The organism is Rhizobium nepotum 39/7 (assembly GCF_000949865.1).
Taxonomy (GTDB): Bacteria; Pseudomonadota; Alphaproteobacteria; order Rhizobiales; family Rhizobiaceae; genus Agrobacterium; species Agrobacterium nepotum.
The window spans coordinates 57,672-114,374 of record NZ_JWJH01000010.1 but is presented as its reverse complement, the minus strand read 5'-3'; the positions used below and the strand labels follow the sequence as shown (position 1 = coordinate 114,374).

Below are 56,703 nucleotides of genomic sequence, written 5' to 3'. Positions count from 1 at the left end.
GTGTTGCCGCCCTCAACACGTCCATTCGGCTCTTCGGCAGCACCGACCTTTCCGTCATCGAGCCCTTTATTGCCTGGGCGGAAGCTGCTGACATTTCCTATCTGCGTATCTTCGACGGTGGCAGCCGGTTAAGGCCGGACGAGATGACATGCGCGGCGGAACTGCTGGATGACTGGCAGGCGCTGCGACAATCACGCGGGCTGAATGTCGACCTGATGATCGAGACCCACGATGCGCTGGCGGATTTCGAGCAGCTTCTCGCCTTCATTGACCGGGTGCCGACAGCAAAGATCTTGTGGGACACCCACCATACCTGGGCCAAAGGCTCCGATCTCAAAACCCTTTGGCGTCACGTCGCGAAAAACGTCGTCCATCTGCACGTCAAGGACAGCACAATGAGCAGCAATGGGCAACGGCGCTACGTATTGCCCGGCCACGGCGATTTTCCCATTACAGATCTGCTTTCGCTTTTACAGTCGGGCGAACGACACATCCCCCTCAGTCTGGAATGGGAGCGCCATTGGCATCCCGAACTGCCACCGCTGGAAGATGCGCTGAAGGCAGCGCGCAACTGGTGGCGATAAGGAGCTTTTTGATGCGCATAGCCGAAATTCATCTTACACCGGTCGCCATTCCCGACAGGCCGCTGCTGAACTGTAAAGGTGTGCATCAGCCCCATGCGCTGCGCACTGTCATCGAAGTCGTGTGCGACGATGGTACGGTTGGCCTCGGGGAAAGTTACGGAAGCATCAAGGCGCTGGATGGGCTGCGACGCGCCGCTCCTGCGCTTATCGGGCTGGATCCGTTCCATATTCACGAGCTGAAATCGCGCGTTATCACCGCACTGCCCGGCAGCGGCGGCATCAATGCCAAATCAGCTGTGGCTGACCACAAGCTAACAGACGTCGTCGCCTCGGCCTTCGAGGTCCCCTGCCTCGACATCCAGGGCAAACTGCTGCGGCGGCCGGTTGCGGACCTGCTTGGCGGTGCGGTTCGTACCAGCGTTCCCTTCAGCGCCTACCTGTTTTTCAAGTTCGCGGCCCATGTCGGCGAGGCTCCGGATGAATGGGGAGAGGTTCTCACACCTGAGCAAATGGTTGGCGAAGCCCGCAGGATGGTCGACACATACGGCTTCCAATCGCTGAAGCTCAAGGGCGGCGTGCTGCATCCCGATCTCGAGATCGAGACGATGCTGAAGCTCCGGGAAGCCTTCCCCCATCATCCTCTACGGATCGACCCCAACGGCGGCTGGACCGTGGAGACCGCCATTTACATTGCCCGCAAGCTTGAAAATGTTCTGGAATATCTCGAAGATCCCGTCATCGGCATGGACCAGATGGCGCAAGTCGCAGCCGCGACTTCGATCCCGCTCGCCACGAACATGATCGTCCTGGAGTTCGATCAGATAGCCGAAGCCTTCCGCAAAAAGGCGGTGCAGATCGTCCTGTCCGATCACCACTATTGGGGAGGACTGCGTGCTTCAACTCATCTTGGGAAGATCTGCGAGACCTTGGGGCTTTGCGTCTCCATGCATTCCAATTCCCATCTCGGTATCACGCTTGCAGCAATGATCCATGTCGCCGCGGCAACACCGAACCTGAACTTCGATTGCGACACCCATTACCCGTGGACCGGCGTCGACGTGATCGAGGGTGCTCCATTCGCTTTCCAAGGTGGCCGCCTGAATGTTCCCGAAGGACCGGGACTTGGCGTTACGCTCAATCGGCAGAAGCTCGCGGAACTTGCGGCGCTCTATGAGCAGACCGCAATGAAAGAGCGAGATGACACAGCCTACATGAAGCTCTTCGACCCGGCCTATGAAAGACGTGTGCCGCGCTGGTAACGAAAACCGCTTATCCGGACGGCAGTACGGTGGACAACGGACAGACTATCTGCGATCAGGAACATGACCTTCTTGGCCTTTGCTCGTGTGGGCGTGCCGTAAACGGTCCAGATGACATGCCTGGTTTCGAAAACGACCGAAACTTCACCCCCGGTGATACGCAGGTCAGTCTTTCCTGATTCGCAATCCGTCCAGAAAAGCCCGGAAACTTTCGACGGCCCGTTTCGAGATCGTTTCCGGATCGTCGGAATTTGCGATCCACTGGGCTGCGCTGCTGCTCGCCGCATTGATGAAACGGGCACAGGCTTCCGGGTCGATATTGCCGATCGTCCCTTCTTGCTTGAGCGCGTCGAGACTTCGCGCGACAGCCGAAATGCAGCCATTGGCGTTTGGCCAGCGGGAGGGGTCGCCGAGCACGGCCGGTCCGTCGCGGAACATGATACGCTGGATTTCCGGTTCCAGTGCCATGCGGACATATCCGACATTCTCCGCGACAAAACCTTCCCACCGCGTCGCAGCCCCTGACGAAATGTCACAGAGCCTTTTCGTCATCTCCGCGTCGATTTCACCCACAACCGCCAGCAGCAGGCCTTTTTTGTCGCCAAAGTGATGATAAAGCGCGCCACGGGTCAGCCCCGCCTCGGCGGTGAAGTCGTCCATCGACGCTTCGGCATAACCGACGCTGCCAAATGCCTTGCGGCCGGCGGCCAAGAGCTTCGCCCGCGTCTCGGCAATCATTTCACTGCGAGGTTTGCGCATTTTTTCCTCATTTAACATACGTGGCGTATATTAGTTGACATACGCGCCGTATGCAATTATCTAATTTGCATACGCCACGTATGTGTGTGGTGGATACCCCCTAAACAAGGTGCATCCCGATGTCCAATCCATATAGAGAAATTTTCCGGGCTCCAGGCGCCAAAGGCTTTTCCGCCGCTGGCTTCTTCGCCCGCCTTCCCATTGCGATGGCCCCGATCGGCATCGTCGCCATGCTTTCCCAGGCCTATGGCGAGTATTGGCTTGCCGGCGCCGTCTCGGCAACCTTCGCGCTGACCAATGCCGCCGTTGCGCCGCAGATTTCCCGTCTGGTGGATCGCAGGGGCCAGAGCAGTGTCCTCATTCCGGCAACCATCATCTCGGTCATCGCTTTTGCCGTCCTGATTATCGCCACACATCAGAGGTGGCCTGCCTGGACACTGTTCCTTTCCGCGTTCCTTGCCGCCGCCATGCCGAGCATTCCCGCCATGATGCGGGCTCGCTGGACGGAAATCTTCCGTGATCGGCCCGAACTGAACACGGCGTTTGCCTTTGAATCCGCCGCTGACGAACTTGTCTATATCGCCGGAGCCTCGCTTTCCGTCGGTCTTGCCGTGTCGCTCTTTCCAGAAGCCGGCATGATGATCAGCACCGCCTTCCTCGCGCTCGGCACCTTTGCCTTTCTCCTGCAGCGCTCGACCGAACCCAAGGTGCGCCCTGTTGAAAGCGGAAGCCGGCAGCATTCGGCGATCCGGCAGCGTCCGGTCCAGATCATCACACTCGCCCTGATCTTCGTCGGCTCGACCTTCGCCACCGCCGAGGTGAGCGCTGTTGCCATCACGAAACAGCTCGGCCAGCCGGAAGCCGCCAGCCTCGTCATCGGCGTCTATGCCATCGGTTCGTTCGTCGTCGGCCTGCTTCTGGGGGCGATCAACCCCAAAATGCCGCTGCAACGTCAATTGCTGATCGCCGTCAGTGTTCTTGCGCTGACCGCCCTGCCGCTTCTTTTTGCGAGCACGACAGTTGCCCTGCTGGCTTTCGCCGTCTTCGTCAGCGGTGTTGCGATCTCTCCCATCTTCATCACCGCATTTGGCCTGATCGAGCGCCGCGTGCCGGAATCGATGCTGACGGAAGGTGTGACCTGGGTGATGACCGGCATCGGTATCGGCATGGCGCTTGGCGCTTTTGTCTCCGGCTGGGTGGTCGACAATTTTGGCCCGGGCAACGGTTTCTGGGTATCGGTTGCTGCCAGCCTGTCCACAGTCGTCATCATTGCCCTCGGTCAACGCAGCCTCTCGGGAGAGAGTAGCCGCTCTGGCGCAACGTCCGTGGCGCAGCCAGCCGAGTAAAGCCGCACGAAATAGCCCCAAGGACAGGATGGAAAAGTGTGTGCTGCTTTACCATCCCGTCACGGCGCTGGCCGCCACATGTGCTCAAGGTGATCGGGTCCGGTTCCCGGACCCGCACCATATTTCCTTCGAACTCATCCCTCCGAAAGATGCCGATCGATGGCACGAAGCGCACCGTGTTGAACGATGTCGCGATAAGCGACCCGAAGCGCCGTGACGAACGTCTCATCATCCTGCCATTCAGGACCGAAGACGCGCCGGAACGACAAAAACCGGTCGATTACCGCGTCCGCATCCTCATCGTCGTGAATGGGCGAACCCCATTCCGCAAAGGCGGGATCGGCCATGACGACTGGCTCTCCACGCTCGTTCAGCACCGCGCAGGAACGTATCCATATGGCGACGGCAAAAAGGGTGGTCGCATTCGGCGCGCCTGCGGCACGCAGTTCCGCAAGCGGCGCGAGAATGCGTTGCGGCACTTTCTGCGAGGCGTCCGAGGCGATCTGGACAGCGCGGTGGCGAAGCGCGGGGTTGGCGAAGCGCTGGCGCAGACCGGCAACATAGTCCGGACCGCTGACGGCGGCGTTCAATGTCTCGCCGACCTCCCTCCAGTAACGGTCGATGTAACCGCGCACACGCGGATCGGCATAGATATCGGCGATCGTCTCAAGCCCACTGCATTGGCCGATCGCGGCCATGGCGGTGTGAGCGCCGTTCAGCATCCTGAGCTTCATATGCTCATAGGGCTCGACATCTTCAACGAGTTCGGCACCCGACAGCTCGATGCCGGGGCGACCATGTGGAAAGCGATCCTCGATCACCCAGCGGAAGTAAGGTTCCGCAATCACCGGCCAGGCATCCTCGCATTCGAGACGCGCCGCCACACGCTCCCGGTCGGCGGCGGTTGTGGCAGGTACGATGCGATCCACCATGACGCAGGGGCAGGAGAGGTTTTCCGCGATAAACGCTGCGAGATCCTTATCGGTCAGACCAGCCATCTCCACCAGAAGCCGGTGCAGGATACGGCCGTTGGACGGAAGATTGTCGCAGGAAAGCAAAGTCAGCGGCACCGCACCGCCGGCCCGTCTCCGCCTTGTCGCTTCCAGCAGAAAACCGAGCGCGGAGCGCGGCTTTTGCGGATGTGCGAGATCATGCACCACATCGGGATGATCAAGAAGAAGCGCGCCCGCCGACAAATCGGCGAGATAGCCTTTTTCCGTCACCGTCAAAGTGACGATCCGCACGCGGGGATCGGCCATGGCTTGCAACAACCGTTCCGGATCTTCCGGGGCGACGATGGTCTCGAGTATGGAGCCGATGATCCGCAGCTTCTCGTTTTCGCCGTCACGCAGGCAGAAGGTATAGAGATTGTCCTGCGGCGTAATCGCGTCGCGGGTGTCGGGGCTGCGCAGCGAGGCAGCCACAATGCCCCAGCCGGTTTCGCCGCGCGCCAGGCAATCGTCTATGAACACTGCCTGATGGGCGCGGTGAAACGCGCCAACGCCGAGATGCACGATGCCCGGTGTTACCGCCTTGCGGTCATAGGCGGGCAAAAGAACGTCTTGCGGCAAATGCGGCAGCGCAAGGGGTGAGAGACGGTTTGTCATGGTCGTTTATCCCGCGTTTTAGCCGATTGCAGACCGCCAGACGTCCAGCACGCGCCGATAACGAGCGCTGACTTGTGTTTCAGTTCCATTCCGCCTCCTCCACGTCCACTATCAAATGGACAAATGCTTGCGTTGCTCTTCAGGCAGCTGTTCGTAAATCACGAAAACCATATCGAGATGCGTCACCAGCGCTTTTTCCGCGCCGTCAGCATCACCCCGGTCGAGAGCGTCCACGATGGCCAGATGCTCTTCGATCACGGCGGGCAGCCGGTCCGGCTTCGCCCAATAGCGATGAAAGCGCGACAGGGTCACCTTGGCGGCGAGGATCGCCTGCCAGACGCCCTCCCGGCCGGAAAACGTGCCGAGCAACCGGTGAAACGCCTCGTCGACATGGAAGAAACCGGATGCGTCGTTGGCTGCAATCACCCTTTCCTGTTCGGCGATCACGTCTCGCATCGTCCGGCTCATCTCTTTCGTCCATTTCGGCGCGACCTCGCGCAGCAGAGCCACTTCGAGCGAACGGCGGATAAAATGGCTGTCCTGAATTTCACCAAGCCTGATCGGCGCGACGAAGCTGCCGAGTTGCGGATAGACGTCCACCAGCCCCTCCTCCGACAGGCGCTGGATCGCTGCACGTACCGGCGTGCGCGAAACGGAAAACTGACGGCAGATCGAATTTTCGCTGATCGGCGCACCGGGCGCCAGCCGGACCTCCACGATCGCCTGACGCAGCGCCGCATGAACCTGATCGGCAACGGAGCCATAGCGATTGACCACAAGCTCCACGCTTTCGATGCCAGGGCCAGCAGCATCTTGATGCCCGCCGTGCCCGGCAAATTCGCCATTGGTGTTTTTCGTCATGAACGTTCCCGGCTTGTATACAAGTATACTAGTGTCTCTGACGGCATACGCAAGCCGGCAGTTGGGAGAAAGAGCGATCAAGGGATCAGCCCTTCAGGGACAAGGCTCAATCGTTGCCCGCGAAGGCCCCGCTCCGGGCGGCAACGCCCTGCTGGCCTCTGAGTCCGCAGCGGATTGAATATTGCCGAACGGCATGTCAATCCTAACGCCCTGATAATCCCTGACAGCCGTCGTCCGCCATATTCGTTGAGGAGCCGTCCATGCAGATCGATACAAACTCCCCTCTCCTGCCGCTGGACGGTCCGCAATGGGAGCGGTTCCGCCAGCGGGAAGAGCTGCGAAAGGCGATGCTTGACCGGCGTTTCGATGAAGTCGAGCGCCTGTTGGCAGCGCTTGAGGCGGCTTGGTGGCAGCCCGTCGATCTGGCGGATGACCACTACACCTATCTGGCGACCGATGCCGGGGTGTTCGACTTCGCCAGTGTCGATGCGGCCTTCAGGCTGGAGCTGCTGCATGAATGGAGCCGGACTTATCCGGCCTCCTACCATGCAAGACAAATCACTGGTCAATATTATTTTCGCCGGGCCTGCGACATCCGGACGGCAGCCTGGGCAGCCGACGTGGGAAGCGACCAATGGCTTGCCGCCCACATGGCCTGCGCAACCGCAGCCGAACATCTGCTGGAAGCGATGGCCCTTTCCGGACGGCCGGCTCTCGCTGCCGAAACCATGATGGAGATGAGCCAATATCTGGGTCAACCCAACTTTGTCGATGCACTGTTTCGTGGCTCGCGCATCGAGAAAACCATGCAGCGCGACGAGTTCGAACCGGATCTTTATGACGCGGCCTGCGCCCAGCTTGCCAGACACGGAATAAAGCCACCCGGCATTATAACCGCGACACTCCCCGCCTCTCTTCCGCCCCTGCAACAGGGAGACGCCGAAAATCCGGGCTATTACTGGCTGCGCTATTGCCTTTCGCTCAAGCCCCGATGGGCCGATATCCTGGCCACCTATGCCCAATATTTGAGCCCGAGATGGGGTGGTGACGAAGGAGAGGTCGAAAAATTCGCCAAAGGCCCGTTATGTTCCGCGCTCACCGAGCAGGAACGCAACTCCGTCCGCTGGCCCGGTGTGCATGACGCCTTGACCATTCCCGATTATCCGGAGCCCGGCGATACGCGCGAAATCGCCGCGCGCGAGAAGATCTTCAAGAAGTGGCTGGCGCGGGATTTACCTGATCGCCTGCGTTTCATTTCCCTCGGGAAATACGCCAATTTTACCCACTATTCTCTCAAGGACGATGAACTGGCGCACCAGCGTCACGTCGAATCCGTCCGTTATTGCAGGGCACCGGGCACCTATCCGGCCATTGATGGTCCGTTCCGGGACTTCACCAATCTAATGCTGATCAAGCATCTTGAAGATCACGAGGGCGCCTTCGCAAACGTGTTGCAAACCGCTGTCCGCCGCTTTGATGAGCCGACCATGCTGACCATAGCTGCATTTGCCTGGCAGTTCGGCATGTGGGGCATCAACGCGGACCCGGCCCTTGCCACGCGATTGATCGACCGCGCAGCACAGCTCGAACCGTTCTACGAGCCCGACGAATTTACTCCGATGCACGCTTGCCGGATGATTTGGGATGGCGGATTTCAGAAAGAGTCGACTTATCTCACCCGCGCATTCGCCGAGAGACGCGTCTATTCCGCAGCCGCAAGCATGTATGACATTACAAGGGGTTTCCGGCCTGACACCGAGCCGCAATTGCTTGACAGTGGCGAAGCCGATCACTGGCTTGAGCGCGCGGTTGAGGAAGGCGAGCCGGTTGCGCTCTATAATTATGCCTGGCGGCTGGAAAATGTCGATAATCTCGATCTGTCGGTCAGGGCGAATTTCGAACGGGTTCAGGAATATTACCGCGGGGGCCTTGAAGGCGGCGTAGATATGTCTGTCATCCGGCTTGCAAGCGTCGACCGCAGGCACGGAACCGAAGAGGAAAAGCAGCAGGCCGTCGCCTACATGAAATCCCTTGTTGCCCACCATGACGACCACATTGCCGGAGAAGCTTATGGTGAGGTCATTCTGGCATATAAATACGGCGACGGGGTTCCCAAGAGCGAGTTCATCGCCATGCAATGGTTCGACCGTTACAAGGAACTCTTCCCCGACCATTCGACATTGGACTGGATGGAAACGCAGGTTTATGGATCGACCGGATGGCAAATGGCCGGGCGGGCGTTGAGAGCCTTCATCCTCGGCAAGAAGCTTTCAAGCGAACATCTCCCGCCGAAATAAGCGACATCATGGCCAGTCCCATCCAGTCACCGCGTGAAGGCAGATGGCGAGCTTTAGTCTGGCTCGCCTTTGGCGACATGTTTTTGCTCGCCTGCGGCTCTGCGCTGGTCCTGTCGCCTCTTTTGCTTGTGCTGCTGGTGCCTTCGCGGCTTCTACTGGTGCTTTTTGCCTTGCCGGCGCTGTCATGGTTTTTTTATGGGCTGATGGTCCTGCGCTCCTATGCGACGGTACCGCCGCCACCGGTCTCGGACGGAATATTGCTGGAACCCGGGAAAGTCCCGGCCCTTGCCGCAGAGCTCGAACGGCTGCGGCTTGCCTGCGACGCGCCAGCCTTCACGGCCGTCTATATCAATGCCGAGCTGAATGCGTCCATCTATCAAACGGGGTCCCGTGGAGGTCAGCCGAAGCATGTTCTGGTGCTTGGCCTGCCGCTTCTTTGCCTTCTGACGGCAAAGCAGGCCACCGCCGTCATCGCCCATGAATATGCCCATATTTCACGACAGCACGGCCATTTTGCGCGTTGGGCCTATGTGGCTCGCCAACGCTGGGCGGCGCTCGGCGAATTGCATGAACGCAATCACCGGCTGATCACCGCGCCACTCAGATTGTTTCTCTCCTGGTACGTGCCTCGCATGATGCGCGAAACGCTGGAGTTTTCACGTCGTTGCGAGTTTGTTGCCGATGCGCAGGCGATTGCGGTTTGCGGCAACGATATCGCATTCCAGGCGGAGGTCGCCCTGGCATTGCGGCAAAGGGCCATGTCCAGCCAGTTCTGGCCGGGCATATTTGCGCAGGCGGATAAGAACGACATTGCGCGGGCACGGCCGTTTGCGCAGCTTTTGACGGAGCCGGCGGACAGCCATCCGCGTGACGGCGCCCAGGCATCCGTCTGGCTGCATGAAAGCCTCTGCCAGAAACCGGATATTCACAGCACCCACCCGGTCTTTGCCGAGCGTATCGCCGCGACTGGTTTCGATCCGGCAGAGCCTCTGCCCGATCATCTGCCCTGGCGCCTCGAAGAGACGTCAGCGGCTGCGGATTGGCTAGGGAAACATGCTCAAATCATCGCCGCACAGCTTGATGGCGATTGGCGTAAAAACGCCACCCAAGGCTGGCGCGATGCCAAAGAATGGCATGCACATCAGAAAAGCGAATTCTTAAAGCTGCTGCAACGTCGCGAACAACAGGTGTTTGACAAAGAGGACTGGTTGCAACTGGCGAAACTGGCAGAAAAGTTCGATCGGGCAGGCACCCTTCGAGCCGAGGCGATCGCAGAAGGACTGCGCCATTCGCCGGAAGATGTAGCGTTGCTGCAACTAAAGGCGGACGATCTGGAACAGGCCGGTGATATTCCCGGAGTAATATCCCTATGGCATCGCATCAGCCAGAATCCGTCTTCCAGCGAATATCAGATCCATCGCCGATTGTGTGAACTCCATTTGCGGGCGCGAGACAAGACGGCGGCAGAGCACCATCGGCAGGCTGCCGACCGGTTATGGGCGAGCGAAGATGTGGGGCAGCTGATATTCGAGGGTCTGCATCCCCATGGGATGGATGCGTCCGAACTCGCCTTGTTGCACACCACCCTTCAACCGCTCTTCCAGCATGCGCGCGCCATCTGGCTTTGCCGGGACACGCTGCCTGATGCACTAACCCCGCCGCGATGGTTCCTCTATGTTGCGGCCTATGACAGCTGGTTCATGCGTCTGGTCGGCAGGCTGACCGGAGAGGAAGATTTGCAGGCCTCCGCCTGCAGGCGGCTGCTGGAGCGTTTGCAGGCGCGGCTGCATCTCCATCCGGAGGTGTATTTTATCGGGCCGGACGATCCGATCCCGGCTCATTGCACGCAGGCCAGCTTGATCGCCCAGGCCGGCACGGCCACTCCGCTTTTTGAGAGCCAGACCCCACCGTAAGCCGCCCCCGCGCCGTGGACGATACCACCGCTACGCGAACGAATATGTTGACTCTCTCAATATTTCCATTAATCTGGATATATGGAACAAGAACAGGCTATTCTCGCTTTGGCGGCGCTCGCGCAGCCGACCCGTCTCGAAACTTTCCGGCTGCTCGTGCGGCACGCACCGGGAGGTCTGCCCGCCGGCGACATTGCGCGTGCACTGGTGGTGCCGCAAAACACCCTGTCCGCCCATCTGAATATTCTCTCCCGCGCCGGCCTCGTATCTTCACAGCGCCAGAGCAGGATCATCATCTATCGCGCCGAGATAGAACAGCTTCGCGACATGACGTTGTTTCTTCTGAAGGATTGCTGCGGTGGATCGGCAGAGCTTTGCGCGCCACTGATCGCCGAGCTGACGCCGTGCTGTACGCCGCAGGGAAACATTGCCTGATGTCCATGTTCGAACGTTATCTGACCGTCTGGGTGTTTCTGTGCATCATTGCCGGTGTCGCCCTTGGCCATCTGATGCCCGGGTTCTTCCAGCTCATTGGCGCAGCAGAGATCGCCAGAGTGAATATTCCGGTCGCTGTCCTTATCTGGCTGATGATCATTCCAATGTTGCTGAAGATCGATTTCCGCTCTCTCGCGCAGGTCGGCAGCTACTGGCGCGGTATCGGCGTCACGCTGTTCATCAACTGGGCCGTCAAGCCGTTTTCGATGGCGCTGCTGGGTTGGCTGTTTATCGGCTGGCTGTTTCGCCCCTATCTTCCCGCCGACCAGATCGACTCCTACATCGCCGGACTGATCATCCTCGCCGCAGCGCCCTGCACGGCCATGGTCTTCGTCTGGAGCAACCTGACACGCGGCGAGCCATTGTTCACGCTCTCGCAGGTCGCGCTCAACGACGCGATCATGGTCGCCGCCTTCGCTCCGATCGTCGGCCTGCTACTTGGCCTGTCGGCGATCACCGTTCCATGGGACACGCTTATTCTCTCCGTTGCCCTTTATATCGCCGTGCCCGTCATCCTGGCGCAGCTTATCCGGCAACGGTTGATGGCTGACGGAACGTCGGGGGCGCTGGATCGTGTTCTTGCAAGACTGCAGCCGGTTTCGCTGGTGGCGCTGCTTGCAACGCTGGTTCTTCTCTTCGCCTTTCAGGGCGAGCAGATCATTGCCCAGCCGACCGTGATCGGCTTGCTCGCCATCCCGATCCTGATCCAGGTCTACCTGAATTCCGGGCTCGCCTATCTTCTGAACCGCGCGGCGGGCGAACGGCATTGTGTTGCCGGTCCTTCCGCCTTGATCGGCGCCAGCAACTTCTTCGAACTGGCAGTCGCGGCCGCCATCAGCCTGTTCGGCTTTCAGTCAGGCGCGGCACTGGCAACCGTTGTCGGTGTCCTCATCGAGGTTCCGGTCATGCTCTCGGTCGTCTGGATCGTCAACCGCTCGAAGGATTGGTATGAGGCCGCCCCGGCCGTTTCCCGAGCGACAATCACCGAAAGGCAATGAGCATGGACATCACCATCTATCATAACCCGTCCTGCGGGACGTCCCGCAACACGCTGGCGTTGATCCGTGCCGCCGGGATAGAGCCGACCGTGATCGAGTATCTGCAGGAGCCACCGACACACGAACAACTGGCGAAGATGATTTCGGATGCCGGCCTGACCGTTCGGGAGGCCATCCGCGAGAAAGGCACGCCCTATGCCGAACTCGGTCTCGACAAGCCGGACATGGCCGACGAACAGTTGCTCGACGCCATGATCGGCACGCCGATCCTCATCAATCGCCCCTTTGTCGTGACACCGCTCGGCACCAGGCTTGCCCGACCTTCCGAGGCCGTGCTCGATATCCTGCCCGTTACCTTCAAAGGGCCATTTTCCAAAGAGGACGGCGAGCAGGTCCTGGATCAGGAAGGAAAGCGCATTGCCTGACACCTTTCCCGCGCTCAAGGGCCAGCATCTGCACGCGATTGATCTCGACGCTCTCCCCCCGGCATTCTCGACGCACAAGCCCCGCATCCTGATCCTCTACGGCTCGCTGCGAGAGGTGTCCTACAGCCGTCTGCTTGCGTTCGAAACGGGGCGGCTGCTCGAACGGCTCGGATGCGATGTTCGAATATTCGATCCCAGGGGGATGCCGCTTCCGGACGAAGCACCTGTCAGTCATCCGAAGGTGCAGGAACTGCGCGACCTTTCCCAATGGTCGGAAGGGCAGGTCTGGGTAAGCCCGGAACGCCACGGGGCGATGACGGGCGTCATGAAGTCGCAGATCGACTGGATACCGCTTTCGGTCGGCTCCGTGCGCCCGACGCAGGGAAAGGCCCTTGCGGTCATGGAAGTCTCCGGCGGAAGCCAGTCCTTCAATGCCGTGAACCAGATGCGCATCCTCGGCCGCTGGATGCGGATGATCACCATCCCCAATCAGTCCTCGGTCGCGAAAGCGTTTCAGGAGTTCGATGCGGATGGTCGAATGAAGCCGTCGTCCTATTACGACCGGGTCGTGGACGTTTGCGAAGAGCTGGTGAAATTCACCATCCTCACGCGCGATGCCTCGTCATATCTGACCGACCGATACAGTGAGCGGAAAGAAGAGGCGGCCGAGCTTGAGAAGCGGGTCTCGTTGAAGTCGATCTGACGGATCATGCCGTCGCGGTGGCGGGTTGCCGTGAGGATGCCGCCACCGCAACAAATGCCGCGATACCGATTACCCCGAGACAGGCGTTCGCAGCGAGCGCGAAGCTGATGCCGAAATTCTCCATCGTCGCGGCAAAGACGAACGGCGCTCCGGCGCCCACCGCCAGTCGAGCAGCGGCCATCTTGCCCGTGATCGCACCATAGCCATCCGATCCGAACAGGTGGAGCGGCAGGCTTCCCTGCGCGATACTGTTGATGCCGGATCCGAGCCCCAGGCAGATCGCGAAGGCAACCGCTCCCGGCAACCAGTTGCCTGCTATCAGCAGGACCAACACGCCGACGACGATCAAGATCGCGGAAAGGACGGCAAGTGCCGGCGGCGACAGGCTTTTACCAAACACCATATTGATTAGTCGGCTTAACACCTGGGCTGGGCCGAAGAGCGACCCGATCACGACCGCAGCAGCGCCGAGCCCGATCGACCCGAGCATCGGCACCATATGTGCAAGCATGGCCGAAAGAGAAAAGCCCAGCATGGCGAAGGCAAACGACACGAGGATCATGCCGCGCCGGCGCGCATGGACAGGAAGCGTGCCGATCACCGTCTCACGCGTTCGGATCGTGGAATCCGCGTCCGCCCCTGTTTTCCCGACGCGCATGATCCAGTAGTGGAGCGGCATGCAGAGAAAAAGGTTCAGCCCCGCGAAGACAAGATAGATCTCGCGCCACGACAGATATCCGGTAAGCGCAGCCGAGATCGGCCAGAAGATTGTCGAGGCGAAACCAGCGATCAGGGTCAGGTAGGTGATGCTGCGGGACGCCGTTCGGGGATCGCTTTCGACCAGCGATGCGAATGCCGCCTGATATTGCACCATTCCGGACGATATCTCGAGCAGGATGACGGCAACGGCGAAGATTGCAACCGACGGCGACCAGGCGCAGAGCACCAGCGTCAGGGAAGCGAGGACCGAGCCGATCGTCATCACCGTGGCGGCTCCCAACCGATCCATCTGCCTGCCGATGTAGGTTGCCGACAGGCCGCCGATGAACAGGGCCGCCGAGAAGATGCCAAATACCTCGGCCAATGTCAGGCCGAGATCCTTCGCCATGCCGGGAGCAAGAATGCTGAAGCTGTAATAGAGGGTGCCGTAGCCGATGATCTGTGTGAGGCCGAGTGCGGAGACGATGCCCGCAGGCATTTTCGAATTATGCAACGATATTGTCCCCATCGGTCAAAGCACCTGCCGGACTGGAACATCCATCGCTCCGCTCGACATTTTCGCGGATTGCCGGATGGCCGGCACAGCAGTCTTCCATCAGGAATTTTATGAGCTCGGCCAATGTTTCGTAGCTGGCGCTATACAGAATCGAGCGCGACATGCGTCTTTGGGAGATGAGGCCCGAACGCTCCAGTTCCTTGAGATGGAAAGACACGTTCGTCGCCGAGACGCCCATCCGCTCGGCAATGATGCCGGCGGCCAACCCCTCGGGCCCGGCTACGACCAAGGCTCGAACGATGGCGAGGCGAGTCTCCTGAGAAAGGGCGGCGAATGATGAAAGGGCCTGGCGCTCATCCATAGTTCAATAATCCTTGAATTATTGTATGAATGGATAACGCAAACGAGTGCGATGGACAAGGATAGCGGCCGATAGATTTGAAACATCCCGCATTTTCCATCCTTCGCGGTGGAATTGACCCTGCGGCCTGGGGAGTTGTCGCGAGACGACGCCTGATCATTTCATGCAAACGGGGGCGACCGATTGGCCGCCCCCGTTTGATGTGAGATTGCAGGAAATCCTATGCAGGCCGCTCCTCGCCCGCATTCGGCCTCCATGTGATCAGTCTTTTCTCCACGATATCGAGAATGAGATCGATGACGAGAACAAATACCGCGAGAATGATGATCCCGGCGAAAACGCCTACCGCATCGAAATTCCCTTCGGAACGGGCGATCAGGTAACCGAGGCCCGCGGAAGCTCCGAGATATTCCCCGATGATGGCGCCTACGACCGCAAATCCGACGGATGTGCGCAGCGACGACAGGATCCAGCTCGCAGCCGCCGGAAAATACACATGACGCAGCAGATCCGAGCGCTTTGCGCCAAGAATGCGCGTGTTGGAAAGCACGACCGGGTTTACTTCGCGCACGCCCTGCATGGCGTTGAAGAAAGTGATGAAGAAGACGAGCGTGACCGCAAGTGCGACCTTGGACCAGAGGCCAAGCCCCAGCCAAAGGACGAAAATGGGAGCCAGAACGACACGCGGAATGGCGTTCACGGCCTTGATGAACGGATCCAGCACGCGGGCCACAAAGGGGCTGAGACCCAGCCAGACACCGGCGCCGACGCCAAGCCCAGTGCCGATGAGATAACCAAGAACCGTTTCGGTCAAGGTGATGCCGACATGTTTGTAAAAGCCGGCATCGGCAACCCAGGTGATGACCTGTTTGACGATATCGAAAGGCGCCGGGAAGAAGAAGCGATCGATTGCTCCCGAGCTCACTCCGAGTTGCCATCCACCCAGGAGCACGACCAGAAGCCCGACCTGAATGATGCGAACATTAACGGCTTGCATAGCTTTTCTCCACTTCGCCGCGCAGGGATGCCCATATATCGCGATACAGGGTCATGAATTTCGGATCGAGTTTGATTTCAGCCACGTTGCGAGGCCGCTCCAGATCAACCGGGAAGCTTTCGATAACGCGGCTCTTGGGGCCGGCGGCAAGGACGACAACCCGGTCTCCGAGCGCAATCGCCTCTTCGAGATCGTGGGTAATCATCACCACCGCACGACGGTCCTCCTGCCACAGCCGCAGCAGCTCGTTCTGCATCAGGTGGCGGGTGTGGATATCGAGCGCGGAGAAGGGCTCGTCCATCAGGATCACCTTCGGCTCGGTAATAAGCGCTTGCGCCATCTGAACGCGTTTGCGTTGTCCGCCCGAGAGCTGATGCGGAAAGCGTTCTTCGAACCCTTTCAATCCGACCTTTACCAGCCAGGCCAGAACTTTGGCGCGTCGCTCACTCTCGGGTACGCCTCGAAACATCAGGCCAAGCTCGACATTCTGATACGCGGTCTTCCAGGGAAGCAACGCGTCCTGCTGGAAAAGATATCCGATGTTGTTCTGCACGCCCTGGACGTCCGAGCCGTCGATGGAGACCTTTCCCTGCGCCGGCTTCAGCAACCCCGCAATGGCGTTGAGGATGGTCGATTTTCCACATCCGGTGGGACCGACGATTGAGAGGAACTCGCCATCGCCGACTTTAAGGTTCACATCCTCGACAGCGACGAACGCACCAAAGGCCATTGTTACGTTCTCGATTGCCACCATCGGCTGCGGTTTGACGTCGGCCACGGGCTCTAACTTTCTAACGGGTGATGACATTGGAAGTCCTCAGTTTACGCCCGTCAAAGCCACAGCCTCGACGAACTTGTTAGTGTAGGTCGTGTTGAGGTCGATCGTCGCCTTTGCGACCGCTTCGTTGAAGCTTTTCAGCACCGCCAATGGCGTTTCCAGATCGGCAGGTTCGAACTTTCCGTCTTCGGAGAAGATCGCCTTGGCTGCCTCGACAGCCTTGATGTAGGTATGCTTGTCACCGGACACGAAGTCGTCGGGAAGCTTCTCGACAATTTCCTCCGCCGAATGCTCCTTCATCCAGCGCAGCGCCTTCACGGTCGCGTTGGTGACCTTCTGAATCACCTCAGGATGAGCATCGATATATTCCTGGGTCGCATACAGAACGGAGGTCGGGTAGATGCCGCCATACACATCCTTGGCGCCCTGGTCGCTGCGTGCATCGATCAAGATCTTGCCCAAGCCGCGCTCAACCACGATCGTTGCAGCCGGGTCATAATTTACCAGCAGATCGACCTTGCCCTGCTGCAAGGCGGCAACAGCCGCAGCGCCCGAGCCGACCCCGATGATGGAAATGTCATTGTCGCTCAGATTGTGCTGCTTCATGTAATAACGAATGAAGAAATCGGACGATGAACCCGGAGACGTGATACCGACATTTTTACCCTTGATGGTTTCGGGTTTTGCCGGATCGAAATCCGTGTCGTTCTTTCCGGCAAGAACCAGCCCGGAATTGCGGGCAAGCTGAACGAAGCCGACAACGTGCTTGTTCTGGGACTGCATCTGGATCGTGTGGTCGTAGAAACCAACGGCTACATCCGTCGATCCTGCGACAAGCGCCTGCAGAACTTTCGACCCGCCTTGGGCGAAGTTCTCCGTCGTCACGTCAAGACCCTCGTCCTTGTAGAAGCCGAGGCTTGCCGCCACGGGAAAAGGCAGGTTGTTGAGGTTATACGAACCAACACTCATTCTTACGGATTCTGCATTCGCCGATGCGGCCAGCGCACAGAGCGCCGCTGTTGCAAGCAAGTATTTACGCATGAGGGTCTCCTCCCAGTTTCACTATGTTTTGAGCCACTATGGCTTTGTCTAAGCTGCGTCTTCAATCGCAGCAGTTGGTTTTGCGAAGGCAAAACCTTCGAAAAGTCTGCGTGCCGTTCTCACAAGCCCCGCTGTTATCGCTCCGTCCCGCACCTCCAGCTGCACGTCGAGCCGACCGGCAGGATGCTCGATGGAGATCTTGGTCGGTATAGAACGACGTCCCGCCTGGTCGAATGCGACGGAGTTTTCCGTCACCGCCGCGGTTGCTATTCCGACAGCGCCCGTCGTCGCCAGTGCGGGATGGCACTCATTGGGCATGAAGTATCGGACGGACAGCGTGCCACCTTTGCGGGCCGGCGCTATGAGCACGGGTTTTGGTATGACCATATCCGACACATCCCCCATCCCCATCAGTCTGCCTGCCTGAATACGTATGTGGGTCATCCGTTCAATGAGATCACTATTGGCAGTCAGCACCTGCGGATCCTCATATCCCGTGACGCCGAGATCCGTCGCCCGCATAAGAACCATCGGAATAGCGCAATCTATGGCTGTCACGTCTACTCCCTCAATCGTGTCGACGGGGTTTCCCGTGGGCAGCAGTTTTCCGGTTTTCGCCCCTGCGGCATCCACGAAAGTCAGGGCGATCGGGGCAGCAAGACCCGGAACGCCATCGATGGATGCGTCTCCAAGATAAATCACCTCGCGACCCCGCGTCGGCACTTTCGCTTCGATCAATTTCCCGGTGTTCACGTTGTGGATGCGAACCACGGTATCGTTCCCATGGGCCTCGACAAGTCCCGCCTCGATCGCGAAGGGGCCAACTGCGGCCAGCATATTTCCGCAGTTGGGCGAATAGTCGACATACTGCCGGTCGGTGCGAACTTGGGCGAATAGATAGTCGATGTCAGCACCTTCGACCGTGGAAGGCCCGATGATCGCGACTTTCGAGGTGACCGGATTGCCCCCTCCTATACCGTCGATCTGAAGCGGATGGCCGGACCCCATGATGGACAAAAGTGCGGCATCTCGCTGTGCTCGATCGCTCGGAAGATCGGATGCGAGAAAGAACGGTCCACGAGACGTTCCGCCGCGCATCAGCACACAGGGTATCTTCAATAGATCGTTCATTGGCTGCCTCAATCTTGCATTTGGTGGATCAATCCGCCTTGTTGTTGCAATATGCGCAAAAGAAGCTAATCTGTTAAATGCAATGTTCGGAGGTATTATTGCGATATGAGCATCAATTGCGAAATTCTGGATTTGCGGGCTTTTCAAGCGGTGGTTGAGCTGGAGAGTTTTCACAGGGCCGCGGAAACGCTCCATATTTCGCAGCCGGCGCTTACCCGGCGCATTCAGAAACTGGAACAGGCCATTGGCGCGCCGCTTCTGGAGAGGACCACCCGCCATGTCGCGCCGACCGCTATGGGTCAGGAGGTCATGCCGCTCGTCCGGCGCATGCTGGAGGAGTTCGACGGCTCGCTTTTTGCGATGAAGGACGGCGCGCAACGACGCGGTCTCATTACGATGGCATGCGTTCCCACCGCGGCGTTTTATTTCCTTCCCACCGTGATCAAAACCTTTGGCAAGCAATATCCGCATATCCGGCTACGTATCAGAGACCTCACGGCAAACGAGGGCCTGCAAGCGGTTGCGAGAGGCGAGGTGGAATTCGGCATAAACCTGATGGGCAACTCTGATCCCGACCTGGCGTTCGAGCCGCTCATCGATGACCCATTTGTGCTGGCGATGCGGAAAGATCATCCTTTGGCGGCTTTCGAAACGATCCAGTGGGATCAATTGGAGCCCTACCCCTTGGTTGTCGTCGACCGTTCCAGCGGCAACAGGACGCTTCTCGATGGGGCGCTCGCGCGTCACAATCTAAAGCTGAACTGGTTTTATGAGGTGACCCATCTCAATACCTCGCTCGGCCTCGTGGAGGCGGGTCTTGGGATTTCCGTCTTGCCGCGATTGGCAACCCCGCAGGACGATCACCCGTTCCTCGTCTCACGGCCGATCGTAAATCCTGTGGTCTCCCGAACGATCGGTATCGTGCAAAGGCGAAGCAGCGCTCTGTCTCCAGCTGCTGAAAAGTTCGTCGGGATGTTGCTTGAGACCTGGAAAACTCAGTGACCGAAGACCCCTGCCGGTTTACACTTGTAGAAATTGGGGGAAGTCCTGCTGCGGCCATCGCTGCATTGCTTCCCGTCCGGCGTCGGTCAAGCCATAAACCCCTCTATCGAGACGCTCAAACCAGCCATAGACGTTCGCAAGCAAAATCTTTCCGGCATCCGGTACGCTGGATCTGATTTGACGCACGCGCATCGGCCCTGATGCCAGCGCCAAAGCGCAGCCGAGCGCCTGCTGGCGGTACGCGGTCATGATCGGCGTGCGCGTGCTCCCACCAGCCGTCGGATCGCCGTGTCGCCTCTGGTGTTCACGTACCAGCCTCGTACGCCGTTTTGGATTGGTTCGCGGCATCGGTGATACGGAACTGACGATAATGCTGACGTCGCCAGCATCGGAAATGCCGAGCATACCGATCCCGAGCCTGCGGCAGAGATCGCGATAACGTTTGTCAGTCTCGCGGCCTTTGCCCCTGGCTGAGACTCGAGCCGCGATCCAGACCTCGTCTGCGATAGCTGCGCGATCGACGGCCTGCAAAATGAGCTCAAGATTGAAGCTCAGCTTCAGCTCACAGATCACGACCACAGGTGGATCGCCATCGCTCAAGCCGACGAGGTCGCAACTGCCAACTTCGCCTTTGACGGTATAGCCCGCCTTCTCAAGAAAGCCTTTGACCGGCAAATAAAGCGAAGTTTCCATGTGCCCGCAGGTTTAAGTGAAGATCCGGCCCCTGAATATATTGAACCACCAGCCCAGGACAACAGCCATTATAGCCGCCGATGCGGTTAAGCGATCGCCTGTAGAGGCATACGCAATACCTCCCTACAGGGAGCGGCTCCGAGTTTGGTGGCCCCTTGCCGCGTCGCCATCGTCGGTGGTTTGCGGGTGCTATCATATACGATCCACTATATGGACCTATAAACGAGCAACTTAAACTTCGTAATACCGCCTTATTACAGTTGATTTTGTCAATTTTCCTGTGTATCCCGAATATATGATTTTGTAATGGTCCATATTGTGGAGGCAATATACCGATAGTTCCAGACTTGTGGAGGGGTCTGGCCGGTCTGGCAATGGCAGATATATCCTGATGCGGCGACCACGACCGTGGCGCGGGCGTGGACATACTGTTTTGCTGGCCATTGCGAAGGTTGTTCTGCGGGAGAGGAGGCCCCAATGACCATGACCGCAAACGCGAATGACGACGTATTTGTACTTGATGGCGAGCTGCTGCACACGGGGCCGGTAACAGGTTCGCGGTTCATGCGACCCGTCGAGGCCGTGGCAGCCGTGTTGTTGGCGGTGATGATCGGCCTGCTTCTGCTGGGCGTGACATCACGTTATGCCCTGCATCTGCCTATCGTCTGGATCGACGAAGCGGCGTCGATGAGTTTCCTGTGGTTTGCCATGCTGGGCGCGGCCATTGCCATTGATCGCAGCGAACACCTGCGTCTGACGCTGTTTCTCAACATGTTTCCGCAGCGTTTCCTCGGTTATATCAATTCGCTGGCGCTGGTGCTGGTGGCGACATTTCTGGGCGCCATCATCAAGCCCGCCATCGAATATGCCATTGAGGAATGGGTCGTCACGTCGGCGGCGCTGAATATTCCCATGACCTTCCGCGCGGCCGCGCTGCCATTCGGCGCCTGTCTGATGCTGCTGCTGGTCATCAACAATCTTTTCCGCAGGGAAAGAGCGCGGGATATCGTCGTCGCCGTTGTTACCGTTGCGGCCGTCGCCGGCCTCCTGTTTCTGGCGTCACCGACGCTGGAAACCCTGGGCAACTTCAATCTGGCGATCTTTCTCGGCCTGTTCGTTGCGGTGTTTCTGGCGCTGGGCGTGCCGATTGCCTTCTGTTTCGGCCTTGGAACACTGTCCTATCTCACCTTCACCACCTGGGTTCCGATGATCGTCATGGTCGGGCGTATGGATGAGGGCATGTCAGGCATCATTCTGCTGTCGGTGCCGATCTTCGTGCTGCTGGGCTGCGTGCTCGATGCCACGGGCATGGGCAAGGCGATTGTCGAACTCCTGTCCTCGATGTTTGGTCACATTCGCGCGGGCATGTCCTATGTCCTGCTCGGCTCGCTGTTTCTGGTGTCGGGCATCTCCGGCTCCAAGGTCTCGGATATGGCAACGGTCGCACCGGCGCTGTTTCCGGAAATGAAGCGCCGTGGCCACAAGCCCAAGGAAATGATTGCGCTTCTGGCCACCGGTGCTGCCATGGCCGATACAGTTCCGCCGTCCATCGTGCTCATCGTGCTTGGCTCTGCCGCCGGCGTATCGATTGCCGGGCTGTTTACCTCCGGCTTCATGATTGCCATGGTGCTACTGCTGGTGCTGGCCGTGCTGGCCCGCTGGAAAGCGCGCGGTGAAAATATGGAAGGGGCGAAGCGCACCCCATGGCCGCTGGTGGGCAAGGCAGCGCTGGTTGCAGCGCCAGCACTTGTTCTGCCTTTCCTGATCCGCAGCCTAGTGGGCGGGGGCGTGGCAACGGCTACCGAAGTTTCCACCATTGCCGTACTCTATGCGATGATTGTCGGAGCCGTGCTTTATGGCGGCATCAGCCTGAAAAAACTCTACTCCATGCTGGTGGAGACGGCCGCCCTTTCCGGCGCAATTCTGCTGATCCTCGGTTGTGCCTCTGCCATGGCCTGGGGACTGACGCAGAGCGGTTTCGCCTTCGAGCTGACCGCGATGATCACCGATCTGCCGGGCGGATGGATGACCTATATGGTCGTGTCGATCCTGATCTTTATGATCCTCGGCTGCGTGCTGGAAGGTCTGCCGGCGATTGTTCTGCTGGCGCCGATCATGTTCCCCATTGCCCGCACGCTTGGCATCAACGACATCCATTATTCGATGGTCGTAGTGGTCGCCATGAATATCGGCCTGATGGCGCCGCCTATCGGCATCGGCTTCTACATCGCCTGCAAGATCGGCAATGTCTCGCCCGATGAAGCCATGGGCGCTATCTGGCCCTATCTCGCAGCCATGGTCATCGGCCTGCTGCTGATTGCCGGGATTCCGAGCCTGTCGACAATTCTGCTCTGATACCATGGCGGGTCCGCTCGCCATGCCGACTAACGAAAAATGCTTTTACTTGGGAGGAGAAAGCAATGATTATCAACAGACGTACCATGCTGGCCGGAGCCGGTTCTGCCGTTCTTGCCACCGCTTTCGTATCGCGCGCCCGCGCCGCTGAATTCAGCTATAAATACGCCAACAACCTGCCCGCCGCGCACCCCATGAACATCCGCGCCAAGGAAGCGGCCGACCGTATCGAGAAAGAAACCGACGGGCGTGTGAATATCAAGATTTTCCCCAGCAGCCAGTTGGGTGCCGATACCGACATGCTGAGCCAGGTGCGTTCGGGCGGCGTTGAATTCTTCACACTTTCGCCGCTGATCCTGTCGACGCTGGTGCCAAATGCGTCCATCAGCGGCATCGGCTTCGCTTTCCCGAATTACGACTCGGTCTGGGCAGCCATGGATGGCGATCTCGGCAAATATGTGCGTGGCGAAATTGCCAAGCAGAACCTCGTTGCCATGGATACCATCTGGGATAACGGCTTCCGCCAGATCACCAGCTCATCCAAGCCGATTGCCACGCCTGCCGATCTCGAAAGCTTCAAGATCCGCGTGCCGGTCAGCCCGCTCTGGACCTCGATGTTCAAGGCCTTCAAGTCGGCACCCGCCTCAATCAATTTCGCTGAAGTCTACACCGCCTTGCAGACCGGCGTAGTCGATGGCCAGGAAAATCCGCTGGCGATCATTTCCACTGCCAAGCTGTTCGAAGTGCAGAAATTCTGCTCGGTCACCAACCACATGTGGGATGGCTTCTGGTTCCTGGCCAATAAGCGCGCCTGGGAGCGTCTGCCGGATGATCTGCGCACCATCGTTGCCAAAAACCTCAATCAGGCGGGCAAGGATGAGCGGGCCGACGTGGCAAAGCTCAATGCCTCGGTGAAGGAAGATCTGATTGGCAAGGGCATGACCTTCAACGACACCGATGCCGCACTCTTCCGCGCAGCGCTCAAGGACGCCGGTTTCTATTCCGAGTGGAAGGGCAAATATGGCGATGAAGCCTGGGCTATTCTCGAAAAGGCCGTTGGCGCCAGCCTGACCTGATCGGTCCGCCGAGTAACTGGCCCCGTCTTTGGCGGGGCCGACCCGACTATTTTTGACGATTGTAATGGAGACTGTTTTGACAGGTCGCCTGACGGGAAAACGCGCCATCGTTTTTGGTGCCGGATCATCGGGTCCGGGTTTCGGTAATGGCAAGGCTGCGGCCGTGCAGTTCGCCCGCGAAGGCGCACGTGTCGCCTGTATCGACCTTTCCGCTGACGCGGCTGAAGAAACGGCGCAGATCATTCGCGACGAAGGTTTCGATGCGATTGCGATTGCTGCCGACGTCACCAGGCTCGATTCCGTATCATCAGCCGTCGTCCGCACCTGCGACGCTTTTGGCGGCATCGATATTCTGCACAATAATGTCGGGGTGACCCATATGGGCGGGCCGGTTGAGCTGGATGAGGAACGCTTCCGTGCCTCGGTCGATCTCAATATCGGCTCTGTCTATCGCGCCACCAAGGCGGTGCTGCCGGTGATGCTGGCGCAGGGCGGCGGAGCCATCGTCAACATCTCTTCCCTCGCCTCGATCCGGTGGACCGGATATCCTTATTTTGCCTATTACGCGATGAAAGCAGCCGTAAATCAGGCGACCGTGGCGCTGGCCATGCAATATGCCCGTCAGGGCATTCGCGCCAACTGCATTCTGCCGGGCATGATCGACACGCCGCTGATCTACAAGCAGATCAGCAGCCAATATTCGTCGGTCGAGGAGATGGTGGCGGCGCGCAATGCAGCGGTGCCGATTGGTCGCATGGGCGATGCCTTCGACATTGCACGGGCCGCCGTCTTTCTGGCTTCAGATGAGGCGAAGTTCATAACCGGCGTCTGCCTGCCGGTCGATGGCGGGCAAAGCTGTGCGGTGGGGGCGTTTTCCTGATATGGCAACTTCGATCCCCGCAGAAAGCGATCTGACAGGTGCACGCGCGGTAGACCGGGCGCTGACGCTGCTCTCCATGGTGGGGCGGCATGCGGAACGCGGCGTGGCGCTGTCGGTCATCGTTACCGAAAGCGGGCTGAACAAGCCAACTGCCCGTCGTCTGCTGCTGGCGCTGATCCGCGCGGGACTGCTGGAGCAGGACGAGGAAACAAGGCGTTATTATCTGGGCGAAGAAGCCTATGTGCTGGGCAGCCTGTCGTCGCGCCGTTTCGGATTGCTGCAAATGGCACAGGACGGGCTCACCCGCATTTCCCGCCGCACGGAGGATTCGAGCTTCCTCTCGGTCCGTCGTGATACATTTGCGCTCTGCCTCTATCGCGAAGAAGGCACCTGGCCGGTGCGCACCCATGCGCTTCAGGCTGGCTTTGAGCATCCCCTGGGCATCGGCGCTGGATCACTTGCCATGCTTGCCGCCTTGCCGGACGCGGAAGTGGAAAGTGTCATTGCCGCCAATAGCGGGCTGATTGCCGCAAGCTATCCCGGTATCACCCTTGATGGGCTACGCCGCGATGTCGAATTGACCAGGACCAATGGCTATTCGCTCAATCCGGGCCTCATCCTCTCAAATTCCTGGGGTATCGGCGTTGCCATTCGCGCACCGGATGGCGCGGTGGCGGGTGCGCTGAGCATAGCCGCTGTCGATAGCCGCATGCGGCCGGAAAGGCAGCCGGAACTTGCGGCACTGCTGCGCGAAGAAGTGGCGCGCATCGAAACACGCATTGCGGAAATGATGGCAAGCCGCGCCCGTACGCGCGGCGATGGTGAAACGAAGCGACAGGCAAGGAGAACGAGCAGATGAGCAAAGCACAGATCGTCGGCTGGGCGCATTCGCCTTTTGGCAAATCGGCCCTTGAAAATACCGAACAACTGATGGCTTCCGTCGTGGCGCCCGCCATCGAACATGCGGGCGTCGATGTCGGCGATATCGACGGCATTTTCGTTGGCGTGATGAATAACGGTTTCTCGAAACAGGATTTTCAGGGCGCGCTGGTGGCCATGGGTGATGAGCGCCTGGCCTATACGCCCGCAGTCCGTTTCGAAAATGCCTGCTCGACGGGATCGGCTGCCCTTTACAGCGCAATGGACTTCATCGAGGCCGGGCGTGGGCGCATTGCGCTCGTTGTCGGTGCCGAAAAAATGACGGCGCTTCCCACTGCGGAAGTCGGCGAAATCCTGCTTTCCGCCTGTTACCGCGCGGAGGAAGCCGATATTGCCGGCGGCTTTGCCGGTCAGTTCGGGCGCATCGCGCAGGCCTATTTCCAGCGTTACGGCGATCGCTCCGAAGAGCTTGCGATGATTGCCGCCAAGAACCATGCCAATGGCGCGGTCAATCCATACGCGCATATGCGCAAGGATTTCGGCTTCGATTTCTGTAATACCGTATCGGAGAAAAACCCCTATGTCGCCGGCCCCCTGCGCCGCACCGATTGCTCGCTGATTTCCGACGGCGCTGCCGCCATCATTCTGGCCGATGAGGAAACTGCGGCAACGCTGAACCGCGCCATCGGCTTCCGGGGCCGCAAGCATGTCAATGACATTCTGGCGCTGAGCCGCCGTGATCCGCTGGCGTTTGAAGGCGCGCGCCGCGCCTGGGCGGGTTCGCTGGAACTTGCGGGCGCGACGCTCGACGATCTCTCTTTGGTTGAGACCCATGACTGCTTCACCATTGCCGAACTCATTGAATATGAGGCCATGGGGCTGGCAAAGCCCGGTGAAGGCCATCGGGTGGTGCGCGAAGGTACGGCGCTGAAAACAGGGCGCTTGCCGATCAATCCCTCGGGCGGGCTTAAGGCAAAGGGCCACCCCGTCGGGGCCACAGGGGTCTCGATGCATGTCATGGCCGCAATGCAGTTGATGGGCGAGGCCGGAGACATGCAGATCCCCAACGCCTCGCTGGCCGGTGTCTTCAACATGGGGGGCACTGCGGTTGCCAACTATGTCTCGATCATGGAGCGCGTGAAATGACACCACAAAGCTCCGCGCGGCATCCTCCGGGTGGTGTGGCACCTTCCACCACACGGGTTATGAATCTATCGCATTTCCTGACCCAGGCAGCGCGCCGCAACCCTGCCGATATCGGTTTCGTCTGGGGCGAAAAAACCTGGAGCTGGGCGGAAATGGACGCCCGTGTCGATGCCATGGCACATGCGCTGGGGACCGAATTCGGTGTGAAAAAGGGTGACCGCATTCTGGTGCAGTCGTCCAACAACAACCAGATGTTTGAATCGATGTTCGCCTGCTTCCGCGTAGGCGCGGTGTGGGTGCCGACCAATTACCGCCAGTCGCCTGATGAAGTTGCCTATCTGGCAAAAGCCAGCGGCGCGCGCGGCATGATTTGCGCCAGCGCTTTTCCCGACCACGCCAGGGCCAGCCGTGAGGCAACAGATATCGATTTCACCATTGCCATCGGCGCGGCCGAGTTCGGCGACGATTACGATGCCATCGTGGCCCGTCATATGGGTCAGAAGGTGAAAAGCCAGGCTGTCGATCGGGATGATCCCTGCTGGTTCTTCTTCACATCAGGCACGACAGGTCGGCCCAAGGCTGCGGTGCTGACCCATGGTCAGATGGCATTTGTCATCACCAACCATCTCTGCGATCTGATGCCCGGCACCGGAAGAGGCGACGCCTCGATTGTCGTTGCGCCGCTTTCGCATGGCGCGGGCATTCACCAGCTCGTGCAGGTGGCGCATGGGGCAAAAACGGTGCTCCCGGCTGCTGAAAAACTGGATGTCCCCGCTGTGTGGGCGCTGATCGAGAAATGGCGTGTCACAAATGCCTTTACCGTACCCACCATTCTGAAAATGCTGATCGAAGACCCATCCGTGGATCGTTTCGATCATTCATCGCTGCGCTACGTCATCTATGCCGGCGCGCCGATGTATCGCGCCGATCAGAAACGGGCGCTGACAAAGCTCGGCCCGGTGCTGGTGCAATATTTCGGCCTTGGCGAAGTCACCGGCAATATCACCGTGCTGCCTCCTTCCTTCCACAGCGCCGAAGATGGCCCGGAAGCGCGGATCGGCAGCTGCGGATTTGATCGTACCGGCATGGAAGTGCAGATCCAGAACGATGCGGGTGAGGAACTGGCAGCCGGCGAAACCGGCGAGATCTGCGTTATCGGTCCCGCCGTTTTTGTGGGCTATTACGATAACCCTGAGGCCAATGCCAAAGCCTTCCGCAATGGCTGGTTCCGCACCGGCGATCTGGGCCACCGCGATGAAAACGGCTTCGTTTACATCACCGGGCGCGCCTCCGACATGTATATCTCCGGCGGCTCGAACATCTACCCGCGGGAGATCGAGGAGAAAATCCTCATGCACCCGGATATCAGCGAGACCGCCGTTCTGGGAGTGCCTGATGCGGTGTGGGGCGAAGTGGGCGTGGCGGTGTGCGTGGCGCGCGAAGGCGCAGATATCGCCGGCATCGACCTCAAGGCATATCTCGATGGCAAGATGGCCCGCTACAAGCTGCCGAAAACCGTTGTGTTCTGGGAGGCCATGCCGAAATCCGCCTATGGCAAGATCACCAAGAAAATGATCCGGGAGGAGCTGGAAAAACGCGGCCAGATGCCGGTTTTCGAGGAAAAACTGACAGGCTGAAGGTCGGGACACATAACCGGGAGGAGACGGTATGACACAGCAGGCGATACAGACAAAAGGGGCTGTTGCTATCACCGGTGGCGCATCAGGCATCGGCTTTTCTACGGCCCGGCTGTTGATGGCGCGTGGCTGGCAGCCATGGTTGCTGGATCTCAAGCGTCAGGCTCTGGATGAGGCCTGCGAGAAACTCGGCATCGATGCCTGCCGTGGTGTCGTCTGCAACGTGGCGGACGAGACTTCGGTAGAGCAGGCTTTTGCGGGCTTGACGGCTGGCGACAGCGAAGATGGATCGCGGCTGGTGGCCGTGGTCAATTGCGCGGGTATCGCCACCGACAAGCTTTCCGTCGACACCAGTGTCGAAGAGTTTCGGCGCATCGTCGATGTCAACCTGATCGGCAGTTTCGCGGTGGCCCGCACCGCAGCGCGTTACTGGCTGGAGCACGATATTCCCGGCTCCATTGTCAATATCAGCTCGGTCTCCGGCATGTGCGGCAATCGTGGCCGCAGCGCTTATGGCGCCTCCAAGGGCGGCGTCAATCTGCTGACGCTGGTGATGGCGAACGAGTTGGGGCAATCGGGTATTCGCGTCAATGCCGTCGCTCCCGGCCCGGTCGATACACCGCTGACCCAGGCGGTACATACGGAAAACGTTCGTAACCAGTGGCACAGCCGCGTTCCCATGCGCCGCTATGGCACCACGGACGAGATTGCCTCTGCCGTGGCCTTTCTGGTTTCGGATGACGCCAGCTATGTCAACGGTCAGGTGCTGGCTGTGGATGGCGGCTTCATTACCGCCGGGCTCGCGGTATGATGACAAGCCCGGAGAAGCTCCCGCGCAGCATCGTCCATCCGGGGCCGGAAACGCCCGAACGCTTTCGCGTCGTCGGCTGCCACGCCCATCCGGTCACGCTGACGGTCAGGCCCGGCGTGAGCGTCAACGAGGCGATTGCCGATGCCTTTGCAGAACAGGGTTTCGATGGCGGTTATGTCAGGCTGAAAAACGTGTCTATGAAGCGGCTGTGTTACGTCATGCCAGCAGCCGCTCCCGATGACACCCATGCCGCATGGTATAGCGAAAGTTTTTCCATGCCTGATGGTACGATCGTCGATGCCGGCCTGCATATCGGCCGGCGTGACGGTCAGCCGTTTCTGCATTGCCATGGTTCGTGGACAAGCGCTGAAGGTATCCTGTCCATGGGGCACCTGCTGCCTTTCGAGGCCGAATTTGCCGCAGAAACGCAGCTTGAGGCGCTGGCTCTCGATGGCGCCATTCTCGATGCGCAACAGGATGAGGAAACGAATTTCCCGCTCTTCAAGCCCATCCCGCAACCGCGCAACCGCCAGCATGCAGGCCTGCGAGCACTGTTATGCACGGTGCGGCCGAATACCGACATCTGCCTTGCCCTTGAAGCGGCCTGCGCGCAGTTCGGCCTTTCCGTGGCCGAGGTCAACGGTATCGGCAGCCTTATCGGCGCGGATTACGAAGACGGAACGACATTGACCGCCTATGCCAGCGAAATCCTCATCCGCAATGGCCGCGTCAGTCCCGCCAAGGGCGCAGCACTGGATATCGCGATGGTCGATCTGACCGGTCACATCAGCGGCGGGCGATTGGTGCGCGGCAAAAATCCGGTTTGCGTCACCTTTGAACTGCTTCTGACTGAGAGAAAAGAGGCAGCCGCATGAGTTGCGCTCGGGCGGCTCGTAACGCTGCGCAACTCAACACCCCACCTTACCGCAACTCACGCCGCTTGCGGTTTTTCCGCCGGCAACCACTCCTCCAGCGTCACCTCGAAGGTCATGCATACGGGGTTTGCGCCTGCGATGAATGGGCCGCCATAAACCGCACCTTCGGTATCGGCGACAACACCGGTCAACGCAGCGCGCAGCGAGCCATCGGGCTGGGCGCGCACTTCGCCAGCAATCGAGACGATTTCAACGGCGGGACCGCGTATCTGCAGAAAATTACCGCTGCGGGTGCCAAGGCATGCGTCCACCAGGCTACCCAGAGCGCCGCGCACGAAGGCATTGCGAAAACCCTCTGCCAGGCAAAGTTTCTCGACGCCAAGCACCAGGTCCTCATTGGGCGCGATGCGGGCATAGGCCACGCGACCCATGGAGCCGGTTTCGACATTGTTATGCGTGTTCATCGACGCGCTCCGTGCGGTTCTTTGGCTGAAGAAGGGGAATATTGGTTTCCGGATCGAAAGACTGTTGCAGCAGAAAACTGTCGAGTGACGTCACAAGTGCGGAAAGGCCGCCCTCTCCGACAATGCAGGATTCCGTCAGCAAATGGCCGCCCCTGACCACACCCGCTGCGGTACGCATGGCCGCGTGGCAGTGAACGATCGGTTCGCCCTTCATGCTGCGCCCCAGCGTCGCATTACCGAAGACCAGCCAGGCCGCACCGGCATCGATGGGTTTCGTATAGGCAATGACGGCATTACCGGACGGGTCGGGCGGGGCTACACAATAGGACAGAATGTCGAAATAACCGCCGAGAAGGGTCAGGGAGGCGTTTTCGATACCGTCTTCGGCCAACGGCCGCACGATACCATCATAAAGGCTGCGACCCGGCGCGATGAACAGCCGCACATGGCGCGCCGATGGCGAGCGCAGGCTGTTGATGCGCACCGGCGAAGAAATGCCGGGATGTATCAGCGTTCTTGGCCTTGGAAAATGCTGTTGCGGTATCGGTGCCATGCCTGCTCCTCCTTGCTGCCTGTACCATGCAGTACGGTACTGAAAACCTGGCCGAAGGTGCTTTCGAATGGTGCCGCCAAAGCGTCAACGACAAGACACTTCTTTCGCGTGCTGCCCCATGGGCGGCAGATTTTTTTGCAATATGTTTAGGAGAGATCGGCATGGCGAAACCGCTGGACAGAATTGACCGTAAAATATTGCGCGCGCTGCTTGAAAACGGCAGGCTGAGCAATGCGGAACTATCGGAAAAGGTGGGGTTGTCACCCAGCCCTTGCTGGCAGCGCGTCAAGCGGCTGGAAGATGAGGGCGTCATTCGCGGCTACACCGCAATTCTCGATCAGGCTCAACTGGGGCTCACCGAGACCGTGATCATCGAGATCATGCTGGAGCGTCACGACGATGAGGTTCTGGAACGTTTCGGCGAAGCCATGGCCGCTCTTCCGGAGGTGCTGGAAGCCTATCTGACCACCGGCGAATATGATTACCTCATCAAGGTCGCGGTGGCGGGAACCGCAGGCTACGAGCAGTTTCTGCGCCGCAAGCTTTACAAGATCGAGGGCGTGCGCCATTCCCGCTCCTGTTTCGCGCTTAAATGTCTCAAGCACACATTATCGGTCGTGCCCGATGCCGAGCCTCCGTCTGGCTAAATGGCCTGCACGACCATATGGCTATCGACATACTGTACCATGCTGACGATCTTGCCGTCGCGAACGACATAGAGGTGGGCAAAGCTGGCCGTCATGGACTTACCCGTGGCCTTGTAGGTGCCCGAGTAGACACCGAATGCAGCGACCCGATCGCCATCCTCCATAAAAGTGTGGGCTTCGGCACGGTAGCCGATCCACTCGGTACCAAGCCTATGGAAGACACCGGCAATGATGGCGTCTATGCCGGTATAAGTACCGGCATAGGGGAAGCCTTCGGCTTCGGTCCATGTCGCATCGGTAGCCAGGGCCGCAAGCAGATTGCGACCGTTGTCTTCCGATGAGCCCTCATAGGTAGATCGGATGAGGTCGAGATTGGCGCCCATGACGGATCAGCCCCACTTCATTTCGCCGGTCGCGACTTTAGAACCGATATCGAGCGCGACGCCCATGCCGAGGCCCGGGAAGCGCGCTTCCATGGCAGCCTTGAGCACGGCCGAGTCCTTGGTTTTGGCCAACTCCTCATCAAAGCCTTTCAGATAGGCGATGGTGTGCTCGACGCCGGAAAGGTCGGTCGGCACATCGGGAGCCATATGGCCGGCAACGACAATTGCCGGCTTGCGCGCTGCAATCTTTTCGAGATTGGCGACCCAGGCGGCCCGCAGTTCGGGGCTGTTCGTGTCCGCAGTCCAGACATGGACGCCGTTGAAAATCAGAACACCGCCGAAGACCGCATTCAGAGACGGAACGAAGAGGTAGCGCCGGTTGGGAAGTCCCTCCGCATCAACGATTTCGATCGTCTCGCCGTCGACTGTCAATGTGCTGCCCGCGAAGACTTCCGGAATGATGACATCAGCCAATGTCTGCGGGCCATTTTCCTTGAGCTGCGGTCCCCAGACGGCAAGCTTTTTCTCGACGCTGCCCTTGATGGCCTCAACCGTGGCCGTGGCGGCAAGCACCTTGGCATCAGGGAAAGCAGCCTTGATCGGACCGAGGCTGAAATAGTAGTCCGGGTCGGACTGGCTGATATAGATGGTCGTAAGCGTCTTGCCGGTCGCCTTGATCGCGTCCGCGACGGCCTTGCCGTCGGGAAGCGTGAAGCCGCCATCGATCAGCACCGCTTCCGTCGCGCCGGATACCAGAACGGGAGCCCGGAAAAAGCCGTTCTGTCCGGCGGGGAAATGCTTCCAGGTCAGGGTCCCGGCTGCATGGCCAAGCCCTGCAGGAGCGAAAACGGCGGCGGCACCTGCGGCGATGGTAGTTTTCATGATGGTTCTCCTTGTCAGCATGGCTGTCTCCTGAAGGTTTGATCGAAGATTCTGGTCTCGTTGTTTCGCGTGCGGGTCGTGAGCCTGATCGTGTAGCTTGCCTGTAAATCGTCAGTGTCCGGCGTCAGGCGTCGGGCCTTGAAAAGACGAAATCGCGATCATTCGGCGCGCCGTAGCGCCAGCCGCAGAGGGGACCGAAAAGACAGGTGATTTTGGAATTGCCGCTCATGTGCTCACTCCGTGTGACACAATAGATGGCATGGCAGGATTAAATCGGGAAGACTAACAAACGCTACAAACTATATGCTAAAAGCTGACAATCAATCGGAGTGCCCTCCATGCAGGCGGCAACAAATCTCAATCGGCTCGCTTACTTCGTCGCCGTCGTTGATGCCGGATCGTTCACCCGGGCCGCCGACTATCTCGGCATTACCAAGGCGGTGGTCAGCCAGCAGGTGGCGAGGCTGGAAAAGGATGTCGGCACGACATTGCTGATGCGCACGACACGACGGCTGCAGCCGACGGAGGCGGGGCGGATGTTTCATGCACGATGCGTGTCGATCCTGCGTGAGGCGGAAGATGCGCTGGGAGAACTGGCTCAGGCCCGGACTGAACCCCAAGGCCTGCTCAGGGTCACGGCACCCTACGACTATGGCACCTCGGTCGTGGTACCTGTGGTGACCGCGTTCGCGTCTCGCTATCCGGATTGCAAGGTGGAGCTGAACCTCAGCGACAAGACGGTCGATCTGGTCGCCGACAACATGGACCTTGCTGTCCGCGTCGGCTGGCTCGCTGACTCCAGCATGCAGGCGCGACGGATCGGCTCGTTTCGGCAATATCTGGTCGGTCCACCTCAGCTTGCAGACGAAATAGCCGAATTAAGCGAGCCGACCGACCTGACATCGCTGCCTTTCGTCGCCAATAATGCGCTGCGGGAGCCTCTGGGATGGACCTTCACACGCGACGAAAGCGAGATACAGACAGTACGTCTGAAGTCCGATATCGCAATCAATACCACTCCAGCGGTGATGGAGGCCGTAAGGCAAGGCGGCGGACTGTCTGTCTTGCCGGATTTTCTCGCGGCAGCCGATTTGGCAAGCGGACGCCTGATCCATGCTCTGCCGGATTGGCGCTTACCTTCCGGCGGCGTATACACAGTCTACCCAGCCGCGCGCTTCCGTCCCCCGAAAGTCTCGGCTTTTGTGGAAATGATGACCGCAGCACTCAAGCGGTAGCCTGGCCCTTCAAGTGGAAAGAAAGGCTCGGAGGGTCGCGCCGAGCTTGCCTAGATTTGCCTTGAGCTCACCGTAACCGGCATTTTTCTCTCGAGTGACTTCGTCCATGTAGAGTTTTCGATTGAGTTCGATCTGGATGCTGTGGCGATTTTTCGCAGGCGCGCTGTAAGCGGATACAAGCTCGGCTCCCCGAAAAGGCACGTTGCGAGAGACCGAGTAGCCGAAGCTTTCCAACGTGCTGATTACCAATTGCACAAACTCGGGCTCGCTGCTTGCTCCGTCATAGTCGCCGACGACGATGTCTTTACGGATCGTGCCTGCCGGATCGGGAGACAGGACGTGGCCAACGGCTGGCATCGAGTGGCAGTTGATATGGTAGACGCGCCCGAAGGTGTCATAGGTTTTATCGAGCAGGCGAACCAGCTCCCGATGATATGGACGCCAATAGGTATCGATACGATCCTCAAGCTCTTTGACACTCAGCTGGCGGCCATACATGGGTTGATCACCCCAGGCGAAACGCCAGGTTAAACCCATGCCGCGCCGCGCAGACGCGCTATCGCGCACCGCGTAGGGCCACTGCCCGACAACGAGTTCCAGATCGACATCCTGCAGGGAGCGATTGAGGTCGAGAAAACTGCGTGGGAAGTGCGCCAGAAGCAAGGGCGCTCCGATGGCTGGAGCAAAGTCAAACAAATCATCGACATAGGTATCGGATGCCACCAGCACCATCTCATCCGATGCTACTCGCTCGAAGTCATCCGGGATGACAAGGCCGCTGTGCGGGGAATCAAAGACCAAGGGTATGGCAGGCGCGCTTGCCGGGATGACGGACAGGACACCCTCGATATCGAGAGGAGTAACGGAAAATTCTGTCATGAGATGGTCCTGTTACGCCGTGGCAGCATAAGCGGCGGGGTAAGTCGTGTCAGCCATGCCGATGAAGCTGTCGCCGCGCCTGCCAATCATGCCCGGCGCCGCGAAGGGTCTTGGAAAAACGACCTGCGCCGCAGGCCTGACCTTCGCAATCTGCGCCAGTGCCTCGATGTAATCAGCGGGCATATCGACATTGACGATGATGTCGCTGTGCGGTCCGGTCGTCATGCGCGGCATGTTCATGGCTTCTTCCACATCCAGGCCTGCATGGATGATCATGCCCGTGAGTTGTGCCAGAGATGGCACGATCTGGTTGCCGCCGGCAGCACCGTAGGCGGCGAAGGTGCCATCGGCATCGGTCACGATAACAGGACACATATTGCTGGGCGCATAGGCGTTGGGTTTCAAAGAATTGGCCCGGCCCGGCGTGGGATCGAACCAGGACATGCCGTTGTTGAGCAATATGCCAGTCGAAGGCGAAAGCGCGCGGGCACCGAAGCGGTTGAGCAGCGTGAAGGTGATGGCCACCATCCGCCCTTCGCCGTCCACGGCGTTGACCTGGGTCGTGCTGGTCTTGTTCGTCGTTTCTGCCGGGTTGAGCCTGCGGCGGTGGGCACCGAAAGCTTCCCACAGGGCCTGCGACATAGTCGTGAAGAAACCGGCATCGACGGGGCCGACGCCGCGTTTTTGGTCGAAATAGGCGAGCGCATCGCACAGGCGTTGTCCCGCGCTCGTTTCCCCCGCCACATAAACGGTCTTGTCCTGCAGCGGCATGCTGCGTGCGGGATAGATCAGCGGTTCATAGGCTGCAAGATCCTCAACCGTCATGAAACTTCCGCCAGCCTGCATATCGGCGACCAGACGTTTTCCGATGGAGCCGCCATAAAGAGCATCAGGACCTTCGCTCGCCAGAGTTTCGAGCGTTTCGACAAGCGCCGTCAGGGGCAGCACCGTTCCCGGCTCAGGCGGGTAGCCATCGGGAAGAAAGATGGAACGAGCACCTTCATCCTTGGCAAGACCGGAGGCGGCAATGGCAATAGCAAGTGTCGTATGCCAATCCACGACGAGACCCTTGCGCGCCCGCTCGATTGCGGGTTGAAGGGCTGCATCGAAACCGATCGTTCCGTGGCGCTTCAACGCCTGCGCAAAACCACGTACGCAACCGGGCACGACCGCAGCCGTAAAGCCATCAACATTGCGGTTTTCCACGGATGCCGGATGACCGATGAAGGTCTTGATACTGGGGTCAGGCCTGTAGAAATCAGCATCGAAAGACGATGGAACGCGACCGGTGAACTCGATCGTCTCAACGGTGCCATCCGGCTGCGCCACCAGCATGTATCCACATGCGGCAAGGCTGGTCATCCATGGCTCGACGGTCTGAAGCGTGAATGCCGCCGTCACAGCCGCGTCGACAGCGTTGCCTCCGGCCCGAAGAACTGCCGCACCGGCTTCGGCCGCAACGTAATGCTGAGAGGTTACGACCCCGCGTGGGCTGACACCGGCGGTCTTGCGTGTGGTGCTGCGCTCGACACGCAGATCATTGAATTGCGGGTTCACCATCATTTGGCCTCCAGCGCAGCAGCCACCATCCGGCTTGCACCCGAAAGATCACCCAGCTTCTCGCCGGCCTCGATCTTGCCCTTGTTGCGCCCGGCCCTCGCCTGTCTGGCCTCTGCCTCCTGCAACACGTCCCCGGCCTCATCCACCGGGATGACAAGAACACCACTGGCATCGGCAATCACGACGTCTCCAGGCATGACGGGCACGTTGCCGCAGGAAATAGGAAGGTTAAGCGAGCCACCAAGATCGTTCAATCGCGTGGTTATGCCGGAAACACCCCGCGACCATAATGGCATGCCGAGTTCGATGATTTCCTCGACATCCGTGCACGGCCCATCGATAACGACACCGACCGCACCTGCCGTTTTGATGGCAAAGGCAACACCGCCGCCTATACAGGCGTGACGGTCATCGCCCAGCCGGTCCACGAACAGGAAATCACCGGGGCGAATGACGGAGACGGCATGGTGAAGCAGCGTCGAATCCGTCGCCGGAATGGCGACGGTAACGGCAGTGCCGACCAATGTGCGCCCGACTTCAACAACCGGCGTAATGGCGTGGTGCACAAAGCCGCGATGGCGAAAATGCCCGATGGTGGCGACTTCGACCAATTCAAATCTGGCGCGCAGATCAGGATCGATCTGCGCAGGCTGAGTGCCGATATGGTATTTTTTCATGGAGTTTCCTTTGGGAATTTGCCGGCGTCCTGCAAGGCGGGCTTGTGTTGCCAGCCCTTGCCCGGAACTGCGGCGAGCAATTCTCTTGTGTAAGCGTCCTTTGGTGCGCCGAACAACGAGGCCGGGTCACCGCGCTCCACGATGCGGCCGTGACGCATCACTGCGATATTGTCGCAAATCTGGCTCGCGACACGCAGATCGTGGGTGATGAACAGAATGCCGAAACCGAGCCGTTCCTGCATTTTGGCGAGAAGCTCCAGGACCTGCGCCTGCACCGAGACATCGAGCGCGGAAACGGATTCATCAGCGATGAGCAGTTCCGGTTCTACCGCAAGAGCCCGTGCAATGCAGATGCGCTGCCTCTGTCCGCCGGAAAACTCATGTGGGAAGCGTGTCGCCGACGCCCGGTCAAGCCCGCAGGCTTCCAGCAGATCGAGCGCCCGCGCCATGGCCGCCCTGGCGTCAAGACCATGGACAATCGGCCCTTCTGCAATGGCATCGCCTATACGCTGGCGCGGATCGAGTGCGGTATAGGGGTCCTGAAAGACGATCTGCACCTTGCGGCGCGCTTCACGCAGCGCCTTGCCGCGCAGACCAGAAAAGTCTCCATCCGAGATGACGATATCGCCACTTTCCGGCTGGACGAGACGGATGACACATTGCGCCAGTGTAGACTTGCCGGAGCCGGACTCACCAACCAGCCCCAGCGTTTCACCGCGGCGAATGGTGATATCGACATCGTCAACGGCCTTGACGACCCGACCGGAACCCAACACGCCTTTAAGTGAAAATGTCTTGATGATATTCCTGGCAATGAGGACAGGCGAGCCAAGCCCTTGCCTTTCTTTCCTCGGCGTCAGCGTCGGCACGGCCGCCAGCAGGCGTTTTGTATAGTCCTGCTGCGGATGATTGAGGACCTCATCCCGGGTGCCGATTTCAACGAGCTTGCCTTTCTGCATGACGGCAACGCGATCCGCAATTTCTGCGACCACGCCGAAATCATGAGTGATGAAAATGATGCCCGTGTCGTGCCGTTCACGTAATTCCAGCATCAACTTGAGGATCTGCGCCTGTGTGGTCACATCGAGCGCGGTCGTCGGCTCATCTGCGATCAGCACCGCCGGATCGAGCGCCAGTGCCGTAGCAATCATGACGCGCTGGCATTGTCCGCCGGATAGCTGATGGGGATAGGAATAGAAAAGCTGTTCAGGGTTCGGCAGATGCACTTCCTGAAACAGCTTGATGACCCGCTCCTTGATCTCAGCCTTAGACAGCGACGTGTGAACCCGGAACGCCTCCGACACCTGTTCGCCAATCCTGAAGATGGGGTTGAGCGCCGCCGTCGGCTCCTGAAAGATCATGGCGATGCTGCGGCCGGTTATGCCGCGCCGCGTGGTGTCGTCGATCGTCAGGAGGTTCTTGCCCTCGAACATGACTTCGCCGCTCGGCTGTCCGAGATTGCGTGGCAAAAGACCCATAGCGGCGAGTGCCGTCAAGGATTTGCCTGAGCCGGACTCACCGACAATGCAAAGGATTTCGCCCTTGGCGATCGACAGCGACAAATCCTCCACGGCAAAACCGCGATCTGCGCCTTGCGGCAGGGGGACCCTGAGATGTTCGATCGACAGCCGCACGTCACTCATGATCAGTTCGCCTTTTGATTTTTGGGAGAGGGCGAGCGCATGTCCCACCCACGCATATGCTCGACGAAGCGGCTGCAGAACCCGACGATATGCTCGACAATACGTCGACCGTTTTCGGCACTTGCCAGAACCGGATCGCCACCCAGCATGCCATCGGCATTCACCTCATCGCAATTCAGCGGCAGATGAACGGGCATTCCTTCGAACTGCACATTGTTGACGCCGCCGGTTGGCAGCCCGAATGCCCTGGCGCGGCCGGGCGGCTTGCTCAGGTCCATTCGCATCAGATCGGGAAAGAGATGCATATAGACGGAGGTCAGCGGATCGCCACCGTGACCCCGTGCCGCTGCCCAGGCCGGACCATGCAATTCCAGCCAGAGAGACTCAGGTATGGACTGCCAAAGATTGATGGACGCTACCGACACACCGGTTTCCGTGCGAATGCGGCGTACGGCATGATCTATCAGCGGCGCGTTTGTGGTGTGACCGTTCAGGATCAGAAGATGTTCGATACCATGGTCCAGAAACGCATTGATCGTGTCCTCCACGACTGCCGAAAACGTCGATGGCCGCAACTGGATACCGCCGGGAATAGTCTTGAAAAAATCGGCGTAACCGAAGGGAACGGTTGGGGCCGCGATGGCGCCCGATGCGACGGCGACTTTCAACGCAATCGCTTCCGTCAGCATGAAATCGCCCATGGGGGCATGCGGCCCCTGCTCTTCCTGACTGCCGAACGGCAGCAGGATCACCGGTTTTTCAGGAAGACGCTCGCGAAACTCCGCGAACGTCATATCCTTGAGGGCATTCTTGCGCATGTGAGCCATCATACGAACTTGAAGTAATCGCCATAGATGCGCATTTCGCCGTTCGGTTTGTAACGGAACTCGATGCCCGCGCGGTGTGCGCAATTATAGACGCTCTTCCACAAATAGTAGCCAGGCGTAACGCGCTGCCATTCATCCGACAGGGCGAGATAAGCCTTCTTGCGCTCTTCGAAATCAGTTGCCGCATCGAATTTTTTGCCGAGTTCGACGAATTCAGGCGTCGGATCCCAGGTTTTCCAGGTCGCCGTCGAGCGCGATGCCGTCGGACCCCAATCGAGCCAGAGCGGCTGATATGGGTCGCCCGGAATGAAGTCGGAGCTCATGGACATGTTCATCATGTGGTACGGACGGCGATAGACCAGTTCGAAATTGTCAAGAACCTGCGCCTGAACATTGACGCCGATTTCGCGCCATTGTTCGATCATGATCTCGGCAGCGGCTTCATAGTTCGGATAGAACTGACGCGTTATGTGCCAGATCAGCGTCTCGCCCTTGTATTTCGTCTTGGCGACGAGCGCCTTGGCTGCTTCCACATCATAAGGCAGTTTTACGGGCAGGTTCGGATCGTAGAACTTGCCATATTCCTTGAAGTTGAAAGGCACTGCCGGATGTTCCGTTGTGCCATTGAAAAGGGCCTGGACAATCGCGTTCATGTCGATGGCCTGTACCATCGCATAACGCAGGTTCGGGTCGACCAGCGGATTATCGACGGGATCCGGCCGGGTGTTAAAAGCCAGCGCCGGATAATTGTCAGCAAGCACGCGCTTCAGCGTCACGCCCGCATATCCCTCGAGCGTGGCTTCCTGGTCCGTCGGAATGTTGACGATGAAGTCGAACTCCCTGGATACCAGACCCGCCATGCGGGCTGCGAATTCCGGCACGATCTTCCAGTTGATCTTCTGCACCGGTGGTGGGCCGTCCCAATAATCATCGAATGCATCCAGCACCATTACCTCGCCGGAACGGAACGTCTCGACCTTGTATGGGCCGGTCCCAATGGGTTTCTGGCCGAAGGCATCCACGCCCACTTCCAGATAGTATTTCTTTGGCACGACGAAGCCGACGTAACCGGTGAGCTTGCTCGGGATATTTGGATCTGGCGTGGCCGTCTCGATTTCAAACGTATATTTTCCGGTTGCCTCGACGCGCTTGAAACCGGCCGTGAATGTCTTGCCGCGCGGCTCGAAGGGTTTTTCGCCCCATAAGCGTTCCGGGGACAGAGTGAAGACTGCGTCTTCTGCCGTCATTTCGCTGCCATCATGGAATTTCACGCCCTCGCGCAGGGTAAATGTCCAGATATTTCCGTTCTGCTCCCATTTCGTGGCAAGCTTGGGAGCGAAGATCAGCCCGTTTTCATCATTGATGTAATCCCGCTCTACGAGCGTATCGTAGAAATTCGGGAAGATACGGCGAGAGGTCGTGGAGATGCCGTTGATCGGGGCCATGGTAGCCCAGAGGTTATCAACGGCAATATTGAGTGTCGGTCGTTGTTGGGCATGGGCGATCGGCACGCGACCCGCGACCGTGGCTGCGCCTGCCGCAAGAATGAGACTTCCAACTTCACGTCTGGTAAACATGTTCATCTTCCTTGGTCGTGTTCTATTTATGCGTTACGGCCCTGCAGCATCGGATCCAGCCGATCACGCAGCCAATCGCCGACAATGCTCATCGAGAGTGTTACGAGAAAAATCACGGTGCCGGGCACGACCGAAATCCACCAGGCGGTTGAAAGATAATCGCGACCATCACCGAGGATTTGGCCGAGACTGGTCTGCGGCGCCTGAATGCCCAGCCCCAGAAAGCTCAGCGACGTCTCAAGCAGGATGATTTGCGGGAAGGTCAGAGTGACCTGAACGATGAGTGCGCTTGCCACATTCGGCAGCACATGCCGCAGATATAGCCGGCTGTTTCCAGCACCCAGTGCAACGATAGCCTTTGCATAAGGCTGATTGACCGCCGAAAGCACCACGCCGCGCGAAAGACGGGCATATTTTTCCCACCCGAACAGGCCCATCAGCAGGATAAACAGCATAAGGCTGTTGCCGAAGAAGGCCAGCAGCGTCAGCGTGATGAGGATGAATGGGAGGGACGCCTGAAAATCCACCAGCATCATCAGCGCTTCATCCACCCATCCGCGGAAATGCGCAGCAACAAAGCCGATAAGCGATCCGAAAACGGCGCCGATTATGGTTCCCGCAATGGCGACACTGAGTGACATCTGCAAGGCGGCGATGATACGCGCCACCATGTCTCGTCCGATACGGTCGGTTCCGAGCGGAAAATCGGGATTGCCGCCTGTGAGAAAGGCCGGTGGCTTCAGACGCGCGAGGAGGTTCTGCTGCGTTACGCCGTGGGAGGTGAAGATATTGCCGACGATGGCGACAAATACGGCCAGCACCAGCACGATGATGGCGAAGACGAGGATGGGAGAGCGGCGCTTCATCGTTTTCGTCCTAGTTCGAGACGCGAATGCGCGGGTCAAGCAGACCATAAAGCAGGTCTACGATGAGATTTGCCGTGACCATCGTTACCGCCATGACCAGCACTAGTCCCTGCACCACAGCAAGATCGCGAGAGGACACTGCCGTGACGAGCAGGCGCCCTACGCCCGGCCAGGCAAAGACCGTCTCAACCACGATCGCACCGCCGATAAGTTCCCCCAGATTGAGACCAATGATGGTGATAATTGGGATGCCTGCATTGGGGAGTGCGTGGAAAACAATGCGCTTCCAGTAACTGACGCCTTTGGCGGCGGCTGCGCGGATGTATAGCTTGTCCAGCACTTCCAGCATGGCCGAGCGGGTGAAGCGGGCAAGCGTACCTGCGGTAAAGGTCGCCAATGTCAAAGCAGGCATGACCAGGTGCCATATCGTTCCGGTACCGGAACTCGGCAGCCACTGGAGAGCCAGGGAAAACAAAAGAATAAGCAGAATTCCCAGAAAGAAATTGGGAATGGCGAAGCCGAAAACTGCCGTTGCCATGATCAGATTGTCGAACGGCGACCCGCGCTTGATGGCGGCAAAAATACCCGCGGGGATGCCGATGAGGATTGCACCGGCATAGGCAAAAAGACCCAGCATGATGGTCCAGGGCACTCGCTCGGCGATGATGTCGATGACTTCACGGCCATCCCGGTAAGAAATACCGAACTGTCCCGTGGCCATCTGCCCCACATAGCGCAGATATTGAAGCCAGAGAGAATCGTCCAGACGCCAGAGCGCCCGGAACTGTTCGATTTCCTCCGGCGTGGCATCGACGCCGACAAGAGCAACCACCGGATCACCGGACGTCCTCAGCACGACGAATGTAAACGTAACGACAAACCACAGCGTGAGAGCCGTGCGCAATATTTTTAGCAACCAGAATCGTGTCATGGCGCTCCGTTTTCTGGAACTGATGTTTCAGCTATTCCCGTTATTTTCATTTTTTTTAAGATAATCACGGGAATAAAGTATTATCTATTACAAAATAGCCCGTACATTGATATTCGTAGCATATGAAATATGGCATCGAGTTTCGTCACCTTCATTATTTTGTCTGCGTTGCCGAGGAGCTGCATTTCAGCCGGGCGGCGGACAAGTTGGGCATGGCACAGGCACCCCTAAGCCAGCAGATACGTCAGCTTGAGGAACGGATTGGAACACGTCTTTTCCTGCGTACGACGCGCAGCGTGAAACTGACGCCCGCAGGAGAGATATTCCTTAGACACGCGATGGAAATTCTAGGTGGCATCGACCGGGCGGTCACGCACACCCGTTCTATTTCTGGCGACGATGGTGGAAAGATTTACGTGAGCGGCGTTCATGTGGCTTTGTCGCACGTGCTGCCGGGCGTGATTGCCGAATTCCACAAAAAATACCCGAATATTCAGGTGGACGTACAGTTGCTGGGAACGGCAAGCCAATTGGAGATGCTGCAGAGTGGAAAGGTGCAGGTTGCCTTTATCCGGCCCACCAACCCTGCGGGTTTTCTGAAAACAGAGCATCTGCTGAAAGAAGGTTTTGTCGCTGTCCTGCCGAAGCATCACCGGCTTGCCGACCAGCAGGATGTCGGCGTAAAGGACTTCGCTGGTGAGCCTATCATTATCTATGCGCCAACGGTGGGTGCGAGTTATCACCACGTCATCATGGACGCGTTTCGCCGTGCGGGCATTTATCCCATGGTCGTTCAGGAAGTGTCACACACGCTTGCAATCGCAACACTTGTTGCGGCAGGCGTCGGGATCGCGATTGCCCCATCCTGGCTTTCACACAATCTCAGTCCGCATCTCGTCTATCGGCCGCTGACGGAAATTCCGGACGAGGTGGAACTGGTTGTTGGATGGCAGGCAAACGAAGAGTCCAAAGCGGTTCTGGATTTCGTGGAATTTGCCCGCCGTCAGTTTTCAGGTCGGAACCGTCTATTGCTCACGAAATTTGCCTGATCCGGAAATTTCGATACGGTGCAGACATCGGTCGCTATCCCCTGTCCACTTCGATCTGTTTCAGGGCCCGTGATCCGTATCGATGGAGACCCTGATGCGCCCCGACAGTCGCTCGCCGGGCGAGATCGTTTCGACACCCTGCCCTTTTCGGCTTGTTTCCGGCAAGCCAAGCGCTCCAGCGGCCATGGAAACGGGTTCAAGACAAAGATGGCGGTCCATACGGTGGACAGCGAGATGGCTAAAAACGGGATCAGCCTCGAGCAGCAGCGAAAATCTGCCTGACCCGACACGCGCATTTGACCAATCAGTGAAATGCAAGGTGTATCCCGTCGCAGCAGGAATGGCAGGTTCCGGGCGAGGCACCGCTGGCTGGCCGGTTGGCACGTTCCGCGCATCGAGGGGAAATTGCAGCTTGGCATCCGTGCGCGCGTCGCAGCCGAGCCCGGCAGCAAAATAGGGATGCCAGCCAAGAGAAACCGGGGCAGGCCTGTCCGCCAGACTGGTTATGGACAATTCCACTGTCAGACACTCGTCCTCAAGCCTGAAAGACTGCTCGGCGCGGAAAGAAAATGGCCATTCCTCATCCGCCTTGTAGTCAAGCACCAGCGCACACCGATCGGACGACAGGCTGGAAATATCCCATGATCGACGGTGAGCGGGGCCATGCATGGCGTCCGGCGCAAGGGCCGGATGCGGAAGAAGATCATGGCGGACGCCCGCATGAACGAACGAGCCGCCATATAGCCGGTTGTGGTAGGGAAACAGCGGGTAGGCACCGGCCCTCGGCCAGTTGAACGGGTCGAAAGCCTCTTCGGTTGTCGGCACCAGAATGTCGCCATGGTTCGCATGGTGTAGATGGGTCATCCTGCCGCCCCATGAAGGGCGCAGGCGTGCTGAAAGCTGCCCGCAGGCAATCGTAACCGTTTCAGGCAAAGGCATAGGAGCCATCGGGACGTTTCGGCACCCGTCTTTGCCAATGAACGTAACTATCTTCCTGCATGGCCTTTTCATCCATCTCGACCCCCCAGCCCGGACGATCCGGCCTCAGTTCCAGATATCCGTCCTTTGGCAGATAAGGGTCGACGACATAGCGCGTTTCATCCTCGCGTTTTTCGAGATCGGTCCCGCCATAAACGTAGCACTGCCCTTTCGGCAGCCTGTATTCAAGAATACGGAAATTCTGCTGGGCGGCGGAGAAATGGACATTGACGGCCGTGGCGAGCGGACCCATGGGGTTGTGCGGCGCAATGCTGACGAAATGAGCTTCAGCAAGCGTGGCGATGCGGCGCATTTCCGACATACCACCGACAACGCAGATATCCGGTTGAATGATATCCGCGCCCCGGACTTGCAGAAGACGCAGGAATTCATTGCGGTTATAAAGACTTTCACCCGTGGCCAGCGTGCAGTTCAGCCCCTGCTTCAGGTCTCCCCACATCTCGATGTTTTCCGGGCGCAACGGCTCTTCAAAAAACAGGGGATCGTAAGGAGCAAGCGCATTGCCGAGCTGACGGGCGGCGGCAGGCTCGAAAATCTTGGCATGGGCGTCAAAGGCAATATCGTAATCGGACCGCACCGTTTCGCGAAGCGAGCGGAAATATTCGGCCGAACTGCGTACCACCTCCCCCCAGCGATGGGCGTGAATATCGACGCGCCAGGGGCTGAGCTTGAAGGCCGTGAACCCCCAGTCCTCGTTGAGACGGTCAAATTCTTCCTTTGCCGCCGGCGCATCCGGCGCCGTGTAGACGCCGGCATAGACCTTGATGCGGTCACGTACTTCGCCGCCGAGCAGCTTGTAGACAGGCACCCCCGCCGCCTTGGCGGCAAGGTCCCAGAGGCAATGATCGAGCGCGGAGATTGCCGAAAGACCGAGTGCTCCGGGCGGAAAGCGGTTTTGCTGGAGGAGGAGATTGTAGAGATATTCGACCCGCGTCGGATCCTGCCCGGCAAGGAAGCCGTAGAGGTAATCCAGAACCGGGGGCAATGCGAGATCGGGGCCGTGATTGTAGCATTCGCCCCAACCAGTCAAACCATCATCGGTGTCGAGAGCGACGATGACGCGGGGGCGGTCCTTGTCGCGGGTAACGAATACCCGCATGCGATCGATTTTCATGCTTTGGTCTTCCTCTTGAATTGCGAGAAGCGACAGCCGCGCTGTTATCTGGCGGCGGCTCCGTTCTTGATCTCGGGCGGCTCGACGTAGCGGAACCTTCTCGTGCGGTCGCGGTCGCGCGGGTCCGGGCGCGGAATGGCCGAAAGAAGGGCCTGCGTATAAGGGTGATCAGGCGTGTTGCAGACTTTTTCCGCATCTCCCACCTCGACGAGCTTGCCGCGATACATCACCCCGACGCGGTCGCACATGTAGCGGATGACGCCGATATCATGGCTGATGAAGATATAAGCGAGCCCAAGCTCGTCCTGCAGGCGCATGAGCAGATCCAGCACCTGGAACCGGACCGAGACATCGAGCGCCGATGTCGCCTCATCCGCAACGATGATGCGCGGCTTCAACGTGATGGCGCGGGCGATGCCGATGCGCTGGCGCTGGCCGCCCGAAAAGGCATGCGGGTAACGTTCACGCCCGGCGGGCTCCAGACCCACCTGCTCCATCAGCGCGCAGACGCGTTCATCAAGCTCCTTGCCCCTGGCAATACCGTTGACCAGCAATGGCTCACCGATAACCTGCGCGACCGTCATACGCGGATTGAGCGAACCGAACGGATCCTGAAAAACCATGCGCAGCTCGCGCCGTGCCGCCTTCAGTTCGGCACCTTCGATCTTGGCGAGATCGACCACCGAGCCGTCCGCCCGGCGGTAGAGCATCTCGCCGCCGGTCGGATCGTAAAGGCGCATGATGGAGCGGCCCATCGTGGTCTTGCCGGAACCGCTCTCTCCCACGATGCCGAGCGTCTCGCCCGGAAGAAGTTTGATCGACACGCCGTCCAGCGCCTTCATCTCTCCAAAGTGCATGGAGAGGTCCTTCACCTCGAGGACAGGCGCTGCGGTAAGATCGAGCGGAGGCCGTGCGAGCCTGATCTCCGCTTTTTGCTCCAGCTTCAGAACGGAGCCGATCAACATGCGGGTATAGGGGTCCTGCGGGCTGTGGAATATCTCATCGACCGTGCCGTATTCCTTGGCGACGCCGTGATGCATGACCAGCACGTCGTCGGCAATCTGCGCCACCACGCCCATGTCATGGGTGATGAACAGCACCGCCATGCCATGCGCCTTTTGCAGCCTTGATATCAGGTCGAGGATTTCGGCCTGTGTGGTGACATCAAGCGCCGTCGTCGGTTCGTCGGCGATCAGCAGCTGCGGTTTGCAGGCCAGCGCCATGGCAATCATGGCGCGCTGACGCATGCCGCCCGAATACTGAAAGGCATAGCGATCCAGCGCCTTTTCGGGATTGGGAATTTCCACCTGGCGCAGCAGCTCGATGGCCTCAGTCCGCGCCTGTGCCTTGCTCATCTTCAAATGCAGACGCAGGACCTCGGTTATCTGGTCGCCGACAGTGTGAACCGGGGACAGCGACGACATCGGCTCCTGAAAAATCATCGCGATGTCTGCGCCGCGCACCGAGCGGATGGCCCGGCTGCGCGGATCGAGCTTTGCCAGATCGAGCGACGTGCCATCGGCACGGTTGAGGATGATCGATCCCGACGCGATGTGGCCGGGGCTGTCGATGATCTGCAGGATTGAGCGGGCGGTGACGGATTTGCCGGAGCCGCTTTCGCCGACGACGCAGAGCGTCTTGCCGGGATCGATGGAAAAAGACAGGTCGTCGACCGCGCGGAAAACACCGTTTCTGACGGGAAATTCGGTCACCAGATTGCGAACTTCGAGCAGGGGCCTGGCGGGCTTCATGGAAAGGATATCGCTCATCCGGGGCCTCACTTGTTGTAGGGATCGGCTGCGTCACGCAGACCGTCACCCAAGAGATTGAGTGCCATGACGGCCACGACCACCGCCACGCCGGGCAGGAACAGCCACGGCGCCGTTGCGATCGAGCGAATGTTCTGCGCCTCGCGAAGAAGCACGCCCCAGGAAATGGTGGGCGGTTGGAGGCCAAGGCCGAGGAAGGACAGCGAGGTTTCCGCAAGGATCATTGCCGGAACGGCCAAGGTGACCGAGGCAATGATGTGGCTCGAAAAACTGGGTAGCATATGGCGGAAAATGATGCGCCCTTCCGGTACGCCATCCAGCCGGGCAGCAGCCACGAATTCTTCCGTCCTCAGCGACAGGAACCTGCCTCGCACGACGCGGGCAAGCTGGGCCCAGCCGGTCAAGGACAGGATGATGGTGATCATCATGTATTGAAGGGTTGCCGGCCAGCCCTGCGGCAGGGCGGCGGCAAGCGCCAACCATATGGGAATGGTGGGCAGTGACAAAACGAAGTCGATCACGCGCTGCATGACGAAATCGATGCGGCCACCGTAATATCCCGAGATACCACCGAGGACGACGCCGAGCAGAAGCGAGAAAAACACGCCCACGAGGCCGATCGACAGGGAAATCTGCGACCCCTGTACGACACGACTGAAGACATCGCGGCCGAGACGGTCCGCACCGAAAAGAAAGAGCGGCCGCGTTTTGTCGGTGGAGGCCAGCAGATGGATATCCGTGGTGAACAGGCCAAACACGGAATATTCGTAACCGCGACCGAAAAGCTGGATCGGGATTTTCTTGCCCGTATCTTCGACGAACACCGCCGCCAGCGTCTCAGGATCGCGCGTCAGCTTCAGCGGATAATAATGCAGTCCGAACGAGAAACCGTCGGTCCTGTCGATGAAATGCACGCTCTGCGGCGGATGGAAGGTGGCGCGCGCATTCTGCAGCACCGGATCGTTTATGGCGAAAAATCCGGGGATGAGCGCAATGACATACATGGCGATTGTGACGAACAGGGCGGCCATGGCCAGCCTGTGGCGTTTGAACGCCCACCAGATGAGCTGCCACTGCGAGGCGACGGCGGCACGGTCTGGCCGGATAGTGGTGGTAACGGCGATATCGCTCATGGCGGCCTCCTATTCGAGACGGATGCGCGGATCGACCAGCGCAAGCAGGATGTCGCTGATAAGCGATCCGATCAACGTCAGCGCGCAGATCAGAAGCACGAAAGCGCCGGCGAGATACATGTCCTGCGCCATCAGCGACTGCAAAAGCAGCGGAGCCGCAGTGGGCAGATTGAGCACGATGGCGACCACCACGGAGCCTGAAATGAGATTGGGCAACAGCCATGCAATCGTGGAAATGAACGGGTTGAGCGCAATTCTCAGAGGATATTTCGTCAGCAGCCGGAACTCGGACAATCCCTTTGCGCGCGCGGTGGTCACATAGGGTTTGGGCAATTCGTCCAGCATGTTGGCACGCATGACGCGGATGAGGCTTGCCGTGGAGGACACAGCAAGGATAGCGACCGGCAGCCAGATATGGGCCATCAGATCCACCATCTTGGCGATGCTCCACGAGGCAGTCTCATACTCCGGAGAAAACAGCCCGCCGACATCGGCCCCGAATTCGACCGCCGCGACATACATCAGCACCAGCGCCAGCAAAAATGACGGTATGGAAAGGCCAAAAAACGAGAAGGCGGTAAAGAGATAATCGCCGATCGAATATTTGCGCACGGCGGAGAAAACGCCGATGGGAAGCGCAATGGCCCAGGTTGCGAGAAGACTTGCGAGGGCCAGAACCAGCGTCAGCGCCATGCGCTCCCAGATGAGGCCGGAAACGGGCTGCTGCCACTCGAACGAGATGCCGAAATCGCCGCGACTGATAATGCCCCATATCCATTTCAGATATTGCATGATCATCGGGTCATCGAGGCCAAAGCGTTCACGCAGCTGCGCCGCCGTATTGTGGTCGATGACCTCGTTGGAGGCAGCCAGTGTGGCGATGTAGGTCGTCACATAATCGCCTGGCGGCAGCTGGATCAGGACAAAGGCAAGGAAACTGACGGCGAACAGGGACGGTATCATCCACAGCAGGCGTTTTACGATAAATAGCAGCATGTCGCTCTCGCAATCACATTATACCGCACGCGCCGCCTTTCACCGGAAAGTCGGGTTGTCGGTGGTCGAAACAACCTGAGAGGCGTCGCCGCTTTAAGGCAGCGACGCCCATGTGGCGGTGTCAGCTTGTGAAGGTGAACTGTTGCGGCAACGCCGGGCCGGGGTTGGGCCACGACCAGCTGTCGGGTTCTTTCTCCGGCACATTGCGCAGATTGTTGCGGATGATACCGAAACCACCCACCGCAAGGCAAAGACCGATCGTCTCGAACTCTTCGGCCGCAATATCGAAGATTTCCTTCATCTTCTCGCCACGCTTGGCAAGGTCGGCTGTCGAACGCGCCTCGTCGAACAGTTTGAAGCGTTTCTTCTGGCTTTCGGGCGGCTCTTCGCCCTTCTGGCCGTTGGACGTGTACCAGAGCGCCCACGGAATGGCGTAGCGCGATCCCTGCGGATGGAACGCGAAGAAGTCGCGTGGATCGAGCATCGGATCAAGACCGCCGGGGCCGGGCCAGACCGCCGCGTCATGGGCGTTATCGTCCCCGCGCGTATAATAAAGCGCGCGTTCGATGGTGTTGACCTTGATATCGACGCCGATCTGCGCCCACTGCGCCTTCACCAGTTCCAGCGCATCGACAAGATCGGGATAGAGCGTAGGTATGACATCGATCGAGAAGAAGATCGGTTGACCGTCAGGCCGCAGCCGCATGCCGTTGCCGTTCTTCTTGTCGTAGCCGGCCTTGTCGAGAAGATCGTTCGCCTTGTCGGCGTCGTATTCGGTGTACTGACGCGCCAGCTTTTCATTATACCAGGGATGGGTCGGGCGCGGCCCAGCCTGATATCCCTCGCTCTGACCGAAATAGACGATATCGATGATTTCCTGCCGGTTGAGCGCGATGGACAACGCCTGACGGAACGACTTGTCGCCGAACATCTTGCGCATTTCCGGGTCTTTATGGGTGATGTTCAGGTAAATCTGGCATTGCTGTGCAGCTGAGGGCACCAGCGTCAGCAGACGGTAGTCGCCCTTTTTCATATTCTGCGACAGGGTCGGCTTGTTGGCCAGCACGCTGATATGGCGCTCCTGAATATCGATCTTGCCGGAAATGACGTTCAACATCAGCGATTCGACATCCTGCGAAATGCCGAAATTGACTTCATCGATGTAGGGCAGCTGATTGCCTTCCGTATCGACCTGCCAGAAGTAAGGGTTACGGGTCATCACAACCCGTGTCGCGCCGCCGGAATAGGGTTCCTTGACCACCCACGGGTCAAGCGTCGGCTTGTCGACATTCGACCAGCGGGACGGAATTTCGATATCGCCGCACTTGGCCCGGAACAGTTCCGTCCAGCTTGATACACCCGCAGCCTTCACATCGGCATCGAGCGATGTGTTGTATTTCGGCAGGAATTTGCTGCAATAATGCTTGGGAAACAGCGTTGGGTGCTGACCAAGCGGCGTGGCCAGGTTCTCGAGATAGAGCGCATTGGACGCTGCGAATTTGAACTTCACCGTGAAATCATCGACTTTTTCGACGTCGACCGCCTTGCCTGCAACGGAAAGCTGCGCTGGCGTGGCGCTATAGAGTTCCTTGTTCTTGATGCAGTCCTCAATGGCAAACACGACGTCATCCGCAGTGAAGGGATGGCCATCCGACCATTTCGCACCCTGCAACAGATGGAAGGTGAACTGCGTAGCGTCCTCGTTAACCTCCCATTTCTCGGCCAGGTTCGGCAGGACTTCGGTGAAGTCCATGTTCCAGCGAACCAGTCCCTGATTGCCGACCATGCGCAGGATGCCATTGTGGTCCGAAGAGCCGCGCAGGCCTCGGCGGAGCGTGCCGCCATAGGTGCCGATTTTCTCGTGCGGCGTCACCACCATCGGGTTTTTCGGCAGACGCTCGGCCAGGGGCGGCAATTTGCCGTCTTTCACCAGGGCTGCCAGTTCGGGCGCTTCCTTGCCGGCCGCAGCTTTCGCCGAGGTCCCGATGACGGAAAGCGCGGCGACGCCGCCAAGCCCCGCCACAAAGGTTCGGCGCGTTACGCCCAGTGAAAATGTATCGCCATCGCGCATCGATTATCCTCCCAAAAAATCACCGGCAGCGAAACGGCTTTCACTGTGTCGCAACAGCCCACCAGGCCAGCCAGCGCACCGATCCTCCATCGGCAGGCAGACCATATGGGCGTTTTCAGATGATTACAAGTATTGACAGATTTTTACATATTTTTTATTCGTAGGGCCAGTTTTCGAAAACAGGCTCGACGATAAAGATCGGAACGGCAGCGCCCCCGCTGATAAAACTCCGGTATTTCTGTTGCGAATGACATACAGGAAACCGTTCAACTTCAGCGATTTGCAACGAAAGGTGTGCTGATGGACAATACGACTACATCGTCGGCTGCGCGAGGCGAGACCCGGCTCAGCGACATTGTCTACGAAAAGATCGTCGGCATGATTTCGGACGGGCGGTTTCCCGTGAACGAGCGGTTGCCGTCGGAGCAAAATCTGGCGTCTTTGTTCGGAGCATCGCGGCCGGTTGTGCGTGAAGCGCTGGAGCGGCTGCGCAATGACGAGCTTGTCGTTTCCCAGAAAGGTTCAGGCTCCTATGTGCGCCAGCAACCGGATTCCTCTGTGTTGCAACAGGTACCGGTCGGCTCGCTGGCCGACGTACAGCGCTTTTTCGAGTTCCGGTCCGGTCTTGAGGCCTCTGCTGCGGAGCTTGCGGCACGAAACTGGCAAGCGGCCGACAAATCACGAATCGAACAGGCCATTGCCGCATTGGAGCAGTGCCTCGAGCGCAACGAACTTGGCGCGAACGAGGACTTTGCGCTGCACGAAGCCATTGCCAGGGCGAGCCATAACCAGTTCCACATCACGTTACGGATATGGTTCAAACCTCATTTCGCAATCGGCCAGTCGGTGACACGCAGCCTCAGCCTCAAGCGTACACCGCAGCATGTGCGCGAGGTGCAGAACGAGCATACCTTGATCGTGGAAGCGATTTTCGCGCGGCGGGAGCAGGCTGCGCATGACGCAATGAAAGACCACATCCTGAAAGCACGCGCACGTATGTTTCAGGGCGTCGGCTAGCACCGTTCCAGCAATTCGAAAAACGAGGCCGCAAAAGGGCGATGGAGAGTAACCAGTGAGCCAGCCGCGCATCATAGAACCGAAGCTGCGTACCCTCATCGATACGCCGTTGAAGGTTGGTGAATCGCCCACATGGGACGAGCGAACCGGCGACCTATGGTTCGTGGACATTCTCGCTCCCGCCATTTTCCGCCTGCGCCCGGACGGAAAGCTCGACAGATACGATATGCCCGCCCAGGTCGGCTGTCTCGGTCTTTGCGACAACGGCCTGATCGTGGCGGGCCTCAAGACCGGCGTGCACCTGCTCGATCCGGCAAACGGCAAGCTCGACCTTCTGTGTGACCCGGATGAAGGGCGGCCCGACAGCCGCCTCAACGATGGCAAGGTTGGCCCGGACGGGTATTTCTGGGTGGGCACCCGCGACGAGGCCGCCGTGCCGACCGGCAATGCGAGGCTCTACCGTGTCGCACCTGACGGTGGCTTCGAGCGTATCATCGATGGGGACATGTTCACTTCAAACGGGCTTGCCTGGAGCCCGGATGGAAAGCGGATGTATCATTCCGACAGCAGCGGCCTGATGTTTCAGGCGTTTGATTTCGACGTCGCGACGGGCAGACTGGGGGCCGCCGAACGCCTTCATGATTTCGCGCCCGACGAAGGCAGGCCGGATGGCGCAGCGACCGATTGTGAAGGCTGTTACTGGAGCGCCGGCGTTCAGGCCGGACGTCTCAATCGCTTTTCACCGGATGGCGAATTATTCGAGATCTATAGGCTGCCATTCAAGGGGCCGACGATGCCGTGTTTTGGCGGCCCGGATCTCAAAACGATCTATCTCACGAGCCTCGTGACCGAAACGAACGGAACAACCACCGCAGGCACGCTTGTTGCGTTTGATGCACCTGTCGCGGGTGCAGCCATTCACAAGTTTTCCATCTGAAGACGCCCTTTGATTTTTAAGGAACCCAGTTGATGACGACATTCGATTTTCGCCAGGCTCTGCACGGCATTTCCGGCGTCCCAGTAACGGCTTACGAGACAGACGGGGAAGTCGATATAGGTGTCACCACCGAAGCCTATGCCCGTGTTGCAAGGGCGGGCATCCACAATATCGTTGCCGCAGGCAATACAGGCGAGTTTTACGCTTTGACGCCCGCCGAAATTCTCAAGGTCTACGAAGCTGCGATTGAAGGGGTGAGCGGGCAAGCTCCCGTTACAGCCGCGATTGGACGTTCGCAGCGGGAGGCCCTGTCCATGGCGCGACAAGCCAGAGAAATGGGCGCCTCCGCCGTCATGTCACATCAGCCGGTCGACCCCTTCGCAGCCCCGCAGTCGCAGATCGACTATTTTATCGGCCTGGCGGAGGGCAGTGAATTGCCGCTGGTGGCCTATGTCCGTGCCGACGGGTTTTCAGTCGATGACATGGTCAGGCTTTCCAGCCACCCGAATGTCGCAGGCATCAAGTTCGCGACGACGGACATCATGCTTCTGTCACGCGCGATTGCCGCTTCCGATCCGAATGGCGCACTCTACGTCTGTGGACTGGCGGAAAGCTGGGCGCCTGCCTTCTGCGCCGTCGGCGCCCGCGGTTTCACATCCGGTCTCGTCAATGTCGCACCGCAATTTTCCCTGCAAGTTCATGATGCCCTGACGGCCGGTAACTTCTCGGCTGCCCGGAAGATCGTTGAAAAGATCGAGTTGTTCGAACGGCTGCGGACACGATATCGAAACGGCGCCAATGTGACGGTGGTGAAGGAAGCGATGGAAATCCTGGGGCTTGCGGTCGGTCCCGTTCGAGCGCCAGGACTTGCCCGTCTGGACAAAGAGGATCGTGCAGCACTTGAAGGCCTGCTTGCCAGCTGGCAATGACGGAAGCCTCATCCTCATCTGCGGAAACATCGTGATGGATGCAATCAACAATGGGAATGGCGCTGGAAGAAGTTTGCCGCATTGCAGGCCTGCCGGTGGACGGCAAGCCGCAACTGACAAGAATGTAAACCTGAAGGATCATTGGATGACGTTGAGAACACCAAGTATCGCGGAACTTGTGGATGAGCAGAACGCGATCAGGCTGGACCGGTTTGATTACGACTTTGCCTGGGAGCTTGGCAGCCGCATTCGGTCGCGTGCGCACCAAGATGCTCTGCCAGTGGCAATCCAGGTGAGACATGGAACCGACGTTGTGTTCGCGACGCTGGTGGGTGGAGCAACGATCGACAATTTTGACTGGACCCGCCGCAAGTGCGCGGTGGCTCATCGTTTTCACCGCAGTTCGTTGCAAATCAGGCTTGAAGCTGAAGAGAGCAAGTACGATTTCAATGAAAAGTTTCGGCTTCCGGTCGCTGATTATGTTGCAAGCGGCGGCGGAGTGCCGCTTATCCTCAAGGGCGGCACACTGATTGGCTCGGTCGCTGTCAGCGGACTGCCCAATGTCGAAGATCACAATCTGGTAACGGATACTCTGCGCGAGATGCTTCACCACTGAGGCCATCCACCAATAGGGGAAGGGCTGGGCACAGATTGAGCGTACAGAACCCTTCGCCTTGATGGGGATGGAACCTTCGGCTCGATACCTATCGGTCATCTCAGTGGAAATACTGTTTTCACTGCGAAACGCGAGTTTAGGCTGGCTCTGGGATCAAGCGTTTTTTAGTCATGTCTGGTAATTTTTGACGACGTGTCATCTTCCGACATTACTGCCAGCCCCTTTTAACTGCCGCAGCACATGCTCCACAGAACGGGCCCGCTCTAGACGAGTCAAAGCAGCGTACTGACCTTCATCAGCCGAGCGCACCCAAGCCAGGCAATCAATAAACTTCGACTGCCGTTCCGTTTCTGTGATGGGGTCTGCGGACGATCCTTTGGCATGAAGGCGCTCTCTCCACAGCGTCCGTCCGTCCGCCAATCTGACCGTTAACTGATGAGCAATGCGTTCAACCCCGCGCTCCTCTTCAGCACTGTAGGCTTCCATGGTAATCTTGGGCATATGACGCCGGATATCCGGCCTCAAAATTGCATCGCGCGTGAAATCGGCAAGTGTAAGTCTGCCTTGAACCAACGCCGCAGCGAGGCAGTACTGCATTGAGAACCGCGCCTGCATCTCATCGGACGGATCCGGATAGGCAAGATTGTCGACGGCAGATCGGCCTACTTTTGTTTCAATGCACTGGACGTCGTCGAGCGAGAACCCATGCTCGTTCTGCAAATCGAGCGCAGCATCTATAACTCGATGTGTAGAAGCACAGCATGGATGAAGTTTCGTCACCAACCCACGGGTTTCAATGATATGGGTTTCGTCTGGGGAAAATG

55 protein-coding genes (2 of these 55 running past the window's edge) are annotated in these 56,703 nt (G+C 58.8%); 25 read left to right on the top strand and 30 right to left on the bottom strand.

The annotated features are described in order from the left end of the window. Nucleotides 1–584, top strand: partial view of a sugar phosphate isomerase/epimerase family protein gene (locus tag RS75_RS12390; protein WP_045020817.1) — the 3' portion only. The gene continues 202 nt to the left of window position 1, outside the view; only the last 584 of its 786 coding nucleotides appear in the window; its start codon lies beyond the left edge, outside the window; it ends in the stop codon at nt 582–584. 11 nt (nt 585–595) lie between these two features. Further along, on the top strand, nt 596–1,843 hold the full coding sequence (locus RS75_RS12385; RefSeq protein WP_045020816.1) for a glucarate dehydratase family protein: 1,248 nt from the start codon (nt 596–598) through the stop codon (nt 1,841–1,843). Nucleotides 1,844–2,008: 165 nt separating this feature from the next. Here RS75_RS12385 and RS75_RS12380 read toward each other — a convergent pair whose 3' ends face one another. Continuing rightward, entirely contained in the window at nt 2,009–2,602 is a 594-nt protein-coding gene (locus tag RS75_RS12380) for a TetR/AcrR family transcriptional regulator (RefSeq protein ID WP_045020814.1), read from the bottom strand. A gap of 119 nt (nt 2,603–2,721) precedes the next feature. Here RS75_RS12380 and RS75_RS12375 point away from each other — a divergent pair, with 119 nt between their 5' ends. Beyond that, nucleotides 2,722–3,948, top strand: a complete 1,227-nt coding sequence (locus RS75_RS12375) for an MFS transporter (RefSeq protein WP_045020812.1) — start codon at nt 2,722–2,724, stop codon at nt 3,946–3,948. A 134-nt stretch (nt 3,949–4,082) separates the two neighbouring features. On the opposite strand, the gene RS75_RS12370 is transcribed toward RS75_RS12375, so the two are convergent. Together RS75_RS12370 and RS75_RS12365 are read right to left on the bottom strand one after the other, a co-directional pair. Beyond that, complete coding sequence (locus tag RS75_RS12370; RefSeq protein ID WP_045020810.1) at nt 4,083–5,555, bottom strand: mannitol dehydrogenase family protein; 1,473 nt, start codon at nt 5,553–5,555, stop codon at nt 4,083–4,085. 111 nt (nt 5,556–5,666) lie between these two features. After that, nucleotides 5,667–6,416 carry a GntR family transcriptional regulator gene (locus tag RS75_RS12365; RefSeq protein ID WP_045020808.1) on the bottom strand — a complete coding sequence of 250 codons (750 nt, stop codon included), beginning with the start codon at nt 6,414–6,416 and terminating at the stop codon, nt 5,667–5,669. 260 nt (nt 6,417–6,676) lie between these two features. Here RS75_RS12365 and RS75_RS12360 point away from each other — a divergent pair, with 260 nt between their 5' ends. Beyond that, nucleotides 6,677–8,713: a DUF4034 domain-containing protein gene (locus RS75_RS12360; RefSeq protein ID WP_045020806.1), complete on the top strand. Its 2,037-nt coding sequence runs from the start codon at nt 6,677–6,679 to the stop codon at nt 8,711–8,713. Between the two features lie 182 nt (nt 8,714–8,895). On the opposite strand, the gene RS75_RS27095 is transcribed toward RS75_RS12360, so the two are convergent. Next, nucleotides 8,896–9,192, bottom strand: coding sequence for a hypothetical protein (locus RS75_RS27095; protein WP_234704267.1), 297 nt, complete (start codon nt 9,190–9,192; stop codon nt 8,896–8,898). On the opposite strand from RS75_RS27095, the gene RS75_RS12355 reads away from it, so the two are divergent. The 5 genes from RS75_RS12355 to arsH all read left to right on the top strand — a co-directional run bounded on the left by RS75_RS12355 (nt 9,073) and on the right by arsH (nt 13,247). After that, nucleotides 9,073–10,626: a M48 family metalloprotease gene (locus tag RS75_RS12355; protein WP_234704266.1), complete on the top strand. Its 1,554-nt coding sequence runs from the start codon at nt 9,073–9,075 to the stop codon at nt 10,624–10,626. The two genes, RS75_RS27095 and RS75_RS12355, sit on opposite strands and share 120 nt — an antisense overlap. Before the next feature lie 81 nt (nt 10,627–10,707). After that, nucleotides 10,708–11,061 carry an ArsR/SmtB family transcription factor gene (locus RS75_RS12350; protein WP_045020802.1) on the top strand — a complete coding sequence of 118 codons (354 nt, stop codon included), beginning with the start codon at nt 10,708–10,710 and terminating at the stop codon, nt 11,059–11,061. Next, nucleotides 11,061–12,119 carry an ACR3 family arsenite efflux transporter gene (gene arsB / locus RS75_RS12345; RefSeq protein WP_045020800.1) on the top strand — a complete coding sequence of 353 codons (1,059 nt, stop codon included), beginning with the start codon at nt 11,061–11,063 and terminating at the stop codon, nt 12,117–12,119. The genes RS75_RS12350 and arsB overlap by 1 nt, the downstream gene beginning before the upstream one ends. A gap of 2 nt (nt 12,120–12,121) precedes the next feature. Further along, nucleotides 12,122–12,544 (top strand): arsenate reductase (glutaredoxin), encoded by a 423-nt coding sequence (gene arsC / locus RS75_RS12340; RefSeq protein ID WP_084686826.1) that lies wholly within the window; start codon nt 12,122–12,124, stop codon nt 12,542–12,544. Then, a complete protein-coding gene (gene arsH, locus RS75_RS12335) occupies nt 12,519–13,247 on the top strand; it encodes an arsenical resistance protein ArsH (protein WP_045020885.1) in 729 nt (242 codons plus the stop codon). Before arsC ends, arsH begins: the two co-directional genes overlap by 26 nt. A 4-nt stretch (nt 13,248–13,251) precedes the next feature. On the opposite strand, the gene arsK is transcribed toward arsH, so the two are convergent. The 6 genes from arsK to RS75_RS12305 form a co-directional block, all read right to left on the bottom strand. After that, complete coding sequence (gene arsK / locus RS75_RS12330; RefSeq protein WP_200893632.1) at nt 13,252–14,475, bottom strand: arsenite efflux MFS transporter ArsK; 1,224 nt, start codon at nt 14,473–14,475, stop codon at nt 13,252–13,254. Beyond that, the gene (locus RS75_RS12325) at nt 14,453–14,824 is read right to left on the bottom strand and encodes an ArsR/SmtB family transcription factor (RefSeq protein WP_045020793.1); all 372 of its coding nucleotides are present in this window, start codon (nt 14,822–14,824) and stop codon (nt 14,453–14,455) included. Before RS75_RS12325 ends, arsK begins: the two co-directional genes overlap by 23 nt. A gap of 220 nt (nt 14,825–15,044) precedes the next feature. After that, entirely contained in the window at nt 15,045–15,821 is a 777-nt protein-coding gene (locus RS75_RS12320; protein WP_045020792.1) for an ABC transporter permease, read from the bottom strand. Further along, nucleotides 15,808–16,575, bottom strand: coding sequence for an ABC transporter ATP-binding protein (locus RS75_RS12315; RefSeq protein WP_045020883.1), 768 nt, complete (start codon nt 16,573–16,575; stop codon nt 15,808–15,810). Before RS75_RS12315 ends, RS75_RS12320 begins: the two co-directional genes overlap by 14 nt. 63 nt (nt 16,576–16,638) lie before the next feature. Beyond that, entirely contained in the window at nt 16,639–17,640 is a 1,002-nt protein-coding gene (locus RS75_RS12310; protein ID WP_045020790.1) for an ABC transporter substrate-binding protein, read from the bottom strand. A 48-nt stretch (nt 17,641–17,688) separates the two neighbouring features. After that, on the bottom strand, nt 17,689–18,771 hold the full coding sequence (locus tag RS75_RS12305; protein ID WP_045020788.1) for a 4-oxalomesaconate tautomerase: 1,083 nt from the start codon (nt 18,769–18,771) through the stop codon (nt 17,689–17,691). Nucleotides 18,772–18,876: 105 nt separating this feature from the next. Here RS75_RS12305 and RS75_RS12300 point away from each other — a divergent pair, with 105 nt between their 5' ends. Further along, nucleotides 18,877–19,773, top strand: coding sequence for a LysR family transcriptional regulator (locus RS75_RS12300; protein ID WP_045020785.1), 897 nt, complete (start codon nt 18,877–18,879; stop codon nt 19,771–19,773). 18 nt (nt 19,774–19,791) lie between these two features. Here RS75_RS12300 and RS75_RS12295 read toward each other — a convergent pair whose 3' ends face one another. Next, nucleotides 19,792–20,466 (bottom strand): DUF2161 domain-containing phosphodiesterase, encoded by a 675-nt coding sequence (locus RS75_RS12295; RefSeq protein WP_045020783.1) that lies wholly within the window; start codon nt 20,464–20,466, stop codon nt 19,792–19,794. Nucleotides 20,467–20,943: 477 nt separating this feature from the next. On the opposite strand from RS75_RS12295, the gene RS75_RS12290 reads away from it, so the two are divergent. The 8 genes from RS75_RS12290 (at nt 20,944) to RS75_RS12255 (ending at nt 30,125) form a co-directional block, all read left to right on the top strand. Next, nucleotides 20,944–22,821, top strand: coding sequence for a TRAP transporter large permease (locus RS75_RS12290; protein ID WP_045020781.1), 1,878 nt, complete (start codon nt 20,944–20,946; stop codon nt 22,819–22,821). Between the two features lie 65 nt (nt 22,822–22,886). Beyond that, nucleotides 22,887–23,897, top strand: coding sequence for a TRAP transporter substrate-binding protein (locus RS75_RS12285; protein ID WP_045020779.1), 1,011 nt, complete (start codon nt 22,887–22,889; stop codon nt 23,895–23,897). A 76-nt stretch (nt 23,898–23,973) separates the two neighbouring features. Continuing rightward, complete coding sequence (locus tag RS75_RS12280) at nt 23,974–24,777, top strand: SDR family NAD(P)-dependent oxidoreductase (protein WP_162484804.1); 804 nt, start codon at nt 23,974–23,976, stop codon at nt 24,775–24,777. A 1-nt stretch (nt 24,778) separates the two neighbouring features. Then, the gene (locus RS75_RS12275; RefSeq protein WP_045020775.1) at nt 24,779–25,636 is read left to right on the top strand and encodes an IclR family transcriptional regulator; all 858 of its coding nucleotides are present in this window, start codon (nt 24,779–24,781) and stop codon (nt 25,634–25,636) included. Further along, nucleotides 25,633–26,802, top strand: coding sequence for an acetyl-CoA acetyltransferase (locus tag RS75_RS12270; protein WP_045020773.1), 1,170 nt, complete (start codon nt 25,633–25,635; stop codon nt 26,800–26,802). The genes RS75_RS12275 and RS75_RS12270 overlap by 4 nt, the downstream gene beginning before the upstream one ends. Continuing rightward, a complete protein-coding gene (locus tag RS75_RS12265; protein WP_045020771.1) occupies nt 26,799–28,439 on the top strand; it encodes an acyl-CoA synthetase in 1,641 nt (546 codons plus the stop codon). Before RS75_RS12270 ends, RS75_RS12265 begins: the two co-directional genes overlap by 4 nt. Before the next feature lie 31 nt (nt 28,440–28,470). Beyond that, complete coding sequence (locus RS75_RS12260) at nt 28,471–29,250, top strand: SDR family NAD(P)-dependent oxidoreductase (protein WP_045020770.1); 780 nt, start codon at nt 28,471–28,473, stop codon at nt 29,248–29,250. Further along, the gene (locus tag RS75_RS12255; protein ID WP_084686822.1) at nt 29,247–30,125 is read left to right on the top strand and encodes a PCC domain-containing protein; all 879 of its coding nucleotides are present in this window, start codon (nt 29,247–29,249) and stop codon (nt 30,123–30,125) included. Before RS75_RS12260 ends, RS75_RS12255 begins: the two co-directional genes overlap by 4 nt. Nucleotides 30,126–30,181: 56 nt before the next feature. Here the strand turns inward: RS75_RS12255 and RS75_RS12250 are convergent, their stop codons facing one another. Beyond that, nucleotides 30,182–30,589 carry a PPC domain-containing DNA-binding protein gene (locus tag RS75_RS12250; RefSeq protein ID WP_045020767.1) on the bottom strand — a complete coding sequence of 136 codons (408 nt, stop codon included), beginning with the start codon at nt 30,587–30,589 and terminating at the stop codon, nt 30,182–30,184. Beyond that, a complete protein-coding gene (locus RS75_RS12245; protein ID WP_045020765.1) occupies nt 30,576–31,142 on the bottom strand; it encodes a PPC domain-containing DNA-binding protein in 567 nt (188 codons plus the stop codon). Before RS75_RS12245 ends, RS75_RS12250 begins: the two co-directional genes overlap by 14 nt. A gap of 161 nt (nt 31,143–31,303) precedes the next feature. On the opposite strand from RS75_RS12245, the gene RS75_RS12240 reads away from it, so the two are divergent. Next, nucleotides 31,304–31,789, top strand: a complete 486-nt coding sequence (locus RS75_RS12240) for an Lrp/AsnC family transcriptional regulator (protein WP_045020763.1) — start codon at nt 31,304–31,306, stop codon at nt 31,787–31,789. On the opposite strand, the gene RS75_RS12235 is transcribed toward RS75_RS12240, so the two are convergent. Together RS75_RS12235 and RS75_RS12230 are read right to left on the bottom strand one after the other, a co-directional pair. Beyond that, nucleotides 31,786–32,172, bottom strand: a complete 387-nt coding sequence (locus tag RS75_RS12235) for a nuclear transport factor 2 family protein (protein ID WP_045020761.1) — start codon at nt 32,170–32,172, stop codon at nt 31,786–31,788. The genes RS75_RS12240 and RS75_RS12235 overlap by 4 nt on opposite strands. A 6-nt stretch (nt 32,173–32,178) precedes the next feature. Next, the gene (locus RS75_RS12230; protein WP_200893631.1) at nt 32,179–33,075 is read right to left on the bottom strand and encodes an MBL fold metallo-hydrolase; all 897 of its coding nucleotides are present in this window, start codon (nt 33,073–33,075) and stop codon (nt 32,179–32,181) included. A 317-nt stretch (nt 33,076–33,392) separates the two neighbouring features. On the opposite strand from RS75_RS12230, the gene RS75_RS12225 reads away from it, so the two are divergent. Then, complete coding sequence (locus tag RS75_RS12225; protein ID WP_045020757.1) at nt 33,393–34,289, top strand: LysR family transcriptional regulator; 897 nt, start codon at nt 33,393–33,395, stop codon at nt 34,287–34,289. A 9-nt stretch (nt 34,290–34,298) separates the two neighbouring features. Here RS75_RS12225 and RS75_RS12220 read toward each other — a convergent pair whose 3' ends face one another. Genes RS75_RS12220 through RS75_RS12185 form a run of 8 tightly spaced genes read right to left on the bottom strand, consistent with a single transcriptional unit; the run spans nt 34,299 to nt 43,249 of the window. Then, on the bottom strand, nt 34,299–35,168 hold the full coding sequence (locus RS75_RS12220) for an N-formylglutamate amidohydrolase (protein WP_045020755.1): 870 nt from the start codon (nt 35,166–35,168) through the stop codon (nt 34,299–34,301). Between the two features lie 12 nt (nt 35,169–35,180). After that, nucleotides 35,181–36,731 carry a gamma-glutamyltransferase gene (locus RS75_RS12215; protein ID WP_200893630.1) on the bottom strand — a complete coding sequence of 517 codons (1,551 nt, stop codon included), beginning with the start codon at nt 36,729–36,731 and terminating at the stop codon, nt 35,181–35,183. Then, entirely contained in the window at nt 36,728–37,405 is a 678-nt protein-coding gene (locus RS75_RS12210) for an RraA family protein (RefSeq protein WP_045020751.1), read from the bottom strand. Before RS75_RS12210 ends, RS75_RS12215 begins: the two co-directional genes overlap by 4 nt. Then, the gene (locus RS75_RS12205; protein WP_045020749.1) at nt 37,402–39,048 is read right to left on the bottom strand and encodes an ABC transporter ATP-binding protein; all 1,647 of its coding nucleotides are present in this window, start codon (nt 39,046–39,048) and stop codon (nt 37,402–37,404) included. The genes RS75_RS12210 and RS75_RS12205 overlap by 4 nt, the downstream gene beginning before the upstream one ends. A gap of 2 nt (nt 39,049–39,050) precedes the next feature. Then, nucleotides 39,051–39,866, bottom strand: a complete 816-nt coding sequence (locus tag RS75_RS12200) for a creatininase family protein (protein WP_234704264.1) — start codon at nt 39,864–39,866, stop codon at nt 39,051–39,053. A gap of 8 nt (nt 39,867–39,874) precedes the next feature. Further along, nucleotides 39,875–41,452: an ABC transporter substrate-binding protein gene (locus tag RS75_RS12195; RefSeq protein ID WP_045020747.1), complete on the bottom strand. Its 1,578-nt coding sequence runs from the start codon at nt 41,450–41,452 to the stop codon at nt 39,875–39,877. A 26-nt stretch (nt 41,453–41,478) separates the two neighbouring features. Continuing rightward, complete coding sequence (locus RS75_RS12190; protein WP_045020745.1) at nt 41,479–42,318, bottom strand: ABC transporter permease; 840 nt, start codon at nt 42,316–42,318, stop codon at nt 41,479–41,481. A gap of 10 nt (nt 42,319–42,328) precedes the next feature. Beyond that, on the bottom strand, nt 42,329–43,249 hold the full coding sequence (locus RS75_RS12185; protein WP_045020743.1) for an ABC transporter permease: 921 nt from the start codon (nt 43,247–43,249) through the stop codon (nt 42,329–42,331). Between the two features lie 122 nt (nt 43,250–43,371). On the opposite strand from RS75_RS12185, the gene RS75_RS12180 reads away from it, so the two are divergent. Beyond that, complete coding sequence (locus RS75_RS12180) at nt 43,372–44,298, top strand: LysR family transcriptional regulator (protein WP_045020741.1); 927 nt, start codon at nt 43,372–43,374, stop codon at nt 44,296–44,298. A 60-nt stretch (nt 44,299–44,358) separates the two neighbouring features. Here RS75_RS12180 and RS75_RS12175 read toward each other — a convergent pair whose 3' ends face one another. From RS75_RS12175 to RS75_RS12150, 6 genes are all read right to left on the bottom strand, one after another. After that, nucleotides 44,359–45,237, bottom strand: coding sequence for an aldose 1-epimerase (locus RS75_RS12175; RefSeq protein WP_045020739.1), 879 nt, complete (start codon nt 45,235–45,237; stop codon nt 44,359–44,361). Beyond that, entirely contained in the window at nt 45,224–46,411 is a 1,188-nt protein-coding gene (locus RS75_RS12170) for a galactarate dehydratase (protein ID WP_045020737.1), read from the bottom strand. The genes RS75_RS12175 and RS75_RS12170 overlap by 14 nt, the downstream gene beginning before the upstream one ends. A 44-nt stretch (nt 46,412–46,455) precedes the next feature. Beyond that, a complete protein-coding gene (locus RS75_RS12165) occupies nt 46,456–48,180 on the bottom strand; it encodes an ABC transporter ATP-binding protein (RefSeq protein WP_045020736.1) in 1,725 nt (574 codons plus the stop codon). A gap of 8 nt (nt 48,181–48,188) precedes the next feature. After that, a complete protein-coding gene (locus RS75_RS12160; RefSeq protein ID WP_045020735.1) occupies nt 48,189–49,313 on the bottom strand; it encodes an ABC transporter permease in 1,125 nt (374 codons plus the stop codon). A 9-nt stretch (nt 49,314–49,322) separates the two neighbouring features. Then, entirely contained in the window at nt 49,323–50,309 is a 987-nt protein-coding gene (locus RS75_RS12155) for an ABC transporter permease (protein WP_045020733.1), read from the bottom strand. Nucleotides 50,310–50,430: 121 nt separating this feature from the next. Then, nucleotides 50,431–52,380 carry an ABC transporter substrate-binding protein gene (locus RS75_RS12150; protein ID WP_045020731.1) on the bottom strand — a complete coding sequence of 650 codons (1,950 nt, stop codon included), beginning with the start codon at nt 52,378–52,380 and terminating at the stop codon, nt 50,431–50,433. Between the two features lie 300 nt (nt 52,381–52,680). Here RS75_RS12150 and RS75_RS12145 point away from each other — a divergent pair, with 300 nt between their 5' ends. From RS75_RS12145 to RS75_RS12130, 4 genes are read left to right on the top strand one after another with little or no spacing between them, the layout of a single operon-like run. After that, on the top strand, nt 52,681–53,397 hold the full coding sequence (locus tag RS75_RS12145) for a FadR/GntR family transcriptional regulator (protein ID WP_045020729.1): 717 nt from the start codon (nt 52,681–52,683) through the stop codon (nt 53,395–53,397). A gap of 55 nt (nt 53,398–53,452) precedes the next feature. After that, on the top strand, nt 53,453–54,334 hold the full coding sequence (locus RS75_RS12140; RefSeq protein WP_045020727.1) for an SMP-30/gluconolactonase/LRE family protein: 882 nt from the start codon (nt 53,453–53,455) through the stop codon (nt 54,332–54,334). 32 nt (nt 54,335–54,366) lie between these two features. After that, nucleotides 54,367–55,263, top strand: coding sequence for a dihydrodipicolinate synthase family protein (locus tag RS75_RS12135; protein ID WP_045020725.1), 897 nt, complete (start codon nt 54,367–54,369; stop codon nt 55,261–55,263). A 34-nt stretch (nt 55,264–55,297) separates the two neighbouring features. Then, the gene (locus RS75_RS12130) at nt 55,298–55,879 is read left to right on the top strand and encodes a heme-degrading domain-containing protein (RefSeq protein ID WP_234704263.1); all 582 of its coding nucleotides are present in this window, start codon (nt 55,298–55,300) and stop codon (nt 55,877–55,879) included. Between the two features lie 195 nt (nt 55,880–56,074). Here the strand turns inward: RS75_RS12130 and RS75_RS12125 are convergent, their stop codons facing one another. Further along, on the bottom strand, nt 56,075–56,703 hold the final stretch of the coding sequence (locus RS75_RS12125; protein WP_045020721.1) for an MmgE/PrpD family protein. 742 nt of this gene lie beyond the right edge of the window; 629 of the gene's 1,371 nt are visible here — the last part of the coding sequence; its start codon lies beyond the right edge, outside the window; its stop codon occupies nt 56,075–56,077.

What these genes read in the sequence shown, in the direction of transcription:
- RS75_RS12285 (WP_045020779.1), top strand. Translation starts at nt 22,887, where the DNA reads ATGATTATCAACAGACGTACCATGCTGGCCGGAGCCGGTTCTGCCGTT.
- RS75_RS12205 (WP_045020749.1), bottom strand. Translation starts at nt 39,048, where the DNA reads ATGAGTGACGTGCGGCTGTCGATCGAACATCTCAGGGTCCCCCTGCCG.
- RS75_RS12145 (WP_045020729.1), top strand. Translation starts at nt 52,681, where the DNA reads ATGGACAATACGACTACATCGTCGGCTGCGCGAGGCGAGACCCGGCTC.
- RS75_RS12135 (WP_045020725.1), top strand. Translation starts at nt 54,367, where the DNA reads ATGACGACATTCGATTTTCGCCAGGCTCTGCACGGCATTTCCGGCGTC.
- RS75_RS12250 (WP_045020767.1), bottom strand. Translation starts at nt 30,589, where the DNA reads ATGAACACGCATAACAATGTCGAAACCGGCTCCATGGGTCGCGTGGCC.
- RS75_RS12190 (WP_045020745.1), bottom strand. Translation starts at nt 42,318, where the DNA reads ATGAAGCGCCGCTCTCCCATCCTCGTCTTCGCCATCATCGTGCTGGTG.
- RS75_RS12215 (WP_200893630.1), bottom strand. Translation starts at nt 36,731, where the DNA reads ATGATGGTGAACCCGCAATTCAATGATCTGCGTGTCGAGCGCAGCACC.
- RS75_RS12130 (WP_234704263.1), top strand. Translation starts at nt 55,298, where the DNA reads ATGGATGCAATCAACAATGGGAATGGCGCTGGAAGAAGTTTGCCGCAT.
- RS75_RS12365 (WP_045020808.1), bottom strand. Translation starts at nt 6,416, where the DNA reads ATGACGAAAAACACCAATGGCGAATTTGCCGGGCACGGCGGGCATCAA.
- RS75_RS12235 (WP_045020761.1), bottom strand. Translation starts at nt 32,172, where the DNA reads ATGGGCGCCAATCTCGACCTCATCCGATCTACCTATGAGGGCTCATCG.
- RS75_RS12305 (WP_045020788.1), bottom strand. Translation starts at nt 18,771, where the DNA reads ATGAACGATCTATTGAAGATACCCTGTGTGCTGATGCGCGGCGGAACG.
- RS75_RS12185 (WP_045020743.1), bottom strand. Translation starts at nt 43,249, where the DNA reads ATGACACGATTCTGGTTGCTAAAAATATTGCGCACGGCTCTCACGCTG.
- RS75_RS12270 (WP_045020773.1), top strand. Translation starts at nt 25,633, where the DNA reads ATGAGCAAAGCACAGATCGTCGGCTGGGCGCATTCGCCTTTTGGCAAA.
- RS75_RS12220 (WP_045020755.1), bottom strand. Translation starts at nt 35,168, where the DNA reads ATGACAGAATTTTCCGTTACTCCTCTCGATATCGAGGGTGTCCTGTCC.
- RS75_RS12150 (WP_045020731.1), bottom strand. Translation starts at nt 52,380, where the DNA reads ATGCGCGATGGCGATACATTTTCACTGGGCGTAACGCGCCGAACCTTT.
- RS75_RS12325 (WP_045020793.1), bottom strand. Translation starts at nt 14,824, where the DNA reads ATGGATGAGCGCCAGGCCCTTTCATCATTCGCCGCCCTTTCTCAGGAG.
- RS75_RS12180 (WP_045020741.1), top strand. Translation starts at nt 43,372, where the DNA reads ATGAAATATGGCATCGAGTTTCGTCACCTTCATTATTTTGTCTGCGTT.
- RS75_RS12295 (WP_045020783.1), bottom strand. Translation starts at nt 20,466, where the DNA reads ATGGAAACTTCGCTTTATTTGCCGGTCAAAGGCTTTCTTGAGAAGGCG.
- RS75_RS12195 (WP_045020747.1), bottom strand. Translation starts at nt 41,452, where the DNA reads ATGTTTACCAGACGTGAAGTTGGAAGTCTCATTCTTGCGGCAGGCGCA.
- RS75_RS12350 (WP_045020802.1), top strand. Translation starts at nt 10,708, where the DNA reads ATGGAACAAGAACAGGCTATTCTCGCTTTGGCGGCGCTCGCGCAGCCG.
- RS75_RS12290 (WP_045020781.1), top strand. Translation starts at nt 20,944, where the DNA reads ATGACCATGACCGCAAACGCGAATGACGACGTATTTGTACTTGATGGC.
- arsB (WP_045020800.1), top strand. Translation starts at nt 11,061, where the DNA reads ATGTCCATGTTCGAACGTTATCTGACCGTCTGGGTGTTTCTGTGCATC.
- RS75_RS12165 (WP_045020736.1), bottom strand. Translation starts at nt 48,180, where the DNA reads ATGAGCGATATCCTTTCCATGAAGCCCGCCAGGCCCCTGCTCGAAGTT.
- RS75_RS12160 (WP_045020735.1), bottom strand. Translation starts at nt 49,313, where the DNA reads ATGAGCGATATCGCCGTTACCACCACTATCCGGCCAGACCGTGCCGCC.
- RS75_RS12245 (WP_045020765.1), bottom strand. Translation starts at nt 31,142, where the DNA reads ATGGCACCGATACCGCAACAGCATTTTCCAAGGCCAAGAACGCTGATA.
- RS75_RS12375 (WP_045020812.1), top strand. Translation starts at nt 2,722, where the DNA reads ATGTCCAATCCATATAGAGAAATTTTCCGGGCTCCAGGCGCCAAAGGC.
- RS75_RS12360 (WP_045020806.1), top strand. Translation starts at nt 6,677, where the DNA reads ATGCAGATCGATACAAACTCCCCTCTCCTGCCGCTGGACGGTCCGCAA.
- RS75_RS12320 (WP_045020792.1), bottom strand. Translation starts at nt 15,821, where the DNA reads ATGCAAGCCGTTAATGTTCGCATCATTCAGGTCGGGCTTCTGGTCGTG.
- RS75_RS12260 (WP_045020770.1), top strand. Translation starts at nt 28,471, where the DNA reads ATGACACAGCAGGCGATACAGACAAAAGGGGCTGTTGCTATCACCGGT.
- RS75_RS12315 (WP_045020883.1), bottom strand. Translation starts at nt 16,575, where the DNA reads ATGGTGGCAATCGAGAACGTAACAATGGCCTTTGGTGCGTTCGTCGCT.
- RS75_RS12225 (WP_045020757.1), top strand. Translation starts at nt 33,393, where the DNA reads ATGCAGGCGGCAACAAATCTCAATCGGCTCGCTTACTTCGTCGCCGTC.
- RS75_RS12230 (WP_200893631.1), bottom strand. Translation starts at nt 33,075, where the DNA reads ATGCTGACAAGGAGAACCATCATGAAAACTACCATCGCCGCAGGTGCC.
- RS75_RS12310 (WP_045020790.1), bottom strand. Translation starts at nt 17,640, where the DNA reads ATGCGTAAATACTTGCTTGCAACAGCGGCGCTCTGTGCGCTGGCCGCA.
- arsK (WP_200893632.1), bottom strand. Translation starts at nt 14,475, where the DNA reads ATGGGGACAATATCGTTGCATAATTCGAAAATGCCTGCGGGCATCGTC.
- RS75_RS27095 (WP_234704267.1), bottom strand. Translation starts at nt 9,192, where the DNA reads ATGGGCGATGACGGCGGTGGCCTGCTTTGCCGTCAGAAGGCAAAGAAG.
- RS75_RS12255 (WP_084686822.1), top strand. Translation starts at nt 29,247, where the DNA reads ATGATGACAAGCCCGGAGAAGCTCCCGCGCAGCATCGTCCATCCGGGG.
- RS75_RS12300 (WP_045020785.1), top strand. Translation starts at nt 18,877, where the DNA reads ATGAGCATCAATTGCGAAATTCTGGATTTGCGGGCTTTTCAAGCGGTG.
- RS75_RS12275 (WP_045020775.1), top strand. Translation starts at nt 24,779, where the DNA reads ATGGCAACTTCGATCCCCGCAGAAAGCGATCTGACAGGTGCACGCGCG.
- RS75_RS12170 (WP_045020737.1), bottom strand. Translation starts at nt 46,411, where the DNA reads ATGAAAATCGATCGCATGCGGGTATTCGTTACCCGCGACAAGGACCGC.
- RS75_RS12240 (WP_045020763.1), top strand. Translation starts at nt 31,304, where the DNA reads ATGGCGAAACCGCTGGACAGAATTGACCGTAAAATATTGCGCGCGCTG.
- arsC (WP_084686826.1), top strand. Translation starts at nt 12,122, where the DNA reads ATGGACATCACCATCTATCATAACCCGTCCTGCGGGACGTCCCGCAAC.
- RS75_RS12370 (WP_045020810.1), bottom strand. Translation starts at nt 5,555, where the DNA reads ATGACAAACCGTCTCTCACCCCTTGCGCTGCCGCATTTGCCGCAAGAC.
- RS75_RS12265 (WP_045020771.1), top strand. Translation starts at nt 26,799, where the DNA reads ATGACACCACAAAGCTCCGCGCGGCATCCTCCGGGTGGTGTGGCACCT.
- RS75_RS12210 (WP_045020751.1), bottom strand. Translation starts at nt 37,405, where the DNA reads ATGAAAAAATACCATATCGGCACTCAGCCTGCGCAGATCGATCCTGAT.
- RS75_RS12200 (WP_234704264.1), bottom strand. Translation starts at nt 39,866, where the DNA reads ATGCGCAAGAATGCCCTCAAGGATATGACGTTCGCGGAGTTTCGCGAG.
- RS75_RS12380 (WP_045020814.1), bottom strand. Translation starts at nt 2,602, where the DNA reads ATGCGCAAACCTCGCAGTGAAATGATTGCCGAGACGCGGGCGAAGCTC.
- RS75_RS12385 (WP_045020816.1), top strand. Translation starts at nt 596, where the DNA reads ATGCGCATAGCCGAAATTCATCTTACACCGGTCGCCATTCCCGACAGG.
- RS75_RS12175 (WP_045020739.1), bottom strand. Translation starts at nt 45,237, where the DNA reads ATGCCTTTGCCTGAAACGGTTACGATTGCCTGCGGGCAGCTTTCAGCA.
- RS75_RS12155 (WP_045020733.1), bottom strand. Translation starts at nt 50,309, where the DNA reads ATGCTGCTATTTATCGTAAAACGCCTGCTGTGGATGATACCGTCCCTG.